Source organism: Dyella marensis, assembly GCF_900112865.1.
Classification (GTDB): domain Bacteria; phylum Pseudomonadota; class Gammaproteobacteria; order Xanthomonadales; family Rhodanobacteraceae; genus Dyella_D; species Dyella_D marensis_A.
This window is the reverse complement of the sequence record NZ_FONH01000011.1, coordinates 1-55,422: the sequence shown is the minus strand read 5'-3', so window position 1 is coordinate 55,422 and position 55,422 is coordinate 1. Positions and strand designations below refer to the sequence as shown.

Annotated in this window: 56 protein-coding genes (1 of these 56 only partly in view); 19 read left to right on the top strand and 37 right to left on the bottom strand. The window is 64.3% G+C overall.

Translation table 11 applies throughout. The annotated features are described in order from the left end of the window. The 5 genes from BM172_RS14560 to BM172_RS14540 form a co-directional block, all read right to left on the bottom strand. On the bottom strand, positions 1-52 hold the 5' end (the start) of the coding sequence (locus tag BM172_RS14560; protein ID WP_026635036.1) for an MFS transporter. Its footprint begins 1,145 nt before the window's first position; only the first 52 of its 1,197 coding nucleotides appear in the window; the start codon lies at positions 50-52; the stop codon falls past the left edge of the window. Between the two features lie 100 nt (positions 53-152). After that, positions 153-584, bottom strand: a complete 432-nt coding sequence (locus BM172_RS14555; protein ID WP_026635035.1) for a GFA family protein — start codon at positions 582-584, stop codon at positions 153-155. Between the two features lie 238 nt (positions 585-822). Beyond that, positions 823-1,842: an alpha/beta fold hydrolase gene (locus BM172_RS14550; RefSeq protein ID WP_026635034.1), complete on the bottom strand. Its 1,020-nt coding sequence runs from the start codon at positions 1,840-1,842 to the stop codon at positions 823-825. 82 nt (positions 1,843-1,924) lie between these two features. After that, positions 1,925-3,796, bottom strand: a complete 1,872-nt coding sequence (locus BM172_RS14545; RefSeq protein WP_026635033.1) for a M1 family metallopeptidase — start codon at positions 3,794-3,796, stop codon at positions 1,925-1,927. 206 nt (positions 3,797-4,002) lie between these two features. Continuing rightward, positions 4,003-4,635 carry a glutathione S-transferase family protein gene (locus BM172_RS14540; protein ID WP_026635032.1) on the bottom strand — a complete coding sequence of 211 codons (633 nt, stop codon included), beginning with the start codon at positions 4,633-4,635 and terminating at the stop codon, positions 4,003-4,005. Positions 4,636-4,791: 156 nt separating this feature from the next. Here BM172_RS14540 and BM172_RS22550 point away from each other — a divergent pair, with 156 nt between their 5' ends. Next, the gene (locus tag BM172_RS22550; RefSeq protein WP_155964705.1) at positions 4,792-5,544 is read left to right on the top strand and encodes a hypothetical protein; all 753 of its coding nucleotides are present in this window, start codon (positions 4,792-4,794) and stop codon (positions 5,542-5,544) included. Positions 5,545-5,559: 15 nt separating this feature from the next. Here BM172_RS22550 and pip read toward each other — a convergent pair whose 3' ends face one another. Both pip and BM172_RS14525 read right to left on the bottom strand, forming a co-directional pair. Beyond that, on the bottom strand, positions 5,560-6,513 hold the full coding sequence (gene pip, locus BM172_RS14530) for a prolyl aminopeptidase (protein WP_026635031.1): 954 nt from the start codon (positions 6,511-6,513) through the stop codon (positions 5,560-5,562). Positions 6,514-6,566: 53 nt separating this feature from the next. After that, positions 6,567-7,070, bottom strand: coding sequence for an Lrp/AsnC family transcriptional regulator (locus BM172_RS14525; RefSeq protein ID WP_026635030.1), 504 nt, complete (start codon positions 7,068-7,070; stop codon positions 6,567-6,569). A 111-nt stretch (positions 7,071-7,181) separates the two neighbouring features. Here BM172_RS14525 and BM172_RS14520 point away from each other — a divergent pair, with 111 nt between their 5' ends. After that, the gene (locus BM172_RS14520) at positions 7,182-8,111 is read left to right on the top strand and encodes a DMT family transporter (protein ID WP_026635029.1); all 930 of its coding nucleotides are present in this window, start codon (positions 7,182-7,184) and stop codon (positions 8,109-8,111) included. 7 nt (positions 8,112-8,118) lie between these two features. Next, complete coding sequence (locus BM172_RS14515) at positions 8,119-8,415, top strand: cupin domain-containing protein (protein ID WP_026635028.1); 297 nt, start codon at positions 8,119-8,121, stop codon at positions 8,413-8,415. A gap of 20 nt (positions 8,416-8,435) precedes the next feature. Here the strand turns inward: BM172_RS14515 and BM172_RS14510 are convergent, their stop codons facing one another. Further along, entirely contained in the window at positions 8,436-8,693 is a 258-nt protein-coding gene (locus BM172_RS14510) for a type II toxin-antitoxin system HicB family antitoxin (RefSeq protein WP_143096533.1), read from the bottom strand. A 164-nt stretch (positions 8,694-8,857) separates the two neighbouring features. Here BM172_RS14510 and BM172_RS14505 point away from each other — a divergent pair, with 164 nt between their 5' ends. Continuing rightward, positions 8,858-9,544 (top strand): glutathione S-transferase family protein, encoded by a 687-nt coding sequence (locus tag BM172_RS14505; protein WP_026635027.1) that lies wholly within the window; start codon positions 8,858-8,860, stop codon positions 9,542-9,544. A gap of 5 nt (positions 9,545-9,549) precedes the next feature. Here the strand turns inward: BM172_RS14505 and BM172_RS14500 are convergent, their stop codons facing one another. The 3 genes from BM172_RS14500 to BM172_RS14490 are packed head-to-tail and all read right to left on the bottom strand — an operon-like array spanning position 9,550 to position 11,470. Then, positions 9,550-10,092, bottom strand: coding sequence for an NMCC_0638 family (lipo)protein (locus BM172_RS14500; protein ID WP_026635026.1), 543 nt, complete (start codon positions 10,090-10,092; stop codon positions 9,550-9,552). A gap of 58 nt (positions 10,093-10,150) precedes the next feature. Next, positions 10,151-10,810 carry a Pr6Pr family membrane protein gene (locus BM172_RS14495; protein ID WP_026635025.1) on the bottom strand — a complete coding sequence of 220 codons (660 nt, stop codon included), beginning with the start codon at positions 10,808-10,810 and terminating at the stop codon, positions 10,151-10,153. An 18-nt stretch (positions 10,811-10,828) separates the two neighbouring features. Then, entirely contained in the window at positions 10,829-11,470 is a 642-nt protein-coding gene (locus tag BM172_RS14490) for a TMEM175 family protein (protein ID WP_051548599.1), read from the bottom strand. A gap of 307 nt (positions 11,471-11,777) precedes the next feature. On the opposite strand from BM172_RS14490, the gene BM172_RS14485 reads away from it, so the two are divergent. From BM172_RS14485 to BM172_RS14435, 11 genes are all read left to right on the top strand, one after another. Continuing rightward, complete coding sequence (locus BM172_RS14485; RefSeq protein ID WP_231504189.1) at positions 11,778-12,647, top strand: RHS repeat domain-containing protein; 870 nt, start codon at positions 11,778-11,780, stop codon at positions 12,645-12,647. Between the two features lie 4 nt (positions 12,648-12,651). Continuing rightward, complete coding sequence (locus BM172_RS14480) at positions 12,652-13,080, top strand: tetratricopeptide repeat protein (RefSeq protein WP_026635024.1); 429 nt, start codon at positions 12,652-12,654, stop codon at positions 13,078-13,080. Positions 13,081-13,376: 296 nt separating this feature from the next. After that, positions 13,377-19,277 carry a hypothetical protein gene (locus BM172_RS14475; RefSeq protein WP_026635023.1) on the top strand — a complete coding sequence of 1,967 codons (5,901 nt, stop codon included), beginning with the start codon at positions 13,377-13,379 and terminating at the stop codon, positions 19,275-19,277. A 36-nt stretch (positions 19,278-19,313) separates the two neighbouring features. Continuing rightward, positions 19,314-20,243 carry an RHS repeat domain-containing protein gene (locus BM172_RS14470; RefSeq protein WP_081805147.1) on the top strand — a complete coding sequence of 310 codons (930 nt, stop codon included), beginning with the start codon at positions 19,314-19,316 and terminating at the stop codon, positions 20,241-20,243. Between the two features lie 10 nt (positions 20,244-20,253). Continuing rightward, complete coding sequence (locus tag BM172_RS22235; RefSeq protein WP_143096532.1) at positions 20,254-20,769, top strand: hypothetical protein; 516 nt, start codon at positions 20,254-20,256, stop codon at positions 20,767-20,769. A 153-nt stretch (positions 20,770-20,922) separates the two neighbouring features. Beyond that, positions 20,923-21,567, top strand: a complete 645-nt coding sequence (locus BM172_RS14465) for an ankyrin repeat domain-containing protein (protein WP_143096531.1) — start codon at positions 20,923-20,925, stop codon at positions 21,565-21,567. Between the two features lie 34 nt (positions 21,568-21,601). After that, entirely contained in the window at positions 21,602-22,066 is a 465-nt protein-coding gene (locus BM172_RS14460) for a hypothetical protein (RefSeq protein WP_026635020.1), read from the top strand. 12 nt (positions 22,067-22,078) lie between these two features. Further along, entirely contained in the window at positions 22,079-22,540 is a 462-nt protein-coding gene (locus BM172_RS14455) for a hypothetical protein (protein ID WP_026635019.1), read from the top strand. Positions 22,541-22,595: 55 nt separating this feature from the next. Beyond that, entirely contained in the window at positions 22,596-23,003 is a 408-nt protein-coding gene (locus BM172_RS14450) for an energy transducer TonB (protein ID WP_026635018.1), read from the top strand. A 110-nt stretch (positions 23,004-23,113) separates the two neighbouring features. Further along, the gene (locus tag BM172_RS14445) at positions 23,114-23,515 is read left to right on the top strand and encodes an energy transducer TonB (RefSeq protein WP_143096530.1); all 402 of its coding nucleotides are present in this window, start codon (positions 23,114-23,116) and stop codon (positions 23,513-23,515) included. A gap of 704 nt (positions 23,516-24,219) precedes the next feature. Next, positions 24,220-24,894 (top strand): hypothetical protein, encoded by a 675-nt coding sequence (locus BM172_RS14435; protein ID WP_143096528.1) that lies wholly within the window; start codon positions 24,220-24,222, stop codon positions 24,892-24,894. A 103-nt stretch (positions 24,895-24,997) separates the two neighbouring features. Here BM172_RS14435 and BM172_RS14430 read toward each other — a convergent pair whose 3' ends face one another. Then, positions 24,998-25,318 (bottom strand): hypothetical protein, encoded by a 321-nt coding sequence (locus BM172_RS14430; protein ID WP_026635014.1) that lies wholly within the window; start codon positions 25,316-25,318, stop codon positions 24,998-25,000. A 742-nt stretch (positions 25,319-26,060) separates the two neighbouring features. Here BM172_RS14430 and BM172_RS14425 point away from each other — a divergent pair. Both BM172_RS14425 and BM172_RS14420 read left to right on the top strand, forming a co-directional pair. Then, the gene (locus tag BM172_RS14425; protein ID WP_155964703.1) at positions 26,061-26,675 is read left to right on the top strand and encodes a hypothetical protein; all 615 of its coding nucleotides are present in this window, start codon (positions 26,061-26,063) and stop codon (positions 26,673-26,675) included. Between the two features lie 215 nt (positions 26,676-26,890). Then, entirely contained in the window at positions 26,891-27,922 is a 1,032-nt protein-coding gene (locus BM172_RS14420) for a sensor domain-containing diguanylate cyclase (protein WP_026635012.1), read from the top strand. 78 nt (positions 27,923-28,000) lie between these two features. Here BM172_RS14420 and ubiE read toward each other — a convergent pair whose 3' ends face one another. The 4 genes from ubiE to BM172_RS14400 form a co-directional block, all read right to left on the bottom strand. Then, the gene (gene ubiE / locus BM172_RS14415) at positions 28,001-28,750 is read right to left on the bottom strand and encodes a bifunctional demethylmenaquinone methyltransferase/2-methoxy-6-polyprenyl-1,4-benzoquinol methylase UbiE (protein WP_026635011.1); all 750 of its coding nucleotides are present in this window, start codon (positions 28,748-28,750) and stop codon (positions 28,001-28,003) included. A 31-nt stretch (positions 28,751-28,781) separates the two neighbouring features. Next, positions 28,782-31,466 (bottom strand): glycerol-3-phosphate 1-O-acyltransferase PlsB, encoded by a 2,685-nt coding sequence (gene plsB / locus BM172_RS14410; RefSeq protein ID WP_081805145.1) that lies wholly within the window; start codon positions 31,464-31,466, stop codon positions 28,782-28,784. 176 nt (positions 31,467-31,642) lie between these two features. After that, complete coding sequence (locus BM172_RS14405; RefSeq protein WP_026635010.1) at positions 31,643-32,605, bottom strand: hypothetical protein; 963 nt, start codon at positions 32,603-32,605, stop codon at positions 31,643-31,645. A gap of 340 nt (positions 32,606-32,945) precedes the next feature. Next, positions 32,946-33,839 (bottom strand): 5'-nucleotidase, lipoprotein e(P4) family, encoded by an 894-nt coding sequence (locus BM172_RS14400; protein ID WP_026635009.1) that lies wholly within the window; start codon positions 33,837-33,839, stop codon positions 32,946-32,948. Positions 33,840-34,022: 183 nt separating this feature from the next. Between BM172_RS14400 and BM172_RS14395 the strand changes: the two genes are divergently transcribed. Continuing rightward, positions 34,023-35,054, top strand: coding sequence for an AI-2E family transporter (locus BM172_RS14395; RefSeq protein ID WP_026635008.1), 1,032 nt, complete (start codon positions 34,023-34,025; stop codon positions 35,052-35,054). Between the two features lie 40 nt (positions 35,055-35,094). On the opposite strand, the gene BM172_RS14390 is transcribed toward BM172_RS14395, so the two are convergent. The 20 genes from BM172_RS14390 to BM172_RS14305 all read right to left on the bottom strand — a co-directional run bounded on the left by BM172_RS14390 (position 35,095) and on the right by BM172_RS14305 (position 51,928). Next, the gene (locus BM172_RS14390) at positions 35,095-36,177 is read right to left on the bottom strand and encodes a carbohydrate binding domain-containing protein (RefSeq protein WP_051548596.1); all 1,083 of its coding nucleotides are present in this window, start codon (positions 36,175-36,177) and stop codon (positions 35,095-35,097) included. A 247-nt stretch (positions 36,178-36,424) separates the two neighbouring features. Next, positions 36,425-37,351: a hypothetical protein gene (locus tag BM172_RS14385; protein ID WP_026635007.1), complete on the bottom strand. Its 927-nt coding sequence runs from the start codon at positions 37,349-37,351 to the stop codon at positions 36,425-36,427. Positions 37,352-37,457: 106 nt separating this feature from the next. After that, positions 37,458-38,450: a tail fiber domain-containing protein gene (locus BM172_RS14380; protein WP_026635006.1), complete on the bottom strand. Its 993-nt coding sequence runs from the start codon at positions 38,448-38,450 to the stop codon at positions 37,458-37,460. 44 nt (positions 38,451-38,494) lie between these two features. Further along, positions 38,495-39,616, bottom strand: a complete 1,122-nt coding sequence (locus tag BM172_RS14375; protein ID WP_026635005.1) for a hypothetical protein — start codon at positions 39,614-39,616, stop codon at positions 38,495-38,497. 115 nt (positions 39,617-39,731) lie between these two features. After that, positions 39,732-40,433, bottom strand: coding sequence for a hypothetical protein (locus tag BM172_RS22225; protein ID WP_143096526.1), 702 nt, complete (start codon positions 40,431-40,433; stop codon positions 39,732-39,734). A gap of 3 nt (positions 40,434-40,436) precedes the next feature. Then, positions 40,437-40,739 carry a hypothetical protein gene (locus BM172_RS22220; protein WP_143096525.1) on the bottom strand — a complete coding sequence of 101 codons (303 nt, stop codon included), beginning with the start codon at positions 40,737-40,739 and terminating at the stop codon, positions 40,437-40,439. Beyond that, positions 40,739-43,906 (bottom strand): TipJ family phage tail tip protein, encoded by a 3,168-nt coding sequence (locus BM172_RS14370; protein WP_026635004.1) that lies wholly within the window; start codon positions 43,904-43,906, stop codon positions 40,739-40,741. The genes BM172_RS22220 and BM172_RS14370 overlap by 1 nt, the downstream gene beginning before the upstream one ends. Before the next feature lie 2 nt (positions 43,907-43,908). Next, positions 43,909-44,574: a tail assembly protein gene (locus BM172_RS14365; RefSeq protein WP_197022862.1), complete on the bottom strand. Its 666-nt coding sequence runs from the start codon at positions 44,572-44,574 to the stop codon at positions 43,909-43,911. A 66-nt stretch (positions 44,575-44,640) separates the two neighbouring features. Next, positions 44,641-45,378, bottom strand: a complete 738-nt coding sequence (locus tag BM172_RS14360; protein WP_026635003.1) for a C40 family peptidase — start codon at positions 45,376-45,378, stop codon at positions 44,641-44,643. Further along, positions 45,375-46,085, bottom strand: coding sequence for a phage minor tail protein L (locus tag BM172_RS14355; RefSeq protein ID WP_026635002.1), 711 nt, complete (start codon positions 46,083-46,085; stop codon positions 45,375-45,377). Before BM172_RS14355 ends, BM172_RS14360 begins: the two co-directional genes overlap by 4 nt. Continuing rightward, positions 46,082-46,417 carry a phage tail protein gene (locus BM172_RS14350; protein ID WP_026635001.1) on the bottom strand — a complete coding sequence of 112 codons (336 nt, stop codon included), beginning with the start codon at positions 46,415-46,417 and terminating at the stop codon, positions 46,082-46,084. Before BM172_RS14350 ends, BM172_RS14355 begins: the two co-directional genes overlap by 4 nt. Then, the gene (locus BM172_RS14345; RefSeq protein WP_026635000.1) at positions 46,410-47,645 is read right to left on the bottom strand and encodes a phage tail tape measure protein; all 1,236 of its coding nucleotides are present in this window, start codon (positions 47,643-47,645) and stop codon (positions 46,410-46,412) included. Before BM172_RS14345 ends, BM172_RS14350 begins: the two co-directional genes overlap by 8 nt. Then, on the bottom strand, positions 47,638-47,850 hold the full coding sequence (locus tag BM172_RS14340; RefSeq protein ID WP_026634999.1) for a phage tail assembly chaperone: 213 nt from the start codon (positions 47,848-47,850) through the stop codon (positions 47,638-47,640). Before BM172_RS14340 ends, BM172_RS14345 begins: the two co-directional genes overlap by 8 nt. A 68-nt stretch (positions 47,851-47,918) precedes the next feature. Then, complete coding sequence (locus BM172_RS14335) at positions 47,919-48,311, bottom strand: hypothetical protein (protein WP_026634998.1); 393 nt, start codon at positions 48,309-48,311, stop codon at positions 47,919-47,921. Further along, the gene (locus BM172_RS14330; protein ID WP_026634997.1) at positions 48,308-49,216 is read right to left on the bottom strand and encodes a phage tail tube protein; all 909 of its coding nucleotides are present in this window, start codon (positions 49,214-49,216) and stop codon (positions 48,308-48,310) included. The genes BM172_RS14335 and BM172_RS14330 overlap by 4 nt, the downstream gene beginning before the upstream one ends. Before the next feature lie 88 nt (positions 49,217-49,304). Further along, entirely contained in the window at positions 49,305-49,715 is a 411-nt protein-coding gene (locus BM172_RS14325) for a phage tail terminator-like protein (RefSeq protein WP_026634996.1), read from the bottom strand. Between the two features lie 120 nt (positions 49,716-49,835). After that, the gene (locus BM172_RS14320; protein WP_090423593.1) at positions 49,836-50,309 is read right to left on the bottom strand and encodes a lysozyme; all 474 of its coding nucleotides are present in this window, start codon (positions 50,307-50,309) and stop codon (positions 49,836-49,838) included. After that, a complete protein-coding gene (locus BM172_RS14315) occupies positions 50,306-50,587 on the bottom strand; it encodes a phage holin family protein (RefSeq protein ID WP_026634994.1) in 282 nt (93 codons plus the stop codon). The genes BM172_RS14320 and BM172_RS14315 overlap by 4 nt, the downstream gene beginning before the upstream one ends. Continuing rightward, positions 50,580-50,930, bottom strand: a complete 351-nt coding sequence (locus BM172_RS14310; protein ID WP_026634993.1) for a putative holin — start codon at positions 50,928-50,930, stop codon at positions 50,580-50,582. Before BM172_RS14310 ends, BM172_RS14315 begins: the two co-directional genes overlap by 8 nt. A 311-nt stretch (positions 50,931-51,241) precedes the next feature. Beyond that, positions 51,242-51,928 carry a DnaJ-like cysteine-rich domain-containing protein gene (locus tag BM172_RS14305; RefSeq protein ID WP_035323203.1) on the bottom strand — a complete coding sequence of 229 codons (687 nt, stop codon included), beginning with the start codon at positions 51,926-51,928 and terminating at the stop codon, positions 51,242-51,244. Between the two features lie 136 nt (positions 51,929-52,064). On the opposite strand from BM172_RS14305, the gene BM172_RS14300 reads away from it, so the two are divergent. Further along, positions 52,065-52,757, top strand: coding sequence for a LexA family protein (locus BM172_RS14300; RefSeq protein WP_026634991.1), 693 nt, complete (start codon positions 52,065-52,067; stop codon positions 52,755-52,757). 180 nt (positions 52,758-52,937) lie between these two features. Here the strand turns inward: BM172_RS14300 and BM172_RS14295 are convergent, their stop codons facing one another. Beyond that, positions 52,938-54,923, bottom strand: a complete 1,986-nt coding sequence (locus tag BM172_RS14295) for a UvrD-helicase domain-containing protein (protein ID WP_026634990.1) — start codon at positions 54,921-54,923, stop codon at positions 52,938-52,940. Between the last annotated feature and the right edge of the window lie 499 nt (positions 54,924-55,422).

Sequence of the window (55,422 nt, the reverse complement as noted above, 5' to 3'; positions counted from 1 at the left end):
TGCGCCAGGTCAGCCGCAGGCCCTGGGGCTCGTCGTGGGTAGCGGTAGTCATGGATGTCTTTCGGGCAGGCCGCGAAGCAGGCGGGGCGCGGCGCGGGCCATTGTCGCAGAGCAGCATCGCTGCGGCGACTAAAGAAATTTTAATCTGCCGATCAGCCGTCCGCCGCCGGGAAATCCACGTGGCCGATCCAGTTGCGCTGGCGGCGCGCCAGGCGGTCGTCGACGCTTTCGCCGTCGAGCGTGCTGGAGCCGCGCTGCAGCAGTGCCGGATCCACGTTCTCGAACGTGTTGACGTTGACCACCGCGTACAGCCGCCCATCGATGCGGCTGGTCACCAGCGGCGCCACGCCGCAGGTCATGCAGATCTGGAAGGCGGCGGTTTCCGTGCCGAAGGCGTAGCGCGACACGCGCGACGGGTCGGCCACGCGCACCGTGAGCCGACCGTCGGGATACGAAGTCCACACGCCGCCGTGGCGCGTGCAGAACGTGCAGGTGCAGGCGCGTGCGGGGATCGTCGCGGGGTCGGGTTGCCAATCCAGCGAGAAGATGATGTTGCCGCAGTGGCAGCGCCCTTCGATCAGCATGCGCGTCTCCTTCTTGAGCCCCTCTCCCGCCGGCGACCCGAAGATAGTCCCTGTGGGAGAGAGGGGGTGGGGTGAGGGTGCGGGCGGAGCGCCAGAGTGATGCGCACTGCTCCGCCCGCACCCTCATCCGCCTGCCGGCACCTTCCTCGCTCCTCAAAGAAGGGCACATCCATGTGCCCTCCCCGCGTGCTCCCGGAGGGAGAAGGCTTCCGACTTGTGGCGTTGCGAAAACTTTCGATCAACCGCCCAGCGACATGTGCTGCAGCGTGAATGCCCCGAGGATCCGCGCCGTCTCTTCCGGCTTCTCCAGCACCGGCATGTGATTGCAGCCGCTGAGCACGGACGAGCTGATCGCGCTGGCGTGCGACAGCCCGTTGCGCAGGCTGTCCAGTCCCGAGATATCGATGATCTTGTCGTCGTGGCACCACAGCCCCAGCACCGGCATGGTCAGGCGATCCAGTCGGTTCTGCACGGACAGGTACTGCGAAGGATCGAGCAGCTCGTGGAAGGTGCGGTCGTGGAAGGCGCGCTCGCTCTGGTTCTTCTTGATCATCACGTCGACGAAGCGGCCCGGGATGCTGGGCATCTTCTCGAAGGCGAGCAAGGTGGCGCGTTCGAAGCCGGCGCGGTCGTCGTAGTTGAACAGGTTCGTGCCGGCCAGCGACTGGCGCACGAATTCGTTCTCGTTGGTTTTCAGGCCGAACGCATCGATCAGTGCCAGCGCCGCCACGTGCTCCGGATGATCGGCCGCATACGTGCCGGCGATCGCGCCGCCCATCGAATGGCCGACCAGCACCACGCGCTGCAAGCGCAGCGTGGCGATGAAGCCCTGCAGGCGCGCGGCCTGCGCATCGATGTTGTAGCTGGCGCCGTCGATGCGGGTGGAATCGCCCCAGCCCGGCAGGTCCGGCGCAATCACGTGGAAGTTCGGGGTGAGCAGGCGCAGCTGCTCCAGCCACACGTTCTTGTCGGCGCCGAAGCCGTGCAGCAGCAACAGCGTCGGGCCCTTGCCGCCTTCGTAGTAGACCCACTTGGTGTCGCCCACCTGCACCGAATGCGTTTCCACGTGCGCGGCCATCGCCTTGCGCGCCATCTCGGCGCTCAGCAGCCACTGCGGCGCGAACAGATAGCAGCCGCCCAGGCCGACGCCGAGCACCGCCGCGACGATGGCCAGGAACTTCAGGCGGCGGATCAGCAGGCGCTGCCACAAGGGCCGCGGATGGGCCTGGCCGGCGGCGGGAAGGGAGGACTTGGTCATCGGGGCGGTCCGCGGAAGTTGGACAGGAACATGTCGGGTCGCACGGCGCGCCGATCAAGGCCGGCGCGCCGCACGGTGGCGATCACTTGGCGGGCTTCTTCGCCTGCGGGTGCCTGGCCTTGTCGATGATCCGCTGGACGGCGTCCTGGGTCATCGGGTGATAGCCCGCCTTGGCTTTCGCATACACCTGCTCGGCGTAGGCCAGGCCTTCCGGCGTCTTGACGAAGGCGCGGTACAGCGGCGTGGTCAGGTACAGGCGGCCGATGCGGGTCATGTGCTCGGCGGCGGCACTCCACACGGCCTTGTCGCCGGCGGCGATCGCGTGGCTGTACCAGCGCATGCCGATCTCGGCATTGGGCGTGCCGGTCAGATGCCAGGCGGCATCGAGCTGCTGCATTTTTTCCAGCGGCGCGACGTCGGGCATGCCGTCCAGGAAGTACATCCATTCCTGCGTGTTCCAGCCCTTGGCGTCGAGCTTGTCCGCCGCCAGCGAGCCGGCGAGGAAAGCCGCGCGTTCCTTGTCGATCGCCTCGAAGCGCGGCGAAGCCGGCAGCGGCGCGTTCTTCGGAATGCCGGGCTGGTACACCCATTCCTTCACTTCGGCCCAGTCCATCTTGCCCGGGTTCTTGTCGAACAGATTGGCCTTGAGGTAGTCGAGCATCTGCTCGGTGTCGATGCTCTGGAAGGCGAAGTGCGCGAAATAGCCCTTCAGATACGCATCGAAAGTGCTGCGGCCGAAGCGCTGCTCCAGCGTGCGCAGGAACCACGAGCCCTTGGTGTAGGCCACGTCGGACAGCGTGTCGTCGGCGTCGACGCCGTGCGGTTCCGGCGCCAGCTTCTGCGAGTTCTCCGGCATCTCGCCGATGTGCTTCTGCAGGTCGCGCGCGGACAGCAGCGCTTCCTCGTCGGCCAGCGCCTTGCCGTACACGGCCTCGGTGATGCGGCCCTGCACGTAGGTGGTGAAGCCTTCGTTGAGCCAGATGTCGCGCCACGCGGCGCTGGTCACCAGGTTGCCCGACCAGGAATGCGCCAGCTCATGCGAGACCAGCGAGACCAGGCTCTTGTCGCCCACCAGCACGGTCGGCGTGGCGAAGGTCATGTTCGGGTTTTCCATGCCGCCGAACGGGAACGAGGGCGGCAGCACCAGCAGGTCGTAGCGGCCCCACGCATAGGGACCGTAGAGCTGCTCGGTGGCGGCGATCAGCTTCTCGGTGTCCTCGAATTCCTTGGCGGCCTTGCCGACCACGCTGGGCTCGGCGTACACGGCCGAGCGCGGGCCGGTTTCCTGCGCGGCGATATCGCCGGCGGCGACGGCCAGCAGGTAGGACGGGATCGGATGCGGCTGGTCGAAGCGGAAATCGCCGTCCAGCGGATGCCTGGCGTCGTTGAGCGCGCTCATCGCCACGCGCACGTTCTTCGGCGCGGTGACGTGGGCGCTGTAGGTGAAGCGGATCGCCGGCGAATCCTGCAGCGGCACCCAGGAGCGCGCGTGGATCGACTCCGACTGCGAGAACATGAAGGGCGCCTTCTTGTCCGCCGTCTGCTCCGGCGTCAGCCACTGCAGGCCCGAGGCCGTCGGTGCGGTGACGTAGGCGATGCGCACCTGCGCCGGATGCTGCGGCGCCTGGATGGTGAGCTTGCTGCCGAGCTGCTTGTCGGCCGGCGCCAGTGCGTACTTCAGCACCGTGGCCTTGCCCGCGCCGTCGACCGCTTCGACCTTGGCGATCTTCAGGTCGCGCGTATCCAGCACCAGGGCCTGCGCCTTCGGGTCCTTCCAGTCCAGCTTCAGCGTGGCGACGCCGTCGAGCTGCTTGTGCGGGAAGTCGATCTTCAGGTCCAGGTCCAGGTGGGTGACGCGCACCTGGTCGGGCTGGGCGTAGGAATGAGGATCGGCGGCGTAGGCGGCCAGCGGCAGGCTGAAGGCGCCGATGGCAAGGGCGCTAAGGAGGCGCATTAGGGTGCTCCGGTCAACGGGAGCGCCGAGTATGCCATCGCATCGGCGGGGCGACCTGTGGCGGGAGTATTGAGAGACGCCAGGTATAGGCGAGCGGCGTAGGTTGGGGTGAGCCGCAGGCGAACCCCAACAGAGATTCGATTCGTACCGCCCCGTTGGGGTTCGCCTGCGGCTCACCCCAACCTACGCTGGCGCCGGGCGCGGCGTCAGCGTGGAGCGTGCGGATCGACCGAGTATGGGAACGTCTTGGCCAGGTGCCCGGGTTGGGCTCGCACGCGTTCGATCCAGGCCTGGAAGTGGGAATAGGGTGCAAGGTCGAAGCCCGCTTCGTCGGCACGGCTGGCGTAGGCGAACAGCGCGATGTCGGCGATGCCGTAGCTCTCGCTGGCGACGAACGGGCGCGTACCGAGTTCCGCATCGAGCATGGACAAGGCACGCAAGCCTGCCTCGCGCTTCAGCTCCACCAGCGCCGGCCCTCGCTTCGCCAACTGCCCGGTCAAGGTCCAATAGCGCAACGAGCCGATCACCGACTCCACCCGCTCTTGTTCGAAGTTCAGCCACTGCAGCACCTTGGCGCGGCCATAGGCGTCGCCGGGCAGGTAGGGCGTGCCCTCGGCGAGGTAGGCCAGGATGGCGTTGGATTCGGCCAGGGTGCGGCCGTCTTCCAGCGCGATCGCCGGCACGGTGCCGGTGGGATTGATGCGCAGGTACCCGGGCTGGCGCCCTTCGCCCTCGAAGATGCTCACCGGCACGGTGCGATAGGGCAGGTCCAGATGGCGCAGCAGCTGGCGCACTTTCCAGCCGTTCTGCGAGGGCAGGTAGTCGTAGAGGGTGAGCATCGGGGCGATTCCGGTTGGCGATGGTGCACAGGATGGCGCGAAGGCGCGGCCGGCGCCCTCCGGTTCTTGCGATGTGTCAGCGCGATGTCAACCGGCGGCTTGGTTCGCGCGTCAATCACCCGTATGCCCATCCAGGGGTGACCAACGGTAGTGCTTATGGCTCGGAGATCCCGCCGCCGCCACGGCTTTCTCTTGCTGCTGCTGCAGCTGACCATCCTCGGCGCGGTGGCGCTGATCGCCAGCGACCTGCACGCGCAGCAGGCGCCCGCCTATGCGGGCGCCTGGCGTCTGGACGATCGCAACAGCGATACCGCCGATACCGTCAAAGGACTGCTGCGCGAGGCGGGGCGCAATGCGTCCGCACCTGCAGCGGCTTCGTCGAGCGGCACGTCGCCGCAAGGTGCGCATGGCAGTGGCGGTCATCGTGGCGGCATGGGGCGTGGCGCCGGCGCCGGGGGCATGGGTGGCGGAGGTATGGGCGGCGGCGGCCATATGGGCGGCGGCCATGGCGGTCGCGGCGGCAAGAACGCATCCGCCGACACCGACAAGGACGACAAGGCCCAGGATTTCCGCGGCGACTACGCCCTGCCGCCCACCCTCGAACACGATAACGTCCTGCTGGTGCAGCAGGACGCGCAGTCGATCCAGGTGCGTTTCGCCGACGGCCAGAACATGGACGTCCGCCTCGACGGCCAGCGCCGCCAATCGCTGGCCGGCAACGCGATGGTCGCCGGCTATCGCGAAGCGGACGGCATGCGCGTGTCGATCCAGTATGCCGACGGTTCGCAACTCGAACAGCACTGGAAGCTTGCACCGGATGGCAGGCAGCTCACTGTGCTGGGTGAGTGGAAGGTGCCGGGGTTGGGGCAGGCGGTAAATTTCAGGCGCAGCTACGTCGGGTTGCCGTAGCTGCGCGGACGCCGCTTACGCGTAGCGGTCGGCGAGGCTGTCGGTGGCCCGGACCAGCACATCCACAATCTCCGTCTCATACGCCGCATGTCCCGCGGTCACCACATGGAAATCCGCTTCCGGCCACGCCGCGGCCAAGTCATAGGCGTTCTTCACCGGGCAGATCAGGTCATAGCGGCCATGCACGATGGTCGAGGGGATGTGGCGGATCCTGGCGACGTCGCGCAGCAACTGCCCGGGTTCGAGGAAGGCGCGATGGCGGAAGTAGTGCACCTCCGCGCGCGCCTTGCTGATCGCCGATTCCTGCGTGCCCGCATCGGCGGGGTCGTAAGGCGTGTCGGCCAGCGCGATGCAACTGCTTTCCCACGCATCCCACGCCAGCGCGGCGGCCAGGCGCACCTGCGGATCCGCATCGTCCAGGCGCTTCCAATACGCTTCCACCATGTCGCCGCGCTCGGCTTCGGGGATATGCGCCAGATAGCGGCTCCATTCCACCGGGCGCACGTAGGACGCGCCGCCGCCCAGTTCGTTGAACCAGCGCAGTTCCTCGTCGCGCACCAGCCAGATGCCGCGCAACACCAATCCAAGCGCGCGTTCCGGGTGCGCCTGCGCATAGGCCAGCGCCAGCGTCGAGCCCCAGGAGCCGCCGAATACTACCCAGCGCTCGATGCCGAGCGCCTCGCGGATGGTTTCGATGTCGGCCACCAGGTGCCAGGTGGTGTTGTCGCGCAACTCGGCGAACGGTGTGGAGCGGCCGGCGCCGCGCTGGTCGAACAGCACGATGCGATAGCGCCGGGGATCGAAGAAGCGGCGGTGATACGGCGATACGCCCGCGCCCGGGCCGCCGTGCAGGAAGATCACCGGCAGTCCGTCGGGATTGCCGCATTCCTCCACGAACAAGGTGTGCAGGCCATCCACCGCGATGCGCTGGGTCTTGTACGGCTCGATCTGGGGATACAGCTCGCGCATGCGCTTGGCTCCTTGGCGATCGCGCGAGCATAACCCGCGCGATCGGTGGGCATTCAACCCAGCGCGTTGGCCGTGTTGCGCATGGCTTGCGTGATCGGGCGGTTGGCGTGCGAGGTCTGCAGCACCACCAGGGTGGTGGTGCTGATGCTGGGGTGGATCTTCAGCAGCCGGTCCAGCACGTTCTCCAGGTGCGGCACCGACATCGCCACCACGCGCAGCAGCGCGGAGTCCTCGCCCGCCAGACGGCGGCAGTCCAGCACTTCGGGAATGCCTGCCACCAGGGTGCCGACGCGCGCGCAGGTGCCGCCGTCGCAGCGCAGGCGGATCATCGCCTCGATGTCGTAGCCCAGCCGGCGCGGGTCGATCTGGGCACGGTAGCCGGTGATCACGCCGGCCTCTTCCAGGCGCTTGACCCGCTCGGCCACGGCCGGCGCGGACAGGCGCACCTTGCGACCCAGCTCGGCGTAGCCCAGGCGGGCGTCGTGCTGCAGGGCCTCCAGGATCTGCCAATCCTTGGCGTCCCAGGACGGTTTCGAATCGTAGGTGAGAGCGTTCATTGGATAGTTCGATCGTTGGCGAAACATGCCCATCCTACGCTGATTCATCATTCCGGGGTGACCGGCTCCGATCTACGATTTCTCTCTGTTTCCGCCCCAGGAATCACCCCCATGAGCACCCCGGAACGCCTCGACGGGCGCGCCTTGATCTATATCGGCATCGCCCTGCTTACCTGGTCCTCGGCCTATGCCGCGATCGCCCACGCACTGGGCTCGTTCACCCCGGGCGAAGTGGCCTTCGCGCGCTTAGGCATTGGCGCGCTTTGCTTCGCCGTGCTGCTGCTGGTCAAGCGGGTGCCGCTGCCGGCGCGCAAGGACTGGCCGCAGCTGGCCGTGCTCGGCGTGCTGGGCCTGACCGCCTATCACCTGTGCCTCAACACTGCCGAAACACGCGTGGCCAGCGGTACCGCGGCGATCATCATCTCGCTGATTCCCGCCGCCACCGCGGCGCTGTCCGCGGTGTGGCTGCGCGAGCGCTTGTCCGCGCGCACGCTGACCGGCCTCGGCATCGCCTTGCTCGGCGTGGTGGTCGTGGTGCTGGCCAGCGGCAAGGGCGTGAAGTTCGAGCCGATGGCCGCGCTGGTGCTGGTAAGCGTGGTCTGTTCGGCGGTGCTGTTCGTCGGCCAGAAGCCGCTGTTCGCGCGCAACAGCATGCTCGGCGTCACCGGCTTCACCTTCTTCGCCGGCGCGCTGGCCGCGCTGCCGTTCGGCCTGGGCCTGCCGCAGGCGCTGGCCCACGCGCCGATGGCGCATATCGGCTCGCTGCTGTGGCTGGGCATCGCGCCCACCTTCATCGGCTATATCGCGTGGAACGCGGCGCTGCAGCGCGCCTCCGCCTCGCAGGTGAGCAGCTTCATCTACTTCTCGCCGCCGATCGCCGTGCTGATCGGCTGGGTCTGGCTCGGCGAGCGTCCGGCCCTGCTCACCGTGGTGGGCGGCGCGGTCACTGTCGGCGGCGTGATCCTGGCCAATGCGCGCAAGCGCCCGGCCGCGCCGGCAAACACCGCATCGATCGCGGCGACCCCGGCCAAGCAGTGCTGAGGCGCGCATGGCGCTGATCGACCTGGCCAAGGCCGCCGGTGCCTTGCCGCAGGCGTGGACGTCGCAGGTGCTGGCGCGCTTCGGCGATGCCAGACTCAAAGTGCTGCGGATGGACGAGGCGGCATATCCGGACGAGTGCCACGATTACCCGGAAGGCTTGCTGGTGCTCGACGGGGAGATGCTGCTGGAGATCGGCGGCGAAGTCGTGCGGGTTGGCGCTGGCGAGCTTTATGTGGTGCCGGCGGGCGTGCCGCATGCGGTGGCGGCGGGGAGCCGGGGTACGTTGGTGATTCTCGATACCTGACCGTTTGGACGAAGGCGGTGTTACTTGGCTTGACGCAAGCCGATCTCTGCCATGTCGCCCGATGGGACGCTCACCCAGCGTTCGTCCCCTTGCTTCGCCGAGGGCTCAGGGATCGGGCGGCCCTCGTCGATATATCCCCATAGCGACAGGACCAGGGCATCCACCGATTCGCGTAACGCTTCTTCCGGTGAATTTCCAACGCTATTGAACGCCGGCAGGTCGCGGCATGTAGCGATGTACGCACCATCGGCAAGGGCGAGCTTGATTGCGTACCGCACGGTTGCTCCGGTGTATGTGGACGGACCGGGAACATAGTGGAGCGCCGCCAGGGATGTCTGTCAGACATCCCTGAATTAGTGCGTGGATTTTTACGGCTGCATTCCAGCCCCGCGTCGGCTTACGCTTAGCCGTCAATTTCCACACCGCACGGAGAGAGGCCGGCATGTACACCCTCTACATCGCCAACAAGAACTACTCATCCTGGTCGATGCGGCCCTGGGTGTTGCTGCACGAGCTGGGCATTCCCTTCGACGAAGTGATGGTGCCCTTCGAAGGCAACCATAACTGGGCGAACTTCCGCCGCTTCGCGCCGAACGGCAAGGTGCCGTGCCTGCACGATGGCGACACGGTGGTGTGGGATTCCCTGGGCATCGCCGAATACCTGGCGGAGCGGCATCCAGGCGTGTGGCCGGAAGACCCTGCGGCGCGTGCCTGGGCGCGCTGCGCCGCGGCGGAGATGCACTCGGGCTTCGGTGCGCTGCGCGAGCACGCCTCGATGAGCTGCGGCATCCGCGTGCGGCTGTTCCATCAGCCGGAGGCGCTGAAGGCGGACCTGGCGCGGCTCGACGAGTTGTGGGGGGAGGGGCTGCAGCGCTTTGGCGGTCCGTTTCTCGCTGGCGCGCATTTCACCGCGGTCGATGCGTTCTACGCGCCGGTGGTCTATCGCATCCAGACTTACGATCTCCCGGTGCAAGCCACGTCCGCTGCCTATGCGGCACGCCTGCGCGCACTGCCTTCCTGTCGTCGCTGGTACGAAGAAGCGTTGCAAGAACCCTGGCGCGATACCGACCACGAGGATCACACCCACCTCGCCGGCGAGTGGCTGGAAGATCTGCGCGCCGCCGGTTGAGTCGCTTACTTCTTGGTGCGCCCCAGCGAGGCCATCGCCTGCACGGGCGCATCCGGCGACACGGCGGTGGTGAGGGTGAACAGCAACTCGCTGTCGTCGCCGGGGCGCGACCAGGTGTAGCTCAGCGTGTGGATCGGGCCGGTCGGCGACATCCCATGCTCGTCCTTGTCCGCGGCGGCAGTAAGCGGCGGCGGGCTGGTGGATACCAGGTCCTTGAAGTGCTTTTCCACGCTCACATCGTCGGCGTGCTGCGCAAACACCGCGCAGATGCCGTCGTCGCGCAGCGACACCACGAAACGCCCCTCGCCCGGCCCTTTCTGCGGCCAAGCTTTGCCCGGTGCGCCGCCGAGGAAGAATCCGGCGGTGGCGGCCGGCAGCTCAGGTGTCTTCGCCGCTTCGAATTCCGCTTTCAGTGCGTCGGGCTTGGCGTAGTGCTTCATGCACTTTTCCGCGTACAGCTTGACGAAGAACGCCGCGGCATCGCCGTCCTGGGCAAGGGCGTGCGCGGCGGCGAGCAGCAGGGCAAGGCCGATCGGCAGGATACGCATGGCGGTCCGGGGTGGTTGGCGCGTGCGCGCATTCTGCCGCAAGTGCGTGACGGAAGCGTCAGGCCGGCTGGGTGGACGCCTGCGCCGCACGCCGCGCCTGCCAGCGCGCCAGGCCCATCAGCGCCACCGCCACGGCGATGAAGAACAACAGCACCAGCAATGCGTTGATCACCACCTGCACGTAGCCGAGATTGGTCACGTCGAGGAAGGGGTAGGGATACCAGCCGTTGAGCGCACCGCGCGCCAGCGCATAGGCGAAGTAGGCGGCCGGATAGCCGAGCCAGGCCGGAATCTGCCGCCAGGCCAGCGACGCCTTCGGCACCGCGATCCACCAGTACGCCAGGAACGCCAGCGGCATCGCGTCATGCAGCGTGGCGTCGGCAAACAGCTGCCAGCCTTGCGGGTGCCACAGCTGCCGCAGCATCACGTTGTAGACCGCGCTCACCACCACGATGCTCATCGCCACCGCCGTGCAGGTGCCGGGGCGATTGAAGAAGCGGGTGACCATGCCGCGCGGGCCGATCGCGCCGGCGGTGAAAGCCAGCGCGACCAGGATATTGGTCAGGATCGTGTAGAAGCCGAAGTAGATCCACGTACCGGCCAGCGCGCCCTCGCCTTTCTCCATGGTGAGCTGGATCGACAGCAGCCATTGCAGGATCAGCGCGAACCACCCCAGCGCAGCGGCCGCGGCGGCGAACAGGCGAAAGCGTGTGGACATGCCCACTCCGGGTTGCGATCAGGCGCCGGCGGCCACCTGCTCGCGAAGCGCGTGGCGCCGGCCCGCGGCAGCATACAGCCGCACCAGGAACGGAATGCCGATCAACAGAAAATCGTTCCAGCCGGGCGCGAACCAGGCGGCGACCAGCGACAGCGTGGCGGCCGTGGGCAAACCCCACGAGCGCCAGCGCGCCGCCGTGATTTCTTCCGGTGGCACGTCAACGCGCACATAGGGCGCGCGCAGGGCGATCGCAAACAGCCGGTTCTGCAGCAACCCCGCCACCAGCAGGGTCCCCGAATAGAACAGCTCCGGCACTCGCGCCAACGGATTGGAACTCATCAATGCCGTGGCGAACGGCATGAACGCCACCGTCATCAGCAACAGCAGGTTCGGCCACATCAGCTTGGGGCTGTAGTCGTTCAGCATGCCGAACACGCGGTGATGCGCCATCCACAGCATGCCGATCACCAGAAAACTCAGGGCGAAGCCGAACAGGCTGGAACGCAACTCGGCCAGCGCCTGCCAGTACAAGGCGTCATCGACACCGCTGACATGCGGCACATGCACCTCAATGATCAGCAGGGTGATCGCGATGGCGAAGACGGCGTCGGAGAAGAAGGTGAGGCGTTCGAGTTGCGAGGTGTTGGCGCTGGTGCTCATGCGGTGGGGCTCCCCTGGATCGGGCGGGATGCTGCGGGAGGCGTAAAGGCTTGTCCAGTGGGGAAATTGGCGACGAGGGGGAACTGGACTTGGGGTGAGATATTTTGCGTTTCACAGCAATAACTTGCGCATTGCTTGGGGTGCTCCTGAGTTGTTAGCTTGCGATGGGCGGTACGCCAGGTGCGAGCCCAGGGGAACAGGGATGCGCCATGTGCTTCGATGATCAGGCAAGCGGGGTCGTTTGTTGCCTAGCGTGGAGCGGATTTTGGCGCCGGTCGCCAATCAGCCAGGGAGAGTGCTGGTGAAGATGAAGAGCTTCGTCATGCTGATCCTGCTGATCTGCACATCGGTCAATGCAGGCGACGTGACTTACATATACACGGACCCACAGGGAACACCTCTGCTGGAGACCGATAGCACCGGCAAGATCATCGGCAGCTACGACTACCGTCCTTATGGTTCTCAGATATTAGGCACCGCTCAAAGTGGCCCTGGATATACGGGGCATGTGAATGACCCTGATACCAACCTCATCTATATGCAGGCTCGCTATTACGATCCTGTGGTGGGGCGCTTCCTGAGCATAGATCCGGATCCGGTGAGGCCCGGCGAGATACATGGCCACAATCGATATGTTTATGCCCAGAACGCTCCTTTGTCGCACACCGATCCGTCCGGGCGCTGCATCGAGGACTTCTGCATCGGTGAAGCCATTCTGGCTTTCGAAGGGATCGAATACCTCATTGCCAGTATGGAAGCGGGCGAAGTTGTCGCAGCGGAAGGAACCGTTGCTGTTGCTGCGGAAGGCGCCGCTGCGAGCAGCGCCACGGTAACTGCGGGCGCGACCGCGAGCGGTGCTACCCTGGGCACCGGAGCGTTGGCGGAAACGGCCGCGCAATGCGCGGCAAACACGACGTGTACCGCGCTGGCGGCCACGACCGCGACGGCTATAGCGGTCAAGACCGTTCAAGCTGTACAGCAAACGGCGACAACACAGCAGGCAGCGGAGCATACGAAGAATGCTCGACCCAGTTCGAAAGGCCGCCATGAAAAAGGCAATTCACGGAGAAAGCAGGATGCGGGCAACGAAAAAGGCGACTCCAGCAGACGGCCGTCGAACAAGCGGCCGCCAAACCATAGAGGTCCCTGGCCCCCGAAACCCGAAGTCCCTAAGTGATTTAATGAAAGGGCGCGACCAGAGATATAAAACCGCTCTGAAGCTGATGCAGCGTGGTGGCGATGTAGCGAAGGCGCACGCGCTGCTGGCTGCGGCAGCCGACGATGGCGATGCGTTTTCGATCTATGCGTTGGGTACCTGGCGTCTACATGGATTTTTTCTGAAAAAGAACCTCAGGGAGGCGGCAAGGCTTTTGCGGTTGGCCGCGGACGCCGACGTGGCCTATGCCTGCTTCGATCTGGCCATCTGCTATGAGCAGGGCGAGGGTGTAAAGAAAAACCTGAGTCATGCTGCCAAATATTATTTGAGGGCTTTCCTGCTTGGTGACGAAGAGTCTGCTGCATCGGTGGAAAGAATCTTCTGCTGGTACGGGAGCGAGCTCAATTTGCGCGCCATTTCAAAGGAGTTCGTTAGAGCTACGCGCTTGAGCTGAGTGAGCTTCATGTGCTTGCGGATATGGTTGGAGCGAATCGTTCGCTAAGTAAAGATGGACGGATCAGCGTCGCCGCAAGAAATGGCATATAAGGCAATAACTTGCGCGTTGCATGAAGTCTCCCGAGCCGATAGCTTCTCCAGCACCTGCGCGCAACGCGTGGGCAAGGGGAAACACAGGGTTGATGATCGGTCGCAAGCGCGCGTTCATGGAGTGGCGGTCTGGTCCGGGCGGTGCCTGGACGTTCGACTTTGGGACGGCCGAGCCGCGTCGTGCGCACCTCACAGGGGAAGCGGATGAAGCTCGGAAGCAGGCGCTGGGTAGGCCAGTGGGTGTTCGTGTGGATCGCATTGCTGGTGGCCTCCCACGCTTGGTCGCAGGCGGCCAACGTGACGCCCGAGAACGAATACAAGAAACGCATCCGGGTTAGCGAAGACATCCAGCCGCTGGGCGAGAATCCGTTCGGCGAGCAGATCGGCCTGTACAACGGAGCGTTGTCGTTCGAAGAGAAGGACGTCAGCACCAGCGGCACCGGTCCGTCGATCGACATCGTCAGGTCGTTCGGCATTCCCAATGTCGGCGTCAATGCCGCCTTCCACGATTACCACGCCAACGCCTTCGTGGATTGGGCGCTGGAAATCCCGCACATCGAAACGCTGTCCGCGCCGACCAAGAACGTCGTCAATGGCGTGACGAGCTACACCTGGTTCGATATCGACGATTTCTACGGTACCCAGCGCTGCAGCGAGCTGGCGGCTGGTCCGACCATGTACGTGTCGGTTCCCGGCTCGGTGGTGACCTACAACCCCGAGGACTGGTGGCACGGCTACCAACTGGTGATTCCCGGCGGCGGCAAGCAGGATCTGCTGTGGCGCGATGCGTCGAACACGCTGGCGCCCCAGATGACGGCGCCGGGTGGCGGTGCGATGTCGTTCCCGATCGTGACCAGGCAGCATTGGTCGATCGGCTGCCTCGCGCAGACCGCCAACGGGCAGCCGGGCGAAGGCTATCTGGCGGTAGCCCCGGACGGCACCAGGTACTGGATGGACTGGCTGATCTACAAGAGCACGGACATGGTGCTCGGCCAGCCTGGCGGCGCCTTGAAGCGCCGCACGCTGATGCTGATGGTGTCGAAGGTGCAGGACCGCTTCGGCAATACGGTCAACTACAGCTATGACAGCAACGGCAACCTGACCTCGATCCAGGCCGACGACGGCCGCCAGGTCACGCTCAATTACGTGCAGTGGCAGGCACCGGCCAGCGATCCGGGCCCGGCCTCGCCGGCGACCACCTATACCTCGTTCCGTATCAGCTCGATCACCTTGCAGCCGTCCAGTGGCGCGCCCCGCACCTGGAACTACAGCTACAGCAGCGATCCCACCATCCCGCGCCTGACCGGCGTGCAACTGCCCGACGGAAGCTCGTGGTCGTTCAACATGGGCGGGTTGCCGGCGGCGGAGCCGGACATGGTCATCGACTATGGCGGCGCGGATACGTGCTCCTACACCCTCTATCCCAACAGCGGATTGAGCGGGTCGGCGACGCTGACGCATCCGTCCGGCCTGGTGGGCACGTTCTCCATCAAGACCATCGTCAGGGGGCGCTCGTACGTGCCGGAGGTCTGCAACGGCACTACGCCGGGCCGGCGTCCACGCGTGTATGCCGAATCGGCCATCCAGCAGAAGATGTTCTCCGGCGCCGGCATGGCGAACCAGACCTGGAACTACAGCTATTCGGCGCCGAACGAGAGCTGGAACAAGGACTGCTCGGCGGGCTGTACGTCAACCGTCACCACGGACGTGGTCGACCCTTCGGGCAACGGCACGCGGTACACCTTCAGCAACCGCTACGACGCTACCGAAAGCCTGCTGCAGCAGACCGACTACTACACCGGCGCCGTCGGCGGAACGCTGTTGCGCTCGGCCGTCACGGCCTATGCCAACCCCACGGGCGGGCCGTGGCCGGCGATGCTCGGCTCGTCCACGCAGGTCGTGGTCAACGATGCGCAGCTTGGCGAACTGATTCCGGTCAGCCAGCAGACGCTGCAGCAGGATGGCGATACCTATGTCTGGCTGGCGGAGGCTTTCAACGCGTACACGCAGGTCACCAAGACCAAGCGCTACAACAGCATTGCCGGCCAGGCGGCGATCGAGGAGCAGACCAGCTACCTCAACGACCTGCCGCATTGGGTGCTGGGTCTTCCGCAGGAGACCGACAACCTCACGACCGGCGAAACCGAAAGCATCAACACCTACGACCTGAGCAATGTCACCTTGCAGTCGCGCTCGAGATTCGGGCAGACGCTGATGACCTATGCGTTCGACGGCCAGGGCCAACTCGCCAGCTTCACCGATCCCAATAGCCACACCACCACGCTGAGCAATTACAAGCGTGGCATCCCGCAGACCATTGGCTATCCCGACAACACCTCGCAAAGTCTCGCGGTGGATGACTTCGGTCAGATATCTTCAATCACCGACCAGGCCGGAAGCACCACCAGCTACAGCTACGACAGCATCGGGCGCATCACGGGAATCACCTATCCCACCGGCGACGAGGTGGCCTGGTACCCGAAGAGCTTCAGCTATGCCTATGTGACTGGCGCCGAACGCGGCATCGGCGGCGGCCATTGGCGCCGTATCACTACCAAGGGCAATGCCGTCACCACGACGTATTTCGACGTGATGCTGCACCCGATCCTGAGCGATGCCTCCATCAGCGGCACCGCAAACTCCGACATCAGCACGCGCACCGATTACGACTGGAAGGGACAGAAGACGTTCGCGTCCTATCCGGTGAGCGGCGCACCGGATCTCGGTTCGATCGGCAGCGGCGTTTCCAGTGTCTACGATGCCCTGGGACGGCTCACGCAGACCCAGCAGCCTTCCGAACTGGGCACGCTGACCACCGCGACGGCGTATCTGTCCGGCGCGCGCAAGCAGGTCACCGACCCGAAGGGCTACGTCACCACGACCAGCTACCAGGTGTTCGACCAGCCCGGTTATGACGCGGTCATCCAGGTGCAGGCGCCGGAGGGCATCAGCCAGGCCGTGGCGCGCGATCTCTATGGCAATCCGCTCACGATCACCCAGTCGGGCAATTACGGCACCGAGAGCGACAACGTATCCAAGACGCTGACCTACGACAATTACCACCGCTTGTGCCGCACTACCGAACCGGAGAGCGGCAGCGAGGTGACAGCCTACGATGCGGCCAACAACGTGGCGTGGACGGCGTCGGGGATGTCGATCACCGGCACCGGTTGCGGGCAGGAACAAGTGCCCGCGGCGACGCAGGCCGGGCGTACCTATGACGCGATGAATCGCGTGCTGACTTTGGTTCCGCCGTCCGGCACGCAGAGCACCACTTATGCCTACGACGCGCTCGGCAACGTCGCCACGGCCACTTCTGGGCTGACTTACTGGACGGCGTACCGCAACAAGCTTGGCCAGCTCACCGGCGAATCGCTGCAGGTCAGCGGCCAGAGTCAGTGGCGCATGGGTTATGCCCATGACGCCTATGGCTCGGTGAGCACGATCCAGTATCCGAATGGCGAGGCGGTGGGCTACGCGCCGGATGCACTCGGGCGCGCGACGCAGGTCGGCAGCTATGCCACGGGCGTTGCCTACTACCCCGATGGGGATCTCGCGTCCTTTACCTATGGCAGCGGCGACTCGTACGCGGCGCAGAAGAACGTTCGGCAGCTGCTCAGCAACTTCACCTACGGCAATGGCGGCACGCTGAAGCTCAGCGAGGATTACGCCTACGACAAGAACGGCAACATCTCCACCATTACCGATCTGACCAGCGGCACGCGCACCAAGAGCTTCGGTTACGACACGCTCAACCGCCTGACGCAGGCGCAGGCCAACAATCTGTGGGGTACGGAAACCTACAGCTACGACCCGCTCAACAACATCCGCAGCCGAGTCAGCGGCGGCCAGGCCTTCACTTACAACTACGACGCGACCAATCGCCTGGCCAGCATCACCCAGGGTGCCAGCAATGTCGTCACGCTCGGCTACGACAGCCGCGGCAACGTCAACAACCGCAATGGCACCACGCTGAACTTCGACCAGAAGAACCAGCTGACCAGCGCGCAGGGTTACGACAGCTACGCCTACGATGCCTCGGGCCGCCGCGTGATGAAGGCGCCTTCCAGCGGCGCCGGCGCGACGTACTACTTCTATACCCAGGCCGGCCAGCTGGTGTACGCGTTCGACGCCAGCGCATCCAAGGCCACCAACTACATCTACCTGGGCAAGAAGCTGATCGCACGCAACGAATCGCTGCAGCTGTCCGCGCCGGCCAGCATCAGCTTCAGCGCCAACCCCAACAATGGCAACTACACGGTGAGCTGGACCGCCGTGGCGGGCGCCACCGGTTACAACCTCAATGAGAGCACCGATGGCGGCGTGACCTGGGCCCAGGCCGGCGGCGGTACGCTGACCACCAACAGCCTTGCGTTGATCAACAAGAGTGGCGGCAGCTACACGTATGAAGTGCAGGCCTGTGCTTCGGCCGGCTGCACCACCTGGACCGTCTCCTCCGCCTTGGGCGTCACGCCGGTGCAGCCGGTCATCACGGTGCCTACCGGCACCACCAACGGCAATTACTCGGTGAGCTGGAGCGCCACTGTTTCGGCGACGAGCTATGACGTGCAGGAGGCGGTGAATAACGGCGCATGGACCACCATCGCGTCGGGTACTACGGCCACCTCGATCAGCCGTCCGGGAACCAGCAGCGGCAGCTATACCTATCAGGTCCAGGCCAGCAACGCCTATGGCACACGCGGCTGGGCGACCTCGTCGGCCGTGACCGTGGACACCACGTACGGCGTGGTCCCGCCGGCGCCGGCCAGCGTCACCGTGCCGGCCGCAAGCGCGGATGGCACGGCGACAGTGAGCTGGGCCTCGGTCGCACAGGTGACGCACTACACCTTGCAGCAGAGCAGCGATGGCGGCACCAACTGGACGCAGGTGTATGACGGTGCGGCACTCAGCGCGCCGCTCAGCGGCCTGGCCAATGGCAGCTACACGTATCGGGTGGAAGCCTGCAATGCCTACAACTGCAGTCCATGGCAGGCGGGCGGCAATGCGCTGGTGGTGACGCACCCGCCGACAGGGGCGCCGACTCTCACGGCACCAGCCAACAGCACCAACGGCAGCTTCACCATCAGCTGGACCGCGGTGAGTACGGCCACCAGCTATACCTTGCAGGAGAGCGTCGACGGCGGAAGTACCTGGGCCCAGGTGCAAGCCAATGGCAACACCAGCTGGCCGACGAGTGGCCGCAGCAATGGCAACTACAACTATCGGGTGCAGGCCTGCAATGTGGGTGGCTGCGCAGGCTGGAGCAGCACGGGCACGACCACGGTGCTGCTGCCGCCACCCACGCCGACGGGGATCACCGTGCCGGCGACCAGCAACGGTCCCATTCCGGTCAGCTGGAATGCCAGCCCGACGGCGACCCGTTATGACCTCTACCAGAACATCAACAATGCCGGCTGGACGCTGGTGGCCAGCGTTTCCGCCACGAGCGTCACCGTGACGGCGACTACCTCCGGCGGCTATCAGTTCTTCGTCGCCGCCTACAACGCGAGTGGCTGGAACGGCGCAGTCAATAACAGCTCCCTGGTCACCGTGACGATTCCGCCAGGCAGCGCTCCAACCCTCAGCGTGCCCGCGAGCAACAGTTCCGGGAGCTACACGGTGAGTTGGTCGGCGGTCAGCGGAGCGACCTCCTACAACCTGGAGGAACAGTTGAACGGCGGCGGCTGGACGCTGGTGCAAGCCAACAGCTCCACCAGTTGGGGTGCGTCCGGCAGGGGCAACGGCACCTACGGCTACATGGCGCAGGCGTGCAATGCGGGAGGTTGCGGGCCGTGGAGCGGCGTATCCAATGTCAGCGTCGCGCTGATCCCGGCAGTACCGACGGGGCTGCATACCGTCACGGTGAATTCGACCAAGGGTTCGTACACCGTCGCGTGGACCGCGGTGAGCGGCGCGACCAGCTACAACATGCAGCAGACGCTACCCGACAGCACGGTGACCATGCCGTACACCGGCACGGCGACGCAGGCGAGTGCGACGGATATCGGGGTCAATGGAACGGTGACGGTGCAGGTGAGGGCTTGCAATGCGTCGGGGTGTTCGGCGTGGAGTGGGGGGTTGAGCATCGCGATCGATTCCAACTGAACCGTTCACTCTCAATTGAATGCAAGGACGAAAACGATGAAGAACAAGCTTTATCGAGCAGGCCATCTAAGGCTTACCTCTACGATAATGAGAGGGATTGAACCCGGAAGTCTTCTCATCATGGTCGTTCTTCTGGCTGGCGGCTGTGGCGTATCCAGCGCCGGAACGGTGACCTACATTTATACCGATCCTCAAGGGACGCCGCTGGCTGAAGTCGACGCGAATGGGACTATCGAAGCGATATTCGACTATCGTCCTTATGGTTCGCTTTCTCTAGGTAACTCGCCAGATGGACCCGGGTACACAGGCCATGTCAATGATTCCGACATCGGCCTCGTGTACATGCAAGCTCGGTACTACGATCCGCTAAGCATGAGGTTTTTGAGCATCGACCCTGTTCATCCTACATCTGGCAATCAGATCTCATTCAATAGATTCAGTTACGCGAATAACAATCCGCTGATGTTCATTGATCCGGATGGGAGAGAGGCCGACCAACAGGAGCAGCAAGGACAGCCGCCTCCTCCTCCGCAACCACCTCCGCCCCAGCCGCCCCAGCCGCCCCAACAACCGCCACAACCCCCTCCACCTCAACAGCAACCTCAACAACAAGTATTGCAGTACAAGCCAAAGATTCCGCAAGCTACTGGACGGCTCGCGGAACTTCTGAACTGCGTTCAGCAACAATGCCCGGGCGAGCGAATAACCGTGACGTCAACGAACGAGCCTATACCACAGCATCCCAGCAATAGCGCGCACGGAAGAAGTGAAGCGGCGGACCTTAGGGTGACTCCCGGCCATGAGCAGCAGGTCTTGCAGTGTGCTTCTAACTGCGGGGCTGGTTATGGCCAGAACGAGAGGGATCATCCATCTGCTCATGCCACCGCCCCCCATGACCATATTCAATTGGGGCCCGGAATTAATGGCGGTCGAGGCGATTTGCCTCCTCCAGAAGCCAATCATTGAGGACACGACAATGAAGGCAGTCATTTTCATGCTTCTTCTCTGTTCATCGATTGCAGCTGTCAGAGCCAGCCCCTGTCTTCCAGACAATGTGGGGTCAGCGTTAGCCACCAGGTTTCCCGGATGGAAGCTCGTCGAGCTACAAGATCTTCGAGAAGATGATCAAAGCCTTTTGCGTGAGCGCCCTGGCGCGGACTGTCCAGGTGTGGCGGAGGGCAACTTTGAACGAAAGGGAGAAAAATCATATGCCGTGACGCTCTATAGAAAAGAGGGCGATTTAAAGCAGATTTTGGTCGTCTATAGTCCAAAGGTCGCTGATGCCAAAAGAAATGTGATCATTCTCGACGGGCCATCGACAGTTTCTTATCTTTCCGTAATTTGGAAGATTGATCCTGGTGTCAATTCGGATATCCAAGGCAAGAAGCTTAAGACAAAGTTAGACTCGATCATGTATGAGGCCATCGAATCTGGGTCAGTTCTTTACTATTTTTCGGCAAAAAGCTATCGGCACATACAGTTGAGTGAATAGCTCTTTCCCAGAGGAACTCAGTTAATCTGTTTACCACGTCGGTATCGTGCCTCTCCTCTGCGTCCAAGGGGGCAGGGGTGCCTGGCAAGCTGCGCTTTCAGAGACGCTAAGGAAGACTCAGTGACTGCTTTACGGTATGCGTGTCGGTTTGCCGTGGCCGCGCTTCTGCTTCAGCCCGATATCGCGCGCAGTGAAGAGCTGCATGCGCGGTTCAGATACTCAGAAGATGCAATCACAAAGAACGATCTTCTTTTGGCGAAGGGGGCTGATGATCCGCTCCAAGGCCCTCTGTCCAGAGCGGTGTCGATGGGGTACGCGGACGTGATCGTTCTGATGCTCAGGGACGCGGCTGTGGTTCGCAATGAGGGGCCTTACGCACTGAATTTGTCCGTGCAGCAGGGACGGCTTGAGATAACTCAATTGCTGCTCGCATCCGGGGTTTCTCCGAATGAGCCAATCAAGGGTGGGTGGTACCCCTATGCGGAGGCCGCGAAACAAGGCGACGTATCTTCAATGTGTTTGATGCTGGACTACGGGGTCAACGTGTCGTTGAAGAATGATCGAGTGGGCAACTTGGTGATGGCGCTAAGCGGTCGCCACTTCGACGCGGCTGTGCTGCTCATGCTGTCGGGCTATGTCCCTGATGACTCGGAAAAGAAGAAGGTCTTGGGACTGGGCGACAGGTGGGGAGCTCGGGAGCTCTACTCAGCCGTGATGAGTATCAAGCCGAATGAAGGGAGTCTTTCGCAGCAGTGCAAGGCGGCTGAGAAATCCTGGAAGTCGGTCATGGCTAAATGACAGCGAAGCTTCCAGGAAAGGACGGGATAGATCCATGAATCGCTGGATCAGGTGGCTGATGGCGCTGTTGCCAATGATGGCTTGCGTGCACGCGTCCGGCGTCGAGTTTCGATCCACCGCATGGGTGGGAGAACAGCAATATCGGTTCGATGTTCTGCGTAACGGCGACCAGGCTGTTAGGCGCCTTGAGGTGACGTGCGAGCTGAGCTGCGCCGGCCGGTCAGCTTATCGCGAGGACTTTATCGACAGGCCGCTTTACCTCATGCAGCCCAAAGACGGCGCCGACCGGGTCGTGAGCGTGTGGCTCACTGGCAGCGCTTATCGCATCGTCGTCTATCGCCTGGACGAGGCGGGCGTCCATAAAGTCCTGGACCGCGGATCGCGAACGCCGCCGGCAATGTCGTTCGATGACAGAGGGCGCGAGGCGCTGCGCTTGTGCACACCTTCATGCACGGTCCTGCGTTGGTCGGACGACAGGCATGCGTATGTCGGGGCATAGGCGGTGGCCGCCATGAGAATGCGAACGCTCCGAGGCCGGGCCGCACTGTTCGTTGCCTTGTTGACGTCCGCCGGGCTTGCTTCGGCAAGTGACATCGCCATCCATCTTCGTCGGCATGGCGCCCATTACGCAGTGGAGATCGTCAATACCTCACACGATATAGTGAGGATCAATCACGATATGTCGATGGCTCCCGTGATCGGGCAGTTGCAGTTCAGGGTCTTCAAGCGAACCGAGGAACTTGGCATGCGAGGAGACGTCAACGCTAGCATGGCCACCGAGAAGTCGTACGTCAGCTTGCTTCCTGGACAGTACTTTGGCGGCCTCTTTGATGCGGATTTACTCCAGGCCATGTATGGAATGTCGGGTGGTTGTTACTCAATCGACGTTACTTACTTCGATTCGAGGGCTGGGGATTTCCATGGATATGACAAGAAAGTGACCTCGAATCGATTGAAGGTTTGCGTGCCTTAGATTAGCTATGGCCAGCGTAACGACCAGGGGAATAGATTGGCGCCGCCGACTATTGATGGGAGTCGCACTCATCGTCGCCACCACGACGGACGCCACCGACTGCGGCGCCACCGCCCAGCAGGCCTTGCTGCATCGGACGGAATCGCTGGTGATATCCCATGTACCGATGGAGCCGGTGATCGGGGAGATGCCCACTCCGCAGGGGACATGGGAGTGCGCGCGGGTCACGTTTTCCATCAACGCACGTGGCGAACCGATCGACTTGGCCGTTGCCGAATCGTCCGGAGACATGGCCTTCGCCATGGCTGCGATGCGCGTGGTCAGGCAGTACCGCTTCCGGCAGGAATTCCTGGGAAGCTTTCGAACCTACAGCCTGGTCATCCAGGGTGTTGCGAACAAAATGTCGCCCGACTATTTCCGTGGGACGGGAATTGCCATGCCGTCATCTCGGCCTTCGCATTGAACAGGAAAAAGTTCTATGGACCGGGATGAGGTCAATTCAGCCTTGCTGTGTCCAAGTGCTTTGACTTCGCCGGTTGGTGTCTTTCCGTGCCCAAGTTCGAGAGGGCGCAGATGAGCAAGTCGATCAAGATGCGCATGAAGAGTCCGCTCTTGCTGCTGCTGCCGCTATTGCTCGGGTTCGTCACCGATGCTTATGCCGGCTCATGTGCGGAGATGGAGCACAGGTATGAATCGATGCCCTCGCATGCGGATGGTCTGATTGCGAGGCGGGGCAAATTCAGCGTGCCGTCGCAGATGTTTGGCCGCTTTGAATCTCGTGCCTGCGCGATAGTTTCATTTCATATCGATGGCTCAGGCGGTGCGTACGATGTAAGGGTCGCTTCGTATCACCCATCTCAAGGTATTGGCCGAGCGGCGATGGAGGCACTCAAGGGTTATGAATTCACGCCGGGAGACTATGGGAACAAGCTTTTCGTTCTGATGCTTAAATACAATAGATTCGAACTCAAGTAGGTAATCCCGGTTGGATAGAGTTTGCCGACGATGGCGACACACGGCGGTGCATCATTCATTTCCCTTCAGTTGTGCGGACCATCGAAATAGGATTTCAAACCATCTCGTTTGAGGTTGTGAATTTTGGCCAAGTCAGGAAGTGCATCGATTTTTAGCTGCTTGATCCGCGGCTCGAGCACGCGGAGCTGTAGAGCGAACGGCTAGGGCGCTTCTAACCATGAAATTCTCGAGATTGCTCCGACTGTTCGTTGCCTTGCTGCTGCTATCGGCATTGTGTCTCGTGTTATTGCAGTACCTCGACTACCGTCTCATTCGCATACTTCTCTACGTTTTCTTTCTTTCGGGCGTCGTCACTTTTATGTCGATGTATCTCTTGAAGGTCTTGGGGAAGCTGGACAAGTAGCGAGATGCATCCGCGTCGGTGATGGCGTTGGTCTGGCTGCTGTGGAGGTGCTGACTCGCCATGAATTCGCGCCCGGAGACTATAGAAGCGAGCCTTTCGTCTTGATGCTTGAATGCAATAAATTCGAGCTGAAATAGATAGGGTGACGAGTCAAGCTGACGATCGAAAGCTGCCGTCATTCCGGCGTAGGCCGGAATCCAGTGACCGAAGTGCTCGGTTTTGGCACTATCGCTCAGGCGTCCCGTCTTTGCTCGTACGGTCCAGGAAATAAGCGATGGATGGGGTGCGGCACAGCTGAGTCGTGTCGCTACTGGATTCCGGCCTGCGCCGGAATGACGGTGAAAACGTACGCAAAAACCTACTGATGGGTGGCTCTGAAATGATGGTTAAGCGGGCCAGTGGCGAAGTGGTTCGGGTTTCCATTGATCTCAACTTTGCGAACGAAGCAACGAAGTCGTTCGATTTCCTCGGGGGGTTCGGTTTTAAGCGGCTTCAGGTTGACGCCACGCTCGTTCGATACCGGAAAAGCGGCATGGAAGTCGATGTCTATCACGGCAGGAAATCGTTCGAGTTGGGTTTTGAAATCTCGTTTGGTGGAGAGAGATATTCGCTACAGACAATCATGCGGGTATCCGATCCCATTGCGGCGAATGCATATCGCAAGTATGCGGCCACCACCTTGGAAGGGGTGCGGGAGGGACTTGAGCAGTTAAGCGCAATGGTCAAGACATTCGCGCCAAGAGCTCTCCGTGGCGAGGCCGAGTTCTTTGCTCTTCTCGACGAGAAAAAACATACCTGGTCATATGAATACGCGCTAGATGTGCTCGCGGAACAGGTGCGTCCCATGGCCGAGTCGGCTTTCAAGCGGAAGGAGTACTCGGAGGTGGTGGAACTGTATGGAAAAATCCTTCCGCGATTGACAGCGGCGGAGTTGAAGCGGCTCGACATTTCCAGAGTCCGAGCCGCTCGAATATAGATCGCTGCGGTGCCGTATGAGCCTCGGCGTTGCGCTCCGCCCGGCCCCTCGCCCCAACCCTCTCCCCGGAGGGGAGAGGGGGCAGGTAGCGGGTGGTGATGGGTTATGGCTCGGTCGGAGCCGCGTCCGCCGCTCGATGTCCCGTTGCAGCGCGCACTTGCTGCCACTGCATCCGCATATGGGCTTGCGTCGCACAGCGCGTGCCCATGTCGACGAACGCCGCAATGCCTTCCAGCATGATCGGCAGGCGATGGACATCGATGCTGCCGCGCTCGTCCACCAGCTCGGCGAGCAGCTTCAGCGAGTTGTAGGCGTAATGCAGCCATTCGGTGGCGTCGTTGAGCAACTCATCCGGACCCGCGCCAGGGTCGGAGAAGTAGTTGGTGTGGCGGATGATCCAGGGTTCGCCGAAAGCGTTGTTCATAAGCAACTCCTTGCTAAGCACCGCAACCTCGCTCCGTAAACGGCACGCCGCCAACAGCACGGCGTGCCGCGATCACACGGACTCGAGGGTTCACCGGTGGCCCAAAGACTGGGCGCCGGGCGGCTTGATTGAGGAAGTGGGTGGCGGGATCAGGGATTTCCCCATCGCACACGGCGACATGCCGGGTAGGACGGCTCGGAAAATTTCCTACGGAAAACCCTTAAACCGCGGTTCTTCAACCGTGTCCGCGGTGTCGTCGGACGGCCCGGATGGTCGGTGGGGGTGTCGCCGTGGGGATCGGCGAGCGAGGAAGTGCCGTATGATCTGGCATAGCCATGATCAACTCCTTAGACAGTTGGTGATGGTTAGCGGGTCAGGGGTGTTCCAAGCACCCTTGGCCCGCGCTCTCACAGCATTGCTGCCATGGCTGCTCGCGACGCGCATTCGAAACACACCGCGAGCAACGCCAACCAAGCTATCAAAACGAATTCTGGCTGTCTGTAGGACAACGCCTGCATCTTCGGGTTGGCATGCATGGCTGCTCCTGACGCATGTCATATCGTCGCGATGACGCCGGCTATGGGTGAGGTTCCCGCCGGCATGGTCATATACGCACTATCACCAGCGCACCGGACTTGTGGGCCGCCACCACGCCATGGTGAAGTTGCACACCTCCACCCCGCCGCGGCCCCACGGCTGCAGGGGCCGGAGACCAAGGGGACAACTGCAAAGCAACCATCGCATGTGCGGGCCAGAGCGGCTCCGCACAGAGGCGATGGCGGCTCATCGTTCGATCGAACACCACCAGGAAGGGGAAAGCGGCATGGGATTTTGGGGTGCGATGATCATGAGTTTCTTCGGCACGTTTTTCGCCATCGCCAGCATCGTCCAGCTGGAGGGCGCGCGCAGTCCGTATCTCGTGATACCGGTGGTCGTGTTCGCGGCGTTCGCGCTGTATGCGCGGCGCGTGCATCGCGCGGTTTCCAGCGAAAGGCAGGTGCATCAGCTTACCGAGCGGGCGCAGAAGGTCGTGCGGTGGGCCAGCATCGGCGAGGGCGTCGGCATCCTGATCGCGATCAACGTGGCCAATAACCTGGGCCATCCGGAACTGAAGCTTGCCGCGGTCGCGCTGGTGGTCGGTCTGCATTTCCTGCCGATGGCGTATGGGATCCCGTTCTGGCAGTTCTATGTGCTGGGCGTGGCGCTGATCGTAACCTCGATCCTGGGCATGTACATGGCGCAGCCGGTGGGCAATGCGTTTGCCGCGCTCGCGGCTTGCGTGGGGCTGTGGGCGGCGGCGCTGCTGGCGATGCGGCGCGAGGTGCGCGGCGTGCTCGTGGTGCCTGCCAGCTCGTAACGCGTTCTTTCGCAGTCTTGCATCGGAAGGTGCAAGGCCGTGGCGGCTGGATAGGTCCGGGGTGTTTCAAGCGGGAAGCGCGCGCCGATGTGCGCTCCGTCGCGCTCGCTGCCGTTGCAAGACACGGCGGCGGGTTTTATGGTCAACGACGACCCCAGTCCCCATCGCTGAAACATCTTGCGACGGGTTAACCCTCGCAAGATCCGGCCGCCGCCATGGGCTACGCATCTCCCGATTTCATCAGTCTGCTCGCGGATTCCGTTGCCGGCGCTCGCTCGCTGGAAGAACTGGTGCGTCCGCTGCTGGAACTGCTGCAGGCCGTGACCGGCCTGGAGTCGACCTATCTCACGCGGATCGACGGCGCGGCAGGCATCCAGCACGTGCTGTACGCGCGCAACAGCTTGCGCCTGCAGATTCCGGAAGGCCTGGAAGTGCCGTGGGAAGGCACCTTGTGCAAGCGCGCGCTGGAGGAAGGGCGGCTCTACACCGACGACGTGGCCAATTGCTGGGCCGATTCGGAAGCCGCGATGGCGCTGGGCATCGCCACCTATACCAGTACGCCGGTGCGGGTCGAGGACGGCACGCTGTACGGCACGTTGTGCGCTGCCAGCGGCGAGCGCAAGCCGCTGGCCGACGGGGCGGAGAAGATCCTGCACATGTTCTCGCGGCTGATCGGCCAGCAGATCGAGCGCGAGCGGCTGGTGCATGCGCTGCGCCAGGCCAACGATTCGCTGGCGATCAGCGCGCTGACGGATACGACCACCCATCTGCCCAACCGGCGCGCACTGATGGAAGAACTGCGCCGGCGCCTGGCCTCGCTGGAGCGCGAAGGCGGCGCGTTGGCGGTGGCCTTCATCGACCTGGATCAGTTCAAGGCGATCAACGACCGCCATGGGCACGAGGTGGGCGACCAGTTCCTCGCCGCGATCGGCGGTCGCCTGCAAGGCGCGTTGCGTGCGGGGGATTTCGTGGCGCGGCTGGGCGGGGACGAGTTCGTGGTGCTGTCGCATACGCCGCATGACAGCGATGCGGATGTCGCCGCCAGGGCCATGCGCACGCGCCTGCAGGTCGCTACTACCGGGCATTTCGGCCTGGCTGGCGCGACGATCGATTACGCGGGTCCGAGCATAGGCATGATCGTCGCCGCGCGCGATGCGCGCGATGCGGAAGCGTTGATCGCGCAGGCCGATGCGGCGATGTATGCGGACAAGCGCTCGCGCAAGGAAAACCATCGTAGGTTGGGGTGAGCGCAGCGAACCCCAACAGACCTTTGCCGTATCGCGATGTTGGGGTTCGCTTTGCTCACCCCAACCTACGCAAGTGCCTTACAGTTTGTAGGCCTTGTGGATCGCCACGATGCCGTTGGTGAGGTTGCGCACCTCCACCTTGCCGAAACCGGCGCGTTCCATCATGCCCTTCAGCGTTGCCTGGTCCGGATGCTTGCGGATCGATTCGGCCAGGTACTGGTAGCTGTCGGCGTCGCCGGCGAACAGCTGGCCTAGCTTGGGCAGCACCTTGAAGGAGTGGAAGTCGTACAGCTTGCCGAACAGCTCGCTCTGCACCTTGGAGAACTCCAGCACCAGCGCGCGGCCGCCGGGCTTGAGCACGCGGCAGATATCGGCCAGCGCCTTGTCCTTGTCGGTGACGTTGCGCAGGCCGAAGGCCATGGTCACCGCATCGAAGCTGTTATCCGGGAACGGCAGGCATTCGGCGTTGAGCTGGGCCCAGCGCAGGCCGCCGACCAGGCCGCGGTCGGTGAGGCGGTCGCGGCCGACGTTGAGCATGGCGGCGTTGATGTCGCCCACCACCACCTCGCCTTCGGTGCCGACCACCGGCTTGAGCAGCGCGGCGATGTCGCCGGTGCCGCCGGCCAGGTCCAGCACGCGGTCGCCCTTGCGCACGCCGCTGATGGCGACGAAGTGGCGTTTCCACAGGCGGTGCACGCCGAACGACATCAGGTCGTTCATCAGGTCGTAGCTGCTGGCCACCGAGGTGAATACGCGGCCGACGAGCTTCTGCTTGTCGCCGAGCGGGACGTCGCGGAAGCCGAAATGGGTGGTCTGCTGATCGCTCATGAGGAAGGACTCGAAAATGTATGGGCCGCGCTCAGGCGCGCGGCTCCTGGTCGCGCTGCGCTTCGGTATCGACCGGGCGCACCGTTTCGTGTTCGTGGGCGTGATGTTCGGCATCGACATGGCGGCGATGCAGGTCTTCGGCGGAGGCGTCGTCCGGCACCGGTGCGGCGACAGGCGGCTCGGTCACGGCGGGCGCGGCTTCCTTCTCGCCAGCTTCCTTGTCGCTGTCGCCGCCGGGGGTGATCTTGAGGATCGAGTGGCGCACCTCGCGGGCGAGGATCACGCGCGCATCGCGCACCATCACTTCCAGCGCGGCGTCGTAGTCGAGCTTGCCGTTCCCGTCGGTCCAGATGATGCGGCTCTCGCGCAGCTTCTGGATGAAGCCGCGGAACAGCGCCTTGTCGAAGAACTCCGGCGCGGACAGCTCGTCCAGCAGGGCCAGGCGCTGCGCGGTGAGCGTGCAGGCGTTCTCCAGCTCGGCCGGGGTGAGCACGTGCGGGCCGTTCTTCACCAGCGCGGCGATGGTGATGTAGTAGCGCTCGAAGGCCTGGATCAGGCTGCGCGCGATCACGCGCAACTGGTAGGCGGCATCGTCCTGGCCGGGGCCGCGCTCGAGCACGCGGCCTTCGCCGCTGGCTTCCAGCAGGCCGCGGCGCACGAAGAAGTCGATGGTGGCCTGCACCTGCTGGCCGAAGCCCTCCGTATCCCACGGCAGGAACAGCTCGCCGCGGATGAAGGGGTAGATGATGCGGCCCAGGCGCAGCACCGAAGCGCGCGTCATGCGGCGGTTGTTGAGGAAGCAGCAGGCCACCCACGCAGCCGTGGCCTGCAAGTGCAGCACGTTGTTGCGGAAGTAGCTGAGCAGCACCGCCTGCTCGCCGTCCGTGGTCAGCACGTCGCCCAGCGGATGGCGCACGCGGCTGATCCAGCCCATCTGCTCGCCGTAGGCGATGATGCCGGCCGGGTCCATCGGGGTGAGGGTCATGCGGTCGGAGTAGGGCAGCTCTTCCAGCAGCGCCTTCATCAGCTCGAGCTGGGCGAGCAGGTCGCTTTCCGCCATCGCGTGCTTGGGCGTGGCCAGCAGGGCCAGCGCCAGCAGATTGATAGGGTTGACGTCGGCGGCGCGGTTGATATTGACCTGGATCTGCTCGGCCAGGTTGTCGACCACGCCGTTGAGCCATTCCGGCTTGGCATCGGGATCGGCGCTGGCGGCGCGCCAGTCGGGGCTGGCGGCGTCGAGCAGCGGGTTGAGTTCGATCGGTTCGCCGAAGTTGAGCGCGACGTGGCCGTAGCGCTGGCGCAAAACCTTAAGGCCGCGCAGCAGGCCGATCAGCGATTCTTTCTCCTTGGTCTTGCCGGAGAGCTCGCCGACGTAGCTCTTGCCTTCCATCAGCTTTTCGTAGCCGATGTATACCGGCTGGAACAGCACCGGGCGTCGCGGCGCCCGCAGGAAGGCGCGCACCGTCATCACCAGCATGCCGGCGCGCGGCGCCAGCAGGCGACCGGTGCGGGAGCGGCCGCCTTCGATGAAGTATTCGATCGGCACGCCGCGGTCGATCAGCTGCGCCAGGTATTCGTTGAACACCACCGAGTACAGCGCATTGCCCTTGAAGCTGCGGCGCAGGAAGAACGCGCCGCCGCGGCGCAGCACCGGGCCGATCACCGGCAGGTTGAGGTTCACGCCGGCGGCGATATGCGGCACCACCACGCCGGCCTGGTGCAATTGATAGCTGAGCAACAGGTAGTCGGCATGGCTGCGGTGGCAGGGCACGTACACCACTTCGTGGCCCGGCGCGGCGGCGCGGACCTTGTCGAAGTGGTGCATGGCGATGCCGTCGTACAGCTTGTTCCAGAAGTTGGAAAGCAGGAACGACACCGAGCGCACCACGGGGTGCGAGTAGTCGGCGGCGACTTCCATCGCCATGTCGTGCGCCTTGCGCCAGGCCTTGGCCGGGCTGATGTTCTCGCGCGCGGCGGTGGCGGCGATGGCGTCGCGCACGGGCTCGGCGTTGAGCACGGAGTCGACCACGGTGCGGCGGTGCGAGAGGTCCGGACCGATCACCGCCGCGCGGATGCGCCGGAAATGCGTGCGCAGCACACGGGCGATCTTGCGCGCGAAACGCTCGGGCTGCTGGATGTCGCCCGCCTCGGTCATCACCGAGCGCAGCGACACGGGTGTGGAGAAATGCACCACGGTGTCGCGGCCGTTGAGCAGCAGGGCGAGCAGGCGGCGGAAGCGGCCGACCATCACCCAGTTCTCGGAGAACAGCACGCTGAACCAGCCGGATTCGCGGTTCGGCGCGCGGCCGACATAGATGGACACGGGCACGATCTGGATGTCGCGCTCGGGGTCGGCTTCGAGCGTGCGCACCAGCTGGCTCAGCGTTTCGGTGGGCGCGCGGTGACGATTGCGGCCGAACAGCCAGCCGTCGCGGCGCACCAGCGCGAACATCGAGCGCCGGCGGCGCGTGCCCTGCAGCGGTTGCATGGGGCTGGGCAGGCCGGCCTCGCGGCAGGCGCGCTCAAGGATCAGCGCGTCGGAAAAACCATCGCGCTCGACCACGTAGCACACCGGCAGGCCGGCCTTGAGCAGGGTCGCGGGTTCGGCCGGGTCGCGCCGCAGGCGCAACCAGGGTTCAAGCAGTTGCCCGGCCAGGTTGAACCACCAGGGCGCGCGGCTGCGGGCGGGAAGTTCCGCGGTCGACATGTTCAGCATCCAGGCATTGTACCGGGTGAAGAGCTTGAAGCCCCTCTCCCACCGGGAGAGGGGTGGGGGTGAGGGTACGGCCGGAGCGCAAGAGTGATGCGCACCGCTCCGCCCGCACCCTCATCCGCCTGCCGGCACCTTCTCCCGGCGGGAGAAGGATTCTAGCGGTGTAGGGTAATGAGCTTTTAACGCTTGTCCGATGCGGGCGTTTGAATCGAAGCCGGATGTGTACTGCTGGCAGGCGCAGGCACGCTGGCGACAACGGCGGGCATGCTGAGCCGCTGGTGCGCATCGCGCACATTCTTCAGCAGATCCTCGCTGTACCAGCGGCCATCCTGTTGCATCAAGGTGGATTCGGTACTGAGCGGCTTGCCCAGCAGTACGTAGTCGATCTTCACGCGGGCGTAGCCGTAGGCGTTCTCCAGCGTGGTGACCTTGACCGAGTCCAGCGCCTGGTCCAGCGACAGGCCGTAGGTCGCGAGCACGTCCTTGATGCCGAGGTAGCCGGCGCTGTACTTGCGCATCGCCGTGTCGAAATCCATTGCCTGCAGCTGGTCGGCGCTCTTGATGTCGAGCTTGCGCGCGGTGGCGACCAGGGTGGCGATGGATTGCCTGGCCTTGGTCTGGTCGAACCAGGCTTGCTGCTGCGCCCACGGCACGACCACGTCGAGCACGTCGTTGGCCTGCTTCTTCTGTGTCTGCGTCATGTCCTTGCGCTGGTCGATCGCGCTGCGCGCGATGCCTTGCATGACGCCGATCATGAAGGGCAGCTGGTCGCTGTACTGCTGCTGCATCTGGACCAGCTTGGGCCTGGCCTCGGCATAGAGCTTGTCTTCGGCGCCGGGCTCGGTGAACTCCTTCATCTTCGCTTCGAACTGCGCGCGGTCCTCGGCGCCGGGCAGCTGGCCGGGATGTTCGCGCGGCCAGTCGGTACGCAGGGTGGCGTAGTCGGCCGGCGGCAGCGCGTGCTTCCAGAAGCCGGCGAAGTCGCCGGCGCGGATCAGCTTCACCTCGTCCTGGATCGCCTCCTCCGGCGTAGCGCCCCCGGAGAGCTCGGCGTCCTTCTGCTGGTCTTTGTCGTGGCAGGCCGACAGTGCGGCAAGGGCGAGCAGCCCGAGCAGAAGGTGACGGAGCGGTCGGTGACGCATGGGAAGCAATCTCGCGGAGTGGAGCGCCAGTCGGCTGGGCGGCGATGAGCGGCGGAGCGTAAGGGCGCCCGCTTTGGGGAGACAAGGGCAGGTCGTCCCAGTTCCGGGCCACGTCCACGATCCGTGAACTTCATTACGGACGATGGGGGCCGGACAAAAGAAAACCCCGCGGGCGTTGGGCCTCGCGGGGTAATCCGGCAGAGCCGGAAGGGAAATGGCCTTGCCCGCAGTATCTGTGGTCAGCAGCAGGGTCGGCGCGGCGATCTTAACCGCATCCTGAAAGCTAAGGCAACACTTTCGTTTGATGCGCTAAGTCATTGATTGTTCGTGCGCGAAAACCTCAATCCACGCGCAACGCATTGACTTTCAAGCGATGCCGCTCCTCACGGGGAGCCGCCCAGTCGTTGTTGAACAGGGCCGGTTCCCAGGAGCCGTAGGTCGGGTTCGGCAGCACGAACCAGCGCGTGCCGATCCAGGCCATATAGGGCGCCATGACCTTGCCGCGGCCCTCGGCGTTGTTGGCCAGGACGGTGGCAAAATCGCCGATCTGGTCGCCAAACTGCATCAGCACGCGGTATTTGCGACTGATCTGCTGGCGGCGGCAACCCTTCTCGGTACCGACCTGCTCGCAGTCCTGCACGAAGGTACCCAGGCCCAGGAAGGCCTCCGGGCCCGACACCAGCAGGCCGGCCTTGCGCAGATTGCCCAGGGTGGCCTCGTCCAGGTCCTTGGCGCGGTTGGAGACATAGAGCACCGCGATGCCGTGCTTCGCCGCGAACTGGGTGAACTCCACCACGCCGGGCAGGGCACGGGCGCGCTGCTCCTTGCACCAGGCGGCCCAGTCGGCTTCGTTGAACTCGCCGCCGCTGCGGACCAGGCGTGCCTGATAGGGCGAGTTGTCCAGCACGGTCTCGTCGATATCCAGTACCACCGCGGGCTTCAGGCCCTTGACCGGGGCGGCGCGGTCTTCCTTGGTCAGCGCGTCCCAGCTCTTGTCCTTGAGCGCCGGCAGCAGGCGGGCCTGGGCGTCGCGGTAGGTCTGCAGGTAGATCAGGTCGTGCTCGATCGCGGTCTGGGTCCAGGCCACGGCATTGAGGTTGTCGTCAGCGGCGGGCTTGCCCGCGTCGGATGCCTGCGCGACCTGCGCGGAGGTTGCGGGCTTGGCGGTGTGCTGCGCCGAGCAGCCGGCGAGCAGGACGAGGGCGGCGACGGACGCCGTCAGACGAATACGCATGGGTTTCCCTGTAGGTAAAGCGGACAGAAGAATCGCCGCAGTTTACGACACGGGGAAGACCGGGCTGGCTCCTGGTGGCGGCCACGCTTTCTGAAGCGTCGTTCTGCCTCCATGCCTTTCCGGGCTGGCGACCGCCATGCGCTGCTGACAGACTCAGGGCCCCCTGGACTGACCCGCCCCCGCATGGAAACCAGCCTGCCCCAGCCCCGCCAGCCCAGCCTGCCGATCCGGATCACCACCTATGTGCTGGCCGGCGCCGCCCTGCTGCTGGTGATGCTCCTGCGCCTGCTGCCCGCGTTGTTCGCCGGCCTGCTGGTCTACGAGATCGTGCAGTCCACCGCGCCCCTGCTCGGCAAGCGCGTGCCCGGCGACCGCGCACGCGTGCTGGTGGTGGCGCTGCTGGCGGCGATCGTGGTCGGCCTGCTGATCCTGCTGATCCTCGGTGCGTTGAGCTTCTTCCGCACCGAACTGGGCAATCCCGAACTGCTGTGGCAGGACCAGCTGATGCCGCTGGTCGAGAAGGCCCGCCAGCAGCTGCCCGCCTCGATCGTGGGCTGGTTGCCGGACAGCGTGGACGAACTGCGCGTGATGGCGCTGGAACTGACCCACAAGCACTCGGTGAGCCTGCAGTCGCTGGGCAAGGAAACCGCGCGCGTGCTGGTGCACATCATCATCGGCATGGTGCTGGGCGGCATCGTCGCGCTCAGCCGCACGCGCCCCGCGCACCAGGTCGGCCCGCTCGCCGCCGCGCTCGGCCTGCGCTGCCAGCGCCTGGCCGAGGCGTTCCACAACATCGTGTTCGCGCAGATCAAGATCTCGCTGATCAACACGGTATTCACCGCCATCTTCCTGCTCGGCGTGATGCCGCTGATGGGCTTCCACATCCCGCTGGCCAAGACCCTGGTGGTGATCACCTTCATCGTCGGCCTGCTGCCGGTGATCGGCAACCTGATCTCCAACACCGCCATCACCATCGCCGGCCTGTCGGTATCGCTGGGCGTGGGCGTGGCGGCGCTGGGTTTTCTCATCTTGATCCACAAGCTGGAGTACTTCCTCAACGCGCGCATCGTGGGGACGCAGATCCGCTCGCGTGCCTGGGAGCTGCTGGTGGCGATGCTGGTGGTGGAGGCGGCGTTTGGGTTGCCAGGGCTGGTGGCGGCGCCGATTTACTATGCTTATTTGAAGAGTGAGTTGGAGGCGGAGAGGTTGATCTGAAGCGGCGCCTGCATGCGTCCGATTGAGCTGCCGAAGATCCTTACAGCTCCGCTTCCATGACCAGATTGAGTGAGCCTCCAATCGACGCCGCATAGCCGCTGGACCATTGCGTGCCTCCGGACACTGAAAAAATAAGGCATACGAGTCCCGGATTGATCACACCCAGCGAGGGGTCGCTCGTGCTGGATGCCGCACCGCTCCAGCGGATGGGCGATCCCAGGCTCCTCATCGAGGGCGATGTCCGCATGGCGGTTGGGAGCGGCAGGGGTACGAATGTATTGGTGGAGCTGTGCTGCGTGCCCACGCCAATGCCGGTGCCAATGGCCGCCTTGAATGCATAGCAGTAGCGGTTGCATAGCTGCTGTTCGATGGCCTGTGGCCGCACGTCGAAGGACGTTGCTACATCGCCGGTCTCGAGCTGGATCTGAGCAAAGTCGAAGGTGCCGGATTGCTGGCCAAGCGAATTCGTCCTCGCGTTGAAGTTGCTTCCGGCATCCATCCACAGCGCAATCTGCAGAAAATCGTCACCGTTTGGCCCGATCGTGCTGTTACCCAGGGCAGGTATGTCAAAGGTTGCATAGAACTTCTGCCAGCCGCTGGTCAGGTTGAAACTGGTGACGCCGATGCCATTGACCGAAGCCGAGCCGCCACTGCCGAACATCTGCGTGGCCTCGAGCGCGATCCTCCTTGCAGCATCCGCCTTGGCGTAGAACGACACGGTGACTCGCTTTCCGGCCAGCGCGGCCACGCTTTCGATGCGCTGCGCCAAGTAGCCAGAATTGCCTGCGCCTGCCACGGAGGTGACGGCGCAGCGCATGTAGCAGGAGGGATTGTCCGGCACCGCGGATTGGCCGGTCGCAAAGGTTTGCCTCGAGGCGCCGATCGTGGTTCCCGTTTGCTGGAGCAGGAAACGGTCGGCGCTGTATCCGCCGGAGGAGAAGCTGGTGCCGCGCTGCCAATAATCGAAACTGCCGTTGATGATTCTGTTCTTGAAGGTGCTGACATCGGGCGTGTAGGCATACAGCTCGCTGAAGTTGGCTTCGGCTTTCTGCCAGGCGACGCGATTGGTGTCGCCGTCTATGCCGTCGGATTGGGTGCCAAGGTTGATGTGTTGCTGAGGCATGGTAACGCTTCCTGTGATGCTGCTCATGAGGCAGCCAATGAGTTGAGTGCAGTGGAATCGCCATGAGCTTGAGGCATGACGAGGAGGCCGCGTTCCGGCTAGAGGCCGGGAGGCCGAGAAAGCAAATGTCTGGGCTGCAGCCGTAGCTAACGCAAGCTGCGTCGCGCCGGACTTGCCTATAGTGAAGCGGTTTGGAAGGACGTAACGCTGGCCTGGAACCACCAGGCCATGCTGTCGGCGAGGCCGCTCAGGTAGTCAGTGCGCGCCGAATCTTCGAATACAGCACGCGCGTCCACAGCCACTGGAAGCCGAACATTCCCAGCAGCGGCAGCACGCCCAGCATCACCATCAGCACGATGGCTGCAGTCTGGTCCATCGATTGGCCACCCAGCGCCAACACCAGCGCCGCGACGCCTACACCGACTGCCAACGCATAGGCGAACACGAAGGTCAGTACGCCGGCGCCGAGCAGCCTGCCTGCGCGCAGGCGCGACAGGTGGCGCGGCAATGCCAGCCACGCGCCGCCGAAAGTCAACGCGCCGGCCAGCAACGCCCCGGCCCAACTGCTCAGCCAGACCACCGGCGAATACGCGTCGAAGGCATTGGCGAGTGGCAACAGCATCGACACGCCGAGCACCGTGCCCGCTGCCTGCATCCATGCCGCCAGTCCCGCCGCCCGCAAGCGCAGGCCCGATTGCGGAGGCGTCGCGATCGCATCCTCGCGGCACACCAGCAGGGCCAGGCGCCATGACGACCACACCTGCAGCGGGGCGATGACCAGACCCAGCACGAACATCCAGATCCGCAGCCAGGAGCCCATCTGCTCCGGCCCCATCAGCAGGAACAGGCCCTGGTACAGGAACATCGCCAACAGGCTCCACACCAGCAGCCCGCCGGCGAACACCCCCGCCAGCAGCAGCGGCCGCCGGAACGCCCATTCCTCACTCCGCTCGCCGCGCCACTGCGCGACCAGGAATGCCAACCCGCCATGCACCAGCACGCCTTCGCCGACCGTTCTGATCGTCATCGCCACGAAGGAGAGAATCTGCTCGTTGTCCGACGGCGCGCGCAGCACCATCATGCCGAAGGTGAGGCAATGCCAGACCAGCACCACCAGCATGGAGGTGATGGCGGCGAGCCAGGGGAGATTGGAGCGCTGGGCGGGATGGAGCATGCGACGTCCTTGTGCAATAGGCGCCGCACGAAGCCGGTGCCAAGTAGAGGTTGCACAACCTAGCGGGAGCGAGGCGGCAATGCCAGTGCGTTCGGCCCCGGCCGGGTCACGGCCGTTGTTCGAGCACGGCGATACGTGCCATGGCCCGCTGCAGAAGATCGTCGGTGTGCTTCCACGCGGCAATGACGTAGGGAAGCAGGCCGACATAGTTGACGTTCTGCAGCACCGGTTCGTCGTAGGCGACTTGCGTTGGCGGCTTGTAGCCGACGGGTTCCGTGCCGGGCTCATAGGGAGTCGTATCGCCTTCGAGGCGCACAGACCGGCGCACCGCGTCTTTGACGCCTTCGACGAGCAGGGGAAAAGGCTCCGCCAGTTCATGGGCGATCACGCCCGCACGACGCGCAGCGTCCTCCGGTTCTCGGTCGTCCCTGTATTCGACAGGGCGCACGGAGCGCAGGCTCGATGCGGCCATCGCAGGGTCGATGCCGACGACATCGCGCTTGATCCGATAGTCGGAATTCTGCGTCAAGGTGCCAGCAAAGACGGCGTTGCCGCCTTCGAGGAACTGGAAGGCGTTTTGCGTGCTGCCCACATGCATATGCAGCTGCGGTGCCGAGGTTCCGGATCCGCCTTCATAGACATCGATGGCCGCCAGATGGCGTACACCCCAATGAGTTGCGCGGGCCAGCATATAGGCGCAGACGTTGTTCATCGCGTCGAGCTGCAGGGCTGGCGTGCGGTTCTGCGTCCACTCGGGCCAGGAGCCGCCGATGCCGCGATCGGTTCCGGTATTCGATACGCGGTAAGAGAACTGTTGGTAAACCCCGGTCTTGCCGATGCTGCCGAGGAAGACCGGGTTGGAGCTGGTCAGAGCAAGGTCGGCGGTGGCCTTGGCGGTATCCGCCGTTGCCTTGGCGGTGTCGGCGGCCGTCTTGGCGATATTCGCGGCCTGGCCTGCGCTGTTGGCCGTGGTTTGAGCGGTAGTGACGCGGCCGTCGAGATCGGTGAAGTTGTAGTTGCACTTGTCCAGAGCGGTGCGATTGGTGTCGCCGTCCGCTCCCTTGGGAGGAGTGCCTAGATTGATGATCTGGATGGTCATAAGCGATCTGGGAGATGTAGCCAAAAAATGATGGCGGACAGCAATCAAAGTTCCGCGTCAGCGGTCCAGTGCGCGCTGGTGTTCGGCGTGGTAGTACTGCCGCTGGTCGAAGCAAAGATATAGAACGATCCGGTGCCGACAACGCTCAGTGAGGCGGATGTGTCGATGCCGCTGCCGTCGGTCATCATGCCGGGAGTCCCTGTGGCGTACCCATACGGCGTCACCAGGGGCGTAGCCCGTTTCGTGGTCTTGAAGTAGGCCATGCTCCCCACCTTGTATTGTGCGGCTGGGACACCGGTCATATAGGCAACGACGGAGCCATTGGCATTCCTGGTGCCGGTGGCGACGCCGAGGTCATAGCTGCGCTCGAAGTAGCGCTGGCACAGCGCGAGCTCCTGGACGGCTGGGCGCGGATCGAACGCGGTCGCGATGGCGCCCAGCTCGAACTGCACTTCGGCGAACTCGAACCAGCCGCTCTGGTAGGGGAGGCCACTGCTGCGCGCGGCGTAAGTGGCTCCAGAGTCCAGCCAGAAATGCAGAGCTGTCGAGTCGTTGCCGCTGCCAATCGTCTTCCCGGTCAGGGCGGGCACAGTGATGGGGACGACATAGCGGCGGAACACCGTGCCGATATCCAGCAGTGGTCCCTGCGGAAAGCTGTCGTTGGGCGACGAGCCGCTGGAGCCATACTGGACTTCGATTTCGATGCCCAGTTTCTTGGGTACATCCGTGCGACACAGGAACGACAGCATGGCCTGCCGGCCGGAAAGCCGCTGCGCGCCCTCGATCTTCTGCGACAAGGTTGCATACGAGCCGGTTGTTCCACCCGACGTCACGCCAACCCGCGTGTAATAACGAGGATTGGAAGAGAAGCTGGTGTCGCCCAGAGTCACCAGCTGCTGAGCCACGCTGTTCGCCGAGCCGCCGCCAGACTGCGTCAGCCAGCGATCGGCGCAATAGCGCTGGCCGATGACGGCCGACGGCAACGAGGTGGCCCGCTGCCAGATGTCGAAGTTGCCGTTGATGAGCAGATTTCTGAACGACGGTGCGCTCAGTGCGCTGCCATAGATCTCATTGAAGTTCGATTCCGCCTTGCCCCAGGCGATGCGATTCGTATCGCCATCCTTGCCGTCGGATTGAGTGCCAAGATTGATGTGCTGCTGTGCCATTTGGAAGTCCAAGTAAAGAAGCCGCTCTAGGCGGCCTCAGTTAGGTTTCGCGTTGTAGGTGTTTGCACGCCGGGTTCGGAACTATGCTTAACGCGGATATCCAAGCGGACCTTGTTCAAAGGCCGGTAACATCGCATTCGAGTAGCCATTGAGGCTGCATACCGGCACGTGAGGAGATGTTTACACCCGATCCGGGATTGGCATTGGCGATGCTCTGGCAGACAGCTATCTCGGCATTATTTCCATTGAGCCGCATGGAAACTTTGGCCGGCTCACGCCAGAGCGCCGAGCCCACTGGAGTGCCAGTAAGGTATTGGGCATACATGCCTGGATCTGAGAAGGCGATGGCTGCTGTGGAAGGGCTGGCAAGGGCGAAAGGATAAATTGATCCGGTACCTCCGGCATCCGGCCAGAACATACTTCCGCCAGCGCGAATCATTTGCCGGATACGTAGAGGGCGTTGCGCGGCATCGTAGGTTAGGCGTCCATTCGAATCGAAGAGTTGCAGGCCAATATTGCCGTATGACTGGATTACTGGCACAAATGCGTAGTAATCGCAGGACGTTGAGCCGTTTGGCATGAACCAGTTGAAGCCATTGGGGCCAGCGCTGGTGATGGTGGCGAAGCTCGCGCCTCTCAGGAAGACGATGGATTGCCCTCCCCGCGGATTGTCCCAGTTGACGAATCCATAGCTTCCCGCGGCGCCGGCATTTGATGTCGCAATGAATGTTCCCTTCTTTACTAGAACAAGATTGGGCCAATCAGAATCAATGATGATGGACCCGTTGTCGGCAATCGCTTGAAATCTGGCTTCCATTTCTTAGTAGTTCCCATACCAGATGGTAATCGGCGTTTGCGGCGTGAACTGACCGAAGAAGGTCCATCGAAGCGTTTTTCCGCTTATGTTCCAGGAGAGGCCAAGCGCATACGGTCCATATGGTGTCGAGCCTAATGAGGGCAGCGTTGGTGCAACGATGAACGGCGTGCCCTGGTCGAGAAAGGGAAGATCCAGCGAGCCAGGGGAGCCTGTGAGAGTGACCGTGCCGATAAGACGGGGTGACACATAGGAGAGATCGAGAAGGACGTTGCCCGCGGCATCAAACGCTTGTAGTCCAGTAGCCATCACCACATCCCCAGACGAACGCGCAGGGTTCCATTTCCATCGAACACTTGAATAAGCTGGTTAGTTATCGACAAACGCCCACCACCCGAACCGTTGAGCTCGAAGCTGTTTCCACTCTTGCTGATCTTCCAGCCGCGTACACCAGCTACATAATCAGTCGACTGTATGAAGTCGCCGATCTTTGCATTGTCGATCCAGCCGTCTCCGATCAGGGCTTGCTTGATGTAGGTCTGCCCGTTCTGGATCACGAATGGAGTAGTGATCTGGCCGTTGGTTGAATTGATGACTGCAAACCGATCGGCCTGGAACAAGACCTGAGACTGATAGGAGCCATCGGGCTGCTGCTCCACTCCGAGGCCCATACCAGCGCCATAGATGTGCCCGTCAGCGGTGACCTGGCATTTAACTGTCCATGTGGCGCTGACCTTTCCGTTAAGATCCACAACCGCCTGTGATGTCTGCTGCACAGTGGCGCTTGTGTCGCTCACGGTGGCCTGTACCAGATCTACACGCGACGCCATAGCTCGATCACCATCCTGCACGGCATCAAGCAGCGTCCATGTACCAGCGAAGTGCGAACCGTCACCAGCCCATTCACTTGCGTCACCTGCCATATCCGGCGTGGCGAGCTTTGCACCCTCCAGGATCTCCTGGCCCAGCTGGGTCTGCTCGATCAACCCGGTAATGACCGGCTCATAGTCGGCGGCACTGGCGCTCGCCTGGCCGGGCAGGCCGGCTCCATCGGGATAGAACGTACCGACATTCCCGGTCTTGTCGACCAGGCGTACCCAGAAATAGAACGATGCCCCCGCGGCCAGCCCGTCGATCTCCAGCGAATTCTGCGGATAGGCCAGGTCCGCCATCTTGGTGGCGTCCTGCAGGTTGGCGGTGTTCGAGCGCCATACTTCCGTGCGCTGCGTATCGTCGGTGCCGGCGGGGAAGCTCCATTCCAGATGGATGCCCCACACCTTCGGCGTCGCCTTGAAGGTGGCCACCACCGGCGGCGCTCCCGTCTTGCCGAGGATGTCGGTCGGCGCCGACAAGGCCGGCATCGACACCACGCCGCCAGGACTGACGGCACGCACCCGCGCAACGTAGGAGCCGGTGTAGATACCTTCCACGTCGAGCGACAAGCCCGGGGTACGCCCGGCGCTCACCCACTCGCCATCGTTGCGCCGCCACTCCACCTGGTAGCCGGTAGCTCCGGACGCCGCATCCCAGGAGATCGTCACCACATTGGTGGCGATGCCCTGCGTGATCACCACATGCCCATTGAGCTGCACATTCGCCGGCGGCGCCTGCGTCGAGGCGGGCAGCGAGCTGATCGGCGGGATCTGGATGATCGCGCCGTTGTCGATCGCCGCGAACTTGTCCGCCACGTGCTGCAGCGCCGTGATGGTGTAGCTGATCTCGCTGGAGGACTTGTCCTCGGTCACCGACAGCACGCGATAGGTCTGCGCGGCGAGCGTGTCGCTCTCCACCACCCATACGGCTTCCGCTTCCGGCTGCACCGAGAAGCCCGGCGCGGCCACCGAGAGGCGCACGCCATCGATGGCGGTGATGGTCTGCGCTTCCGATGCTCCGGTAGCCAGCATGACCGTCAGGCGATCGCCCGCCGCCACCTGCTCGGGCGCCTTGTCCACCGTCACCACGGTGCGCGTGGCGTCATGGATGCGCCCGCCCTGTCGCTTGCCGGCACGCGCGGGATCCGTCACGCGGATGATCTGTCCCGGCGCGGCGACGGTACCGTCCAGGCCGACCTTGAAGGTCACCGTGTCGGTTTCCAGCCGCGAGGTAAGCAGCACCCATTGGCCGGCACGCTGCGCCTGCGCCTGCGAAGTGCAGCCAAAGGCCGTAAGCGTAGCCTGTTGGATGCCATAGCGGGCCAGGCCCGTACGGTCTTCCACGTACTCGACCTTGGCGCGATAGAAATCGCTCGGGTCGTTCCAGGTCACCAGCGCGGTGGTATAGCGCGTCTTGCGCGTGCTGGCCGCGTAGGTGAACTGGCCGCCGATCACGTTGGCCGCGGTGTAGGCATACACCGGGTCCGCCGGCATGTCGGCCGAGGCGGTGATGGCGCCGCCGGTCCAGAACGAGATGCCGCGGAACACGCTGGCCAGGTCGCTCAGCAGCTTGTACGCGTCGCTGGCGCTCTGCAGGAACACGTTGCAGGTGAAGCGCGGCTCGGCGCCGCCCTTGCCGTCGCTCACCGGCTGGTCGCAATACTGCGCGATGCGGTACAGCTCCCACTTGTTCACCTGTGCGGCGGTGACCAGGTGACCCAGGCCATAGCGCGGATGCGTGGCGAGGTCGTAGTAGATCCACGCCGGGTTGTCGGTCCACGCCGGCTTGAAACTGCCGTCCCACACGCCGCTGTAGCTGCGCGCCAGCGGATCGTAGTTGTTCGGCACCTGGATGACGCGGCCCCACAGATCGTAGGCGCGGCTGGGGATGTTGCTGAACTGTGCCGCGTCGCCGGAGATGCCCAGCAGCGCGCTGTTCGGATAGCGCAGCTTGGCATCGATCACCTCGGTGTAGCTGTCGATGGTGGTGATGTCGGCGATCGCGGAACTGTTGGCATTCGCCGTGATGCGCGTGACGCGCACGTTCCAGCCGTTCTGCGCAGCGGGAAGGTCGATGCGGTGGCTGCGCTGGTACTTGCTGGTGGTCTTGCCGGTGATCGCGCCGTTGTAGGCGAGCTGCCAGGCGCCGGCGTCGGTCTGCACCTCGATCTTGTACTGCACCGAGTAACCATTGATGTCGCCGTTGGACGTATTGGCATTGGACAGGCCCGGCACGCCGATGGTGATGCGCACCGCCGACAGCGAGGTATTGCTGAGCGAGCGGATCCACGGCGTGCTTTGCTTGAGCTCCACGCCGACATTGATCTCGTTCTCCACCGCCGGGTAGCCAGGCACTTCCTCCTGGTCCTGCGTGCCGGTGCGCGTTTCCACGTGCACGTTCTGGAAGTTGAGCGAGCCGTCCGGATTGGCCAGCGGCGTCTCGTCGAGATAGATCGACTGCAGCCCGTTGACCAGGCCACCGATCTCGCCTTCGCTGACCAAGTCCAGGATGCGGAAATAGGCGATCGAGCGCAGGCTGTCCGGCGACTCGACGGGCGTGCGCTGCTTGCCGCCGCCCTTGGCGCCTTGAAGAGTGGAAGTCATGTCTACCTCTCGTAGAAATTCTTGAGCACGCGGCCGTTGAGATTCACGCCGCCGCCGACACCGGCGGTGGCTGGCGCATAGTCCTCGGCATGGATGCCGGCGGAGACCACGGCGGAGCCGACGATCATCCGGCCGTAGAGTACGGGAACGGGGTTGCCCTGGGCCTGCGTATTGACGGCGCCGTTGAAGACGTAGCTGGGTTGGTTGTCGGGGCGGTCGCCGACTTTGAGGCCCTTGGGTTGCGGCGAGAGCAACTGGACGGCGCCGTTGATCATCATGCTAGCTCCCATGCCATACATGTACGAAACAATGGGGCCAGTCAGCATGCCGAACGGATTGATGTAGGCAATGGCGATGATGGCGGCGCCGAGAATGACGTTAAAGAGACCGCCGTTCTTGCTGCCGATAAGCATCGGGGCAATGCGGATGTCCTCTGACCCGCTCGGCTCGTTGAGCTGTTCTTCTTTCAGGTTCTTCTTTCCCACGAAGATCGAGAAACCAAGGCCGCGATCCTTTGCTTTCAGTAGAAATTCGCGGAAACCCGATAGCTGAGCGGACAGTGCGGCGATAGCTTCCGAGGGCGTATTGGAGTCGAGCGCGAACTTGAACGTTCTGCCGAACTTCGAGCCGAGTACGCCATAGAGGCGCACAGTGCGTAGTTGTTGCATTGAATTCACCGTTCAATAAAAAGCCCCGCTAAGCAGGGCTCTTGTGATTAGGGGCATCGAGTCGCCTCACCTCGCGTGGCGCGCCACTAGCCTCGTGTTCTCGACCCAATAGCCGCCATACACGTCGCGACTGGAAAGCCGCCCATACATGTGATGCAGCATCAAGCCATCGCCGAGATAAATGCCGGCATGGTTAGGCACGAGGTTCCGGCTGCGAATCTGCATCAAGATCAGATCGCCGCATTGGATATCCCCGGCAGCGACAGGCGCGAATCCGGCAGCGGCGAGATTCTCCGTATAGAGATCGGAGCAACCGTCATCCCACCAGTTGTCGTGCCGCACCGGGTCCGGCAACGCCAGCCCCCATTCGCGCGCATACCAGTCCCGGCACAAGGTCCAGCAATCCAGCACGCCGTGATGGAATGGCCGGCCGACCAAGGGCGCTTCGTAGCCGCTCGGCTCGATGCAGGACAACTCGCCGGCCTGGGGCGTGCCATCCATCCCGGGCGTCACCGACACGATCCACCACGGCAACCCGGATGCCTCGCACGCCACCCGGTCGCCTTCCGACGCGCGCGCCGGTGCATCGGGATGCGAATGCATGACGGCAACGATCTCGCCGGCCTCCTCAGCTTCCGCGTAATCCTCGGCTGCGAGCACGAAATGTTCGCTCGGCGTAGTGGCAAGGTTGCGGCAGGCGAGGTAGCGCTCGCGCCCCTTGACCACCACCACCAGTCCGCAGGCTTCGCGCGGATAGTCGGCCACTGCATGGGCGCGGAAGGCATCCAGGGTGGCCGGGTTCATGTGCGCAACAGGCCAGCTGCAGGATAGCTACCGAACGGAACCGGGTTGTTCTGGCCAAAACGCAGCTTGCACGACGACAACCGCCCACCGCACACATCCTGTGCCGGATCGCTGGTCGGCGTGTCATCCGCCTTCGCCACCGGGCCGCCGCTGTAACCGCAGTACGGCCCGCGATAACCGCCGCGCTGCAGCCAGCTGCAGCTGTTGGCGATGATCGTGCGGCCCGGCAACTGCTGCTGCCCGAAGTCCAGCGCGCTGGCCAGCTCGAACTGCACCACCTGGTTGGTCTCGCTGGCCTTGCGCTCGAGGAACCACTTGTCCGGCGGAAACTCCTGCGTGGCATCCGCGGTGGGATTGCCATCGGCGAAGTTGCGCGCGTCCAGGTAGCGACCGAAGGTGCGGTGGCGCACCAGCAGCGCGCCGACCAGATCCTGGTAGGCCAGGCACAGCGCGGTGATGCGTCCGTCCACGTTGCCCACGCTCAGCATCGGCATCGGCGGCTTGTCGGGATTGAGCTCGAAACCTTCGGCCTGGATCGGCCAGGGCGAGTACTCCAGCCCCTGCCACCAGATCGAACCGACCTGCGTATAGCCGTGGAAGCGCAGCACGTCGGCTGCGCCCCCACCGGTAATCGAGCGCGCGTCCAGTTCGAACAGCTCGACCTCCGCGCCGGGCTCCAGCTTCTGGATATCGGCGTAGATGGTCATGGCGAGAACACCTGCTGGAAGGTCGCCGACAGCGTGTAGTAGCCGGCGGCGCGCGGCACCAGCGTGTAGCCGGCGCAGCGGAACAGCGACGGCGCACCCAGTGGCGGCGTCCACTGGAACGAGGCAGCGCCGGCATGGCGATCGAGGAAGTCCTTGATCGGCGCCATATAGCTGCCGTCACCGTCGAAGGACAGCGGCCAGCTGTCCACGCGGTTGTTGATGCCGTCGGTCACGGTCTGGGTATAACCGTCGCCGAACTGCGCGCTGCGCACGCGGAAGGTGGTCTGGCCCTGCGGCTCCACCTGGGGAATCCACCCGAAGACTTCAGGCATGCTGCATCCTCCACAAAATGCCGCCCTGGCGCTGCTCGCGCGCCATGACTTCCTTGACCTTGCCTTCAACCATCGATGCGAGCTGGCGGCCGGCGTCGTCGCTCTGCGCCTGCGTATCGCTCTGCGCGTTACCGTTGGCGCCGACGTTGACGGTGATGCTGATCTGGTTGTTGACCCCGCCACCGCCGCTGCTGCGGCCGCCGCGCACGCCGAGGCGTCCGTCCGGCCCGCGGGCCAGCGGCATGATCGCTTCGGGTCCGGCTTCGCCCATCAGGCCGGTGCCGGTGGCCATGGGGAACAGGGTGGGGCTGTTGACGATGCCGCCGCGGGCGAAGGCACGCAGTGGCATGCCGCTTTGCAAGGCCATGCCCTTGGCGGCCATCGGGCCGTCGAAGAAGATCGACGCGGCGTAGTTGCCCGCGCTGCCACCCGCCATCGGGCTGTAGCCGGGCAGGGCGGTCGAGCCGCCGCCGAACATGCTGCCGATCGCACCACCGATCCAGCTCAGCGCGGTGCCGGCCAGCTTGGAGATCTGCGACGCGGCGATATCGGCCGCCATCTGGCGCAGCATGGTGCGGAAGCTCTTGCCGACGCTCTTGAAGTTTCCGTCCAGGGTGTCGAACAGCATGCTGCCCAGCGAACCGCGGATCCGTTCGCCTGCCTGTTCGGCCAGGCCGACCATGAAGTCGGTGCTCTTGGCTATGTCGCCTTCGGTCTTGCCGGCGTCAGCAGTGGCATCGGCAGCACCAGGCTTCGCTCCGGTCGCGGCACCTGCTGCCTTGTCCGGCGCGGCGCCGGGGGTCTTGGCATAGCCACGAAGAAAAGCAAGCACATAGTCATTGGTGCCGCGGTAGCCGGTGCTCGCCGCATCGCCGAGCGCGGCGGTCGTCGTATCGGCAACACCATGTTTGAGGCTGCCGTAGAGATCGTCGCGAACCTTGATGCGTGCGGTGCGAGCTGCCTTGCCGTCCGCGTTGAAAGCCGCCATGACGTCCTTGGCGAAATCGTCCTTGATCTTCTGCGTTGCCGCGCTGACGGTCTTGTCGGTCTCGCTGGGCTTGGCCGCTTCCTTGGAAGCTTCCTTCGCTGCCCCATCGGCCGCCTTGCCGGCACTCTGCGTCGACTTGGTCGTCGCATCCATTGCCTTCTGCATGTCGCCCAGCGACTTGCTCGCCTTGTTCAAGGCGGTCACGAAATTGTTGAGGCTGTTGCTGTCGATATCAGCCATCGCTGCGTATCCTGTCGAGCATCATCAGCGCTTCCACCTCCCAGCGATCGAGTCGCCGGGCGGTGAGCTGCGTCCAGTGATGGAGTTCGGTATGGGTGAGCGGCGTGGGCAACTGGCCCAGCCACTCGGCCAGGTAGGCCAGTTCCGCCGGGCATGCCGGGCGCTCGGCCAGCTGGGCCGGCAGGCGGCCCAGCTGGCGTTGCACCGCTTCGAGATGCCGTTGCAGCGGCTGGCCGCCCGCGCCGGTGGGGCGGGCCAGCTGCTGCTCCGCCTTCAGCCAGTCGGCGAGCTGGCGAAGGCGTTGCCGAAAAAAGCCGGATCGTCGGCGCCGGCGCGATCGACCAGCTCGGCGATCTGCGGCGCTTCGCGCAGGAACGCCTGCACGTTGTCCGTCACGCACGGCTCGTCGAAGCTCCACGCCGAGACCAGTGCGGAACGCACCGCGAGCGTGCTCTGCTCCAGTGCCGTCTCGAGTTCCGCTTCGCCGGCCTGGGCCAGGCGCGCGACCTGTTGCATCGCGTCGTCGCGCGCCTGGCGGAACGCGTCCGACCAGCGGCTGCGGATCTGCAGCCAGTGCTCGGTGGGCGAACCGTCGGGCAGGGTCAGTGCGATGCGGCGCCCATCGTTGGCGCGCTGGCGGATGGCGAAGGCATCCATGCCGCTCATGCGCCGCTCCGGGTGATGCGCAGCTGGGTGCCGGTCGCACTGTCGTACAGCGCCTGGATCGGCAGCGACAGGGTGATCGGGCCGTCGTTGGCCACGTCGGCCTGGCCGCCGGTGTATTTGATGCGCGGCAGCAGCAGCACGTAGCTGTTGGTGCCGTCGGACAGGGTCAGCTCCAGCGAGCTCTCGGTCTCGCCGATGAACTTGGCCAGCAGCGAGCCGTCCAGGAAGTACGCGGTCAGCGTGCCGGTGAGGTTGCTGCGGCCGATGCTCGGCTGCAGGGTCTTGGCGCTGCCGATCACGAAGCGCGGCTCGATGCCGTTGGCCAGGTCCAGCTTCAATTCGGTCACCACGCCCAGCACCTGGCCGCCTTCCTTGATCGCGCCGCTGAGCGCGTCCATCGGACGGTTGGCGCTGGCGGCGACATAGGTGGCGCCGGCCACGATGTTGGCGTCGACCGCTTCGGCCTGGCCGATCACGTCGAAGGTGACATTGGCGATCGCGCCGGGCTGCACGTCGAAATGCAGGCCGTTGATCTCGCAGCCGGTGTAGCGCAGGTACTGGCCGATGTCGGCGAAGTTGCGCTCCAGGGTGAAGCTGGTGCGTGCGGTGCCGGCCTTCAGCACGTTGGCGTTCCAGCTGCCGCCCAGCGCGGCGGCGAACAGGTCGTCGTAGGCGCCATAGCTCAGCTCGCCCTGCATGTCGCCGCCCACCTGGACGGTGCCGTGGCGCAGGTCGGCGATCTGGCGGTCGCCGCGCAGTTCTTCGGACTGCATGGTGTTCTTGGTGAGGGCGAGCGTGGTGCTCTTGTGGCGCAGCTGGCGGAATGCCGGCGTGGCGGGCGTGGCGCCGTAGGTGGCCTCGGCGATGTAGGCGAGGCTGTGGCGGCTGCCGGTGGCGATGGTCATGCGGTTGCTCCTTGGTGGAAAGAAATGCGTGGCGTGCGGCCGCGCGGGTGGGTCCGAAGCGGACCGGGTCGAACGAAGCGGCGATGCTTCAGCCGTGGTCGGTCCATGCCGTCCAGGCGACGATCACCGACATGCGCAGCCAGCCGTCCTTGTTGGTGACGACGCTGCGGCTGGTGCTGTTGACCAGCACCGGCAGGCCGTTGCCGTCGAGCTGGCGCCCGGCCTTGAAATAGCCGCGCAGCGTGTCGGCCAGCGACAGCAGGCGGGCGATGCCGCCGCCGGTCACGTCGTTGAGGTCGACCTGGAAGGTGCCGGTGTGGCGATCGTTGCCCGCGGCGCCCAGGCTGCCGCCGACGACCGGCAGCGGCAGCATCGATACCGCGGCCCAGGGCTGTCCCGCGGTCGGCGCGAAGTCGACGCCTTCGTAGGCGGTGGGCAGGTTGAGCGCGGCGGCCTGGTAGCCGGCGACGAGCGCGGCATTGATGTTGGTGAAACTCATGGCGGGTTCCCGTGGCGGAAAAAGAAAAACCCGCCTCGGTGGGCGGGTTCGGATGCGATGCGCTGAGATGCGATGAAATGTTGCCGTTGTAGCCAGATTAGGGCTGAAAGCGCGGAAGCGTCACTTCCGCAGCGCAATGCCTGCCGGATGCGGCGACAGGAACAGCGTGCGCTCGGCGATGCGCCGTCGCAGCAGGCCGGGCAGTACGCGGCCGCCGGCATAACGCCAACGCTCGAACTCGGCGGCGGCGCCTTCGGCATCGCCCGCGTTGAGCTTGCGCAACAGCGTGGATCCGGCGAACGCATTGGCGCCGACGTTGAAGACGAAGCTCACCAGCGCATCGAATGACGCCTGCGCCAGCGGCGTGGTCACCAGCGCACGCACGGCTTCTTCGGCCGCGCGCAGGTCCTGGTGCAGCAAACCGTCGGCTTGTGCTGCATCGATGCGCACACCCGAGCGCACCTCCTCACCCGTATGGCCGTAGCCGATGGTCCAGATGCCTGCGGCATCCAGATAGGCGCAGGTGCGCAAACCCTCGAACTGCTTGATCAGCGCGACGCCGAGCGCACTGGTCTTCACCGGCGCCGTGTTCATGCGTCCAGCCTCAGCACGCGCGCCAGATTGCCGCGCGCCATGTGCAGAAGCGCGGCAAGCACGAGCAGGATGCCGAGCTGCCACAGCGTGGTTTCGCCGGGCGCGGCATGGCCGAGCGCGATATGAATGGCCTGGCCGCCGCTGCACACGATCAGCAGCCAGGCGCAGGCCGATACCCATGGGCGGTAGCGCGCATCGGGCGAGCGCCGGTAGGTGATCAGCCGCAGGCAGATCGACGCGGAAGCGAACATGGTGAGCAGTTCGAGCGGGTCACGCATGCGGGCCTCCCCGGCTGCGCAGCCATGCGTCGAGGTCGAAGGTGCGGCCGCGTTCCAGCAGGCCGAGCGTCAAGGTGACGCCCAGTGCCGCGCCGAGGAAGGCCGCCACCCCGGAGGCCTGCAGCGGCAGCCAGCGCATCACCTCCGGTGCGGCGAGGTAGCCGAGCGCAATCGACACGCCCAGGTAGGCAAGGCGCCGCCAGATCGGCAGCTCCTTGGACGAGACGACGAACAGCGTGGCGCCGGCGAACGCGCCGATCAGCGCGTTGCCGTCCACGCCGGGCAGCGACGCGGCGACGCCCAGGCTGGCGGCCGCCGCCATCGCCATGGCGGGTTCGGTCATGAGTGGTCTCCATAAATGCGAAAGGCCGCGCATGGCGGCCTGTGAAGAAGCAGGGGCATCGCGTATTTACGCGTGGGAAGCGCGGCGTGCGTGCCGTTCGCTCATGGGCCCATGGTGAACATTTTCCTCGGAAAGTGCGGAAGCGTCGATTCCGCAGCGATGTTTTTGCAAGGGTGGCGCGTCATGAAAAAGAAAGAGGCCGCACATGCGGCCTCTGCAGAAGATGATGCGATGTGTCGCTTGCCGATCGATCCCACGCTATGCATTTTCCTTGCAAAGTGCGGAGGTATCGATTCCGCACGGCATGGTGTTCATGCCGGCGCCAGCGCGCGTTCCAGGGCGCGTGCGCCGCGCGTTTCCGCGCCGGCGCACAAGGCCAGCGTCCATTCGTATACCGGGCGCCACACGCGGCGATAGCCGGCTTCGTCGCGCTCGATCATCGCCGCGCGCTTGCGATCGCTCACCGGCGTGCGGCCATGGCCTTCGCAATGCTGGCAAATCAACAGGCGATCCTGCACGAACACTTCGCCGCGCCCTTCGCAGTGCGGGCACAGGCTGGGCGTCGCCAGTTCGGCCAGCACGGCCACGCGCACCGCGCGATAGATCGGCCCGACTGCGGGCCACTGGCGCGCCTTCACTTCGTCCAGCGTCTCGGTGGCGCGTTGCAGGGTGGCGCGCTGGCCGGCGCGGGTGCCGTAGGTGCCGTCGATATCGTCTTGCGCCACGTGCAGGGCGAGCTTCGCCGCTTCCAGCTCGCGGCGCAGGCGCATCCATTCGCGCAGCTGGGCCTCGCGCACGATGCGGTCCAGCTCGGCGCGCTGCAGCTGCGCGCCGTCGGGCCACCACACGGTGCACAGCACCTCGCGGGCGAGGCGGTCGTCGATCATGCCCAAGGCGCCGGCGATGTCCTGGGGAGTGAGTTCGGGCTGGCCGCCGTGGTGCACTTCGAAGCGCGCGATCGAAGGGTTCAGGCGGGCCAGGAGCTTGCGTACGTTCATCGAATTCCTCCCTGGTTTGCGATGGATGGAGCGCCGGGAGGGCGTCGGTGATCGGACGTTTCCCGTGGGACAATGATAAGTTTACTTGGCACCGTTTGTCAATTACACTTATCAGAACGACAAGTAGACTTAACGCATGAGTAACTTCGCCGAACGCTTCAAAGCCGCCCGCGAGCGCGCGGGCATTTCCCAGCGGGCCCTGGGCCGTCGCATCGGTTATTCCGGTTCGGCGATCAGCCAGTGGGAAGCTGGCGTCATCGAAGCAGACAACATCCGCGTCGCGGCGCTTGAGATGGCCGCCGGCATCATGGGCGTCTCGGTGCGCTACCTGCGCACCGGCAAGGAGGACGACAGCCGCGGCGAAGTGCCCGACGGCCTGCGCGCCGCCCAGCCGGACGTGCGCCAGCTGCCGGTGATCTCGATGGTGCAGGCCGGCTACGGCCGCGAGGCGGCCGATCCCTATCCGCGCGGCTATGCCGAGCAGAGCGTCAGCGTGGATGCGGAGCTGGCGCGCGACCTGGGCCGGCTGGCCTTCGCGCTGGAGATCACCGGCGAATCGATGCTGGAGGAATTCCACCCCGGCGACATCGTGATCATCGACCCCGCGGTGAAACCGCTGCCGGGCGATTTCGTGGTGGCGCGCATCGAGAGCGACGGCAGCGCCACCTTCAAGAAGTACCGCAACCGCGGCCGCGATCCGGAAGGGCAGGAGATCATCGAACTGGTGCCGCTCAATGCCGACTATCCGACCATCGTGGTCAATGCGGCGAACCCGGGTAGCATCATCGGGACGATGATGGAGCACCGGCGGCGTCGCCGGCGGCATTGAGTTGTGGTGCGGGCTTGCCGCAGTCTCCACCCACTCGTCATTCCGGCGCAGGCCGGAATCCAGTGGCGAAGCGCTGCAGGAAGACGCGGGCGCCGCGGAGCCGGCCTTTCTGCTCTACGCGACGACCCTGCGATAACGCCACTGGATTCCGGCCTGCGCCGGAATGACGCAGAGGTGGCCCTAACCGCCCCCCGCCAGCATCGCCTTGATCTTCGCCATATGCGACTCGGCCGTCTCGCGCACCACTTCCTTGTCCGCTTCCGGATCCTTGCCCTGCCAGTGCAGGTCGTCCTGCGGCAGTTCGTGCAGGAAGCGGCTGGGCTGGTTGCTGTGCACCTCGCCGTAGCGCTTGGTCTTGGACGACCACGACAGGGTGAGCATTTCCTTGGCGCGGGTGATGCCGACGTACATCAGGCGGCGTTCCTCGTCGACGCGGCCTTCGTCCATGGCGCCGTCGTGCGGCAAGGTGCCCTCTTCGCAGCCGACGATGAAGACGAAGCGGAACTCCAGGCCCTTGGCCGCGTGCAGCGTCATCATGCGCAGTGCGTTGCCGGGCTCGTCGCGGTCGGCGTGGCTGAGCAGGGCCAGCTGCGCGGCGAGGTCGCCGGTGGTGCTGTCGTTGCGCTGCATGGCGCGGAACCAGTCGGCCAGCTCGCGCAGGTTGCCCAGGCGGCGCTCGCGCAGCGCGGCGTCGGTGGTGCTGGCGGCGATCTCGCTGGCGTAGCCGGTACGCTTGAGCACGGTCTCCACCAGGTCGGCCGCGCTCGCATGCAGCGAAGCGCTGCGCAGCTCATCCATCAGCGTGGTGAAGCCGGCCAGCGCAGCGGCGGGGCGCGGCGAGAGCTGACGCAGTACGCCGTCGCTGCGCGCGGCATCCAGCAGCGAGGCATTGCGCGTCTGCGCAATCTGGCCGAGCTTTTCCAGCGTGGTCGCGCCGATCTCGCGCTTGGGCACGTTCACCACGCGCAGGAAGGCGGCATCGTCGCTGGGGTTGGTCAGCAGGCGCAGATAGCAGAGCAGATCCTTCACCTCGGCGCGGTCCAGGAAGCTCAGCGCGCCGGTCAGGTGATACGGCACGCGCGCCAGGCGCAGCGCTTTCTCCAGCGGACGGGCCTGGAAGTTGCCGCGATAGAGAATGGCCATCTCGTGCCAGCGCGCCTTGTGCTTCTCGGCGAGGGTGACGGCGATGGCGGCGACGCGTTCGGCCTCGTGCTCGTTGTCCTTGCACTCCAGCACGCGGATCTGCGCACCTTCCGGGTGCTCGCTCCACAGTTTCTTTTCGTGCAGGTGCGGGTTGTTGGCGATCAGCTTGTTGGCCGCGCGCAGGATACGGCGGCCGCAGCGGTAGTTCTGTTCCAGCTTGATCACGCGCAGGGACGGCCAGTCCTTGCTCAGCTGGTCGATGTTCTCCGGGTTGGCGCCGCGCCAGGCGTAGATGGACTGGTCGTCGTCGCCCACGCAGGTGAAGCCGCCGCGCTCGCCGGCCAGGGCCTTGAGCAGGCGGTACTGCGCGTCGTTGGTGTCCTGGTATTCGTCCACCAACAGATAGCGCAGGCGCTCGCGCCAGGCGGCGCGGCATTCCTCGTCGCTCTCCAGGATGCGCAGCGGCAGGCGGATCAGATCGTCGAAGTCGACCGCATTGAACGCGGCCAGGCGCGCCTGGTAGAGCGTGTAGATCATCGCCGCATCCATCTCGCGTGGGCTGCGCGCGGCGGCAGTGGCTTCTTCCGGCGAGAGACCGGCGTTCTTGGCCCGGCTGACCAGGCTGCGGATGCCGAACAGCACGTCCGGCTTGGCGCCCTTGGGCGCCAGTTCCTTCAGGATCACTTCGCTGTCGTCGGCGTCGAGCACCGAAAAGCCCTTGCGCAGGCCGGCGCGCGCATGCTCGATCTGCAGGAACTTCAGGCCCAGCGCGTGGAAGGTGCACACGGTGAGCGCGGCGGCGTCCTCGCTGCTGATCAGCTTGGCCACGCGCTCGCGCATTTCCTTCGCCGCCTTGTTGGTGAAGGTGATGGCGGCGATCCTGGACGGGGCCAGGCGGCGGCGCTGGATCAGGTAGGCGATCTTCTGGGTAATCACGCTGGTCTTGCCGGAACCGGCGCCGGCGAGGACGAGCAGGGGGGTGTCGCAGTGCTCGACTGCGGCTAGCTGTTGCGGGTTGAGCATGCGAGGTGCGCGCGGCGAGTGGCGGATGGCGATCTTATCAAATGGCGCTTGGCGCCATGGGGCCGCCTCGGCGTGCCCGCTTTTTTGCTCGTCATCCCGGCGTAGGCCGGGATCCAGTAACGACCACGTCTGATTGTCGCGTTGCGCGCAGCTTTGTCTCGCCGTAGGCGAGTGTTTCGTGCCGCTGCCGCGGCCCGACCTACTTTCTCTTGCTTGCCCAAGAGAAAGTAGGCAAAGAGAAGGGCACCCTGCACGGCGCCCTCCGCAGCTTCGCTGCTGCGGGTACGTGAGGGCTGGCCGGGCTTTTTGACGGGACATCCATGTCCCGTCAAAAAGGCGAGGACTCCTGTCCTCGCCCCCTTCGGGGCCTGATCGTCCAGCCCTCACCGCCGCGCCAAGGGGGTTGCAGATCAAAAGCCGAAGCAAAAGCGCACAAGCGGAATGCCGCGGCTGCGCCGCGTGCTCTCGTTCAATCTTCGCGAGGATCCACACCTCCCTC

What these genes read in the sequence shown, in the direction of transcription:
- BM172_RS14380 (WP_026635006.1), bottom strand. Translation starts at nt 38,450, where the DNA reads ATGACCATCCAGATCATCAATCTAGGCACTCCTCCCAAGGGAGCGGAC.
- BM172_RS14365 (WP_197022862.1), bottom strand. Translation starts at nt 44,574, where the DNA reads ATGCAACAACTACGCACTGTGCGCCTCTATGGCGTACTCGGCTCGAAG.
- BM172_RS14545 (WP_026635033.1), bottom strand. Translation starts at nt 3,796, where the DNA reads ATGCGCCTCCTTAGCGCCCTTGCCATCGGCGCCTTCAGCCTGCCGCTG.
- BM172_RS14475 (WP_026635023.1), top strand. Translation starts at nt 13,377, where the DNA reads ATGAAGCTCGGAAGCAGGCGCTGGGTAGGCCAGTGGGTGTTCGTGTGG.
- BM172_RS22235 (WP_143096532.1), top strand. Translation starts at nt 20,254, where the DNA reads ATGAAGGCAGTCATTTTCATGCTTCTTCTCTGTTCATCGATTGCAGCT.
- pip (WP_026635031.1), bottom strand. Translation starts at nt 6,513, where the DNA reads ATGCGCGAGCTGTATCCCCAGATCGAGCCGTACAAGACCCAGCGCATC.
- BM172_RS14525 (WP_026635030.1), bottom strand. Translation starts at nt 7,070, where the DNA reads ATGAACGCTCTCACCTACGATTCGAAACCGTCCTGGGACGCCAAGGAT.
- BM172_RS14320 (WP_090423593.1), bottom strand. Translation starts at nt 50,309, where the DNA reads ATGAACACGGCGCCGGTGAAGACCAGTGCGCTCGGCGTCGCGCTGATC.
- BM172_RS14295 (WP_026634990.1), bottom strand. Translation starts at nt 54,923, where the DNA reads ATGCTCAACCCGCAACAGCTAGCCGCAGTCGAGCACTGCGACACCCCC.
- plsB (WP_081805145.1), bottom strand. Translation starts at nt 31,466, where the DNA reads ATGCTGAACATGTCGACCGCGGAACTTCCCGCCCGCAGCCGCGCGCCC.
- BM172_RS14390 (WP_051548596.1), bottom strand. Translation starts at nt 36,177, where the DNA reads ATGCCTCAGCAACACATCAACCTTGGCACCCAATCCGACGGCATAGAC.
- BM172_RS14515 (WP_026635028.1), top strand. Translation starts at nt 8,119, where the DNA reads ATGGCGCTGATCGACCTGGCCAAGGCCGCCGGTGCCTTGCCGCAGGCG.
- BM172_RS14420 (WP_026635012.1), top strand. Translation starts at nt 26,891, where the DNA reads ATGGGCTACGCATCTCCCGATTTCATCAGTCTGCTCGCGGATTCCGTT.
- BM172_RS22225 (WP_143096526.1), bottom strand. Translation starts at nt 40,433, where the DNA reads ATGGAAGCCAGATTTCAAGCGATTGCCGACAACGGGTCCATCATCATT.
- ubiE (WP_026635011.1), bottom strand. Translation starts at nt 28,750, where the DNA reads ATGAGCGATCAGCAGACCACCCATTTCGGCTTCCGCGACGTCCCGCTC.
- BM172_RS14540 (WP_026635032.1), bottom strand. Translation starts at nt 4,635, where the DNA reads ATGCTCACCCTCTACGACTACCTGCCCTCGCAGAACGGCTGGAAAGTG.
- BM172_RS22550 (WP_155964705.1), top strand. Translation starts at nt 4,792, where the DNA reads ATGGCTCGGAGATCCCGCCGCCGCCACGGCTTTCTCTTGCTGCTGCTG.
- BM172_RS14505 (WP_026635027.1), top strand. Translation starts at nt 8,858, where the DNA reads ATGTACACCCTCTACATCGCCAACAAGAACTACTCATCCTGGTCGATG.
- BM172_RS14430 (WP_026635014.1), bottom strand. Translation starts at nt 25,318, where the DNA reads ATGAACAACGCTTTCGGCGAACCCTGGATCATCCGCCACACCAACTAC.
- BM172_RS14395 (WP_026635008.1), top strand. Translation starts at nt 34,023, where the DNA reads ATGGAAACCAGCCTGCCCCAGCCCCGCCAGCCCAGCCTGCCGATCCGG.
- BM172_RS14495 (WP_026635025.1), bottom strand. Translation starts at nt 10,810, where the DNA reads ATGTCCACACGCTTTCGCCTGTTCGCCGCCGCGGCCGCTGCGCTGGGG.
- BM172_RS14330 (WP_026634997.1), bottom strand. Translation starts at nt 49,216, where the DNA reads ATGACCATCGCCACCGGCAGCCGCCACAGCCTCGCCTACATCGCCGAG.
- BM172_RS14305 (WP_035323203.1), bottom strand. Translation starts at nt 51,928, where the DNA reads ATGAACGTACGCAAGCTCCTGGCCCGCCTGAACCCTTCGATCGCGCGC.
- BM172_RS14485 (WP_231504189.1), top strand. Translation starts at nt 11,778, where the DNA reads ATGAAGAGCTTCGTCATGCTGATCCTGCTGATCTGCACATCGGTCAAT.
- BM172_RS14405 (WP_026635010.1), bottom strand. Translation starts at nt 32,605, where the DNA reads ATGCGTCACCGACCGCTCCGTCACCTTCTGCTCGGGCTGCTCGCCCTT.
- BM172_RS14450 (WP_026635018.1), top strand. Translation starts at nt 22,596, where the DNA reads ATGGGAGTCGCACTCATCGTCGCCACCACGACGGACGCCACCGACTGC.
- BM172_RS14400 (WP_026635009.1), bottom strand. Translation starts at nt 33,839, where the DNA reads ATGCGTATTCGTCTGACGGCGTCCGTCGCCGCCCTCGTCCTGCTCGCC.
- BM172_RS14300 (WP_026634991.1), top strand. Translation starts at nt 52,065, where the DNA reads ATGAGTAACTTCGCCGAACGCTTCAAAGCCGCCCGCGAGCGCGCGGGC.
- BM172_RS14315 (WP_026634994.1), bottom strand. Translation starts at nt 50,587, where the DNA reads ATGCGTGACCCGCTCGAACTGCTCACCATGTTCGCTTCCGCGTCGATC.
- BM172_RS14360 (WP_026635003.1), bottom strand. Translation starts at nt 45,378, where the DNA reads ATGAACCCGGCCACCCTGGATGCCTTCCGCGCCCATGCAGTGGCCGAC.
- BM172_RS14425 (WP_155964703.1), top strand. Translation starts at nt 26,061, where the DNA reads ATGTGCGGGCCAGAGCGGCTCCGCACAGAGGCGATGGCGGCTCATCGT.
- BM172_RS14480 (WP_026635024.1), top strand. Translation starts at nt 12,652, where the DNA reads ATGAAAGGGCGCGACCAGAGATATAAAACCGCTCTGAAGCTGATGCAG.
- BM172_RS14490 (WP_051548599.1), bottom strand. Translation starts at nt 11,470, where the DNA reads ATGAGCACCAGCGCCAACACCTCGCAACTCGAACGCCTCACCTTCTTC.
- BM172_RS14550 (WP_026635034.1), bottom strand. Translation starts at nt 1,842, where the DNA reads ATGACCAAGTCCTCCCTTCCCGCCGCCGGCCAGGCCCATCCGCGGCCC.
- BM172_RS14555 (WP_026635035.1), bottom strand. Translation starts at nt 584, where the DNA reads ATGCTGATCGAAGGGCGCTGCCACTGCGGCAACATCATCTTCTCGCTG.
- BM172_RS14385 (WP_026635007.1), bottom strand. Translation starts at nt 37,351, where the DNA reads ATGCTCCATCCCGCCCAGCGCTCCAATCTCCCCTGGCTCGCCGCCATC.
- BM172_RS14445 (WP_143096530.1), top strand. Translation starts at nt 23,114, where the DNA reads ATGAGCAAGTCGATCAAGATGCGCATGAAGAGTCCGCTCTTGCTGCTG.
- BM172_RS14310 (WP_026634993.1), bottom strand. Translation starts at nt 50,930, where the DNA reads ATGACCGAACCCGCCATGGCGATGGCGGCGGCCGCCAGCCTGGGCGTC.
- BM172_RS14460 (WP_026635020.1), top strand. Translation starts at nt 21,602, where the DNA reads ATGAATCGCTGGATCAGGTGGCTGATGGCGCTGTTGCCAATGATGGCT.
- BM172_RS14355 (WP_026635002.1), bottom strand. Translation starts at nt 46,085, where the DNA reads ATGACCATCTACGCCGATATCCAGAAGCTGGAGCCCGGCGCGGAGGTC.
- BM172_RS14520 (WP_026635029.1), top strand. Translation starts at nt 7,182, where the DNA reads ATGAGCACCCCGGAACGCCTCGACGGGCGCGCCTTGATCTATATCGGC.
- BM172_RS22220 (WP_143096525.1), bottom strand. Translation starts at nt 40,739, where the DNA reads ATGGCTACTGGACTACAAGCGTTTGATGCCGCGGGCAACGTCCTTCTC.
- BM172_RS14350 (WP_026635001.1), bottom strand. Translation starts at nt 46,417, where the DNA reads ATGCCTGAAGTCTTCGGGTGGATTCCCCAGGTGGAGCCGCAGGGCCAG.
- BM172_RS14455 (WP_026635019.1), top strand. Translation starts at nt 22,079, where the DNA reads ATGAGAATGCGAACGCTCCGAGGCCGGGCCGCACTGTTCGTTGCCTTG.
- BM172_RS14375 (WP_026635005.1), bottom strand. Translation starts at nt 39,616, where the DNA reads ATGGCACAGCAGCACATCAATCTTGGCACTCAATCCGACGGCAAGGAT.
- BM172_RS14500 (WP_026635026.1), bottom strand. Translation starts at nt 10,092, where the DNA reads ATGCGTATCCTGCCGATCGGCCTTGCCCTGCTGCTCGCCGCCGCGCAC.
- BM172_RS14345 (WP_026635000.1), bottom strand. Translation starts at nt 47,645, where the DNA reads ATGGCTGATATCGACAGCAACAGCCTCAACAATTTCGTGACCGCCTTG.
- BM172_RS14470 (WP_081805147.1), top strand. Translation starts at nt 19,314, where the DNA reads ATGAAGAACAAGCTTTATCGAGCAGGCCATCTAAGGCTTACCTCTACG.
- BM172_RS14370 (WP_026635004.1), bottom strand. Translation starts at nt 43,906, where the DNA reads ATGACTTCCACTCTTCAAGGCGCCAAGGGCGGCGGCAAGCAGCGCACG.
- BM172_RS14325 (WP_026634996.1), bottom strand. Translation starts at nt 49,715, where the DNA reads ATGAGTTTCACCAACATCAATGCCGCGCTCGTCGCCGGCTACCAGGCC.
- BM172_RS14335 (WP_026634998.1), bottom strand. Translation starts at nt 48,311, where the DNA reads ATGAGCGGCATGGATGCCTTCGCCATCCGCCAGCGCGCCAACGATGGG.